We start from the raw sequence: 57425 nt of genomic DNA, 5'->3' as shown, positions 1-57425 counted from the left end.
CCGGATGAGGTGCAGCAGGATCAAGGCCAGACTGCGCGCTTTGCAGCTGTGCCACCTGATCGCGCCACGCTTGGGGGTCATAGGGGTAATTCGCCGCAACCAAATCGTTGCCGCGCTTTAGATAAGGGAACGCGGCCTCATAGGCTTTGGTGTCCTCAAGCGCCTTGGTGATCGCAAAATCTAATTCCCAGCAGTCCGTGTCATTTGCCAATTGCTCCGGCGTGATCGCCAGCATTTTCGCAAGATACGGATCATCGGGCGTGAACTTCCGCGCGATAGACAACAGGCGATAAAGACTGCCGTCATTTGGCTGTAGCTTCAGGGCCTTGCGCAGATAAAACTCTGCCTTCTTCAATTCGCCCATCAGTTGATACACATGCGCGGAATTAGCCAACACAGCAACAGAAGCCGGCGCAAGCTTTTCCGCTTTACCAAGGGCGGACACCGCTTTGTTGTACTGCCCCACAGCACCAAGGGCGACACCATATTGCATATGAACCGCGGGCTCTTTCGGCATCTGCTTGGCCGCTGCCGCCAAATGGGTCACCGCCGCATCCGGCTTACCGCCTTTGGTGTAAAGCGTTCCAAGATGCAGGTGAGGCGGGCCATGATTTGGCACGACGCGTAAAATTTTCTGGAATTGCTGGGCCGCAAGCGCGAACTTTTTGGCGTTCATCGCGGCAAGGGCGGATTTGAACGCAGTTTGTAGCTGTTGCTCGGACGGTCGCTGCATGGGGTACCCTTCGTTGCACCCTATTCGTATCGCGCAGCAGGCCCCAAAAGAAAAGAGCGCACCCGAAGATGCGCTCTCTCTATAGTCGATACTAATCGTTAGATTAGAATGCGAAGCTAAGACCAGCTACAGCGAACTCTTGGTGGTCAACTGTCGCGAATGCTGATGCACCGCCACCGAGGTCGTACTGTGTGTTGATCCACCATGCATTTGACTCGTCTGTTGCGAATGTCGCAGAGACTGGGCCTTGAGCGTAAGCAACTGACAAGTTTGTAGAAGCTTTGCCATCTTTGTTGGTGTTGCCAGCGTGGTTTTTGTCATCTGCGTACTTAGCAGTGATTGTCAGCGCATCGATAGCATATGTCACACCAACTGTAGCGATCGCATCACGCTTGCCTTGTGTGTCATAGTCAACTGAGAAGCTCAGAGTGTCTGACACTGTGTAGTCGATGCCGAACTCAGTAGCTGAGTTGCCACGGTCGTTAGCTGTTGTGCTTACGAGTGACAGAGCTGCTGGGCCCATTGTGTAACCGAGTGAAAGCGATGTGCCTTCGTGTACAGCTGCAACTGCGTCTGTGAACGTAGCTGCTTTGTATGTGGCATCAGCAGCTGTGGCTGCTGTCGTCGCTGCGACGGCGGCTTTGTATGTAGCCGCTTTAGCTACAACACTGTCTTCAAAGTCATGTACAACTGTGAATGACAAGCCATTCATGTTGCCAGACAGTGAGATGTCGCCGTTCTGTGAGTCGTCATACAGATCGTCGATTTCGTCTTGACCGATTACCAATGTGTAGCCGTTAGCTTCCATTGTCAGTGTTGAGTTAGCGATAGAACCGTCTTTGGTGTCCATCTCACGGTCGTCGTCTTGGTCAGCCATCAGGCCAGCTTCAAGGTCGAAGCCCATTGTGAACTTGATACCGCTGTCTGTCTCAGTTGAGAGAGTAACGTCGGCTTGGTAGCCAGAGTAAGCTGTCATGTCGCCAGCTGGTACTGCTGCAGCTGCTGCTGTGCCAACTTGCTTTGCAAGAACCGCTTCTAGACGAGCAAGCTCAGCTTCGTCAGCTGTCTTGAGATCTTTCTCAGTGTTGTAATCTGCTTCTGTAGTATCTGCATCCATATTGGCTTGGTGAGCTGCAATAGCTGCTTTTGTCGCTTGAATGGAGTTACGTGTCGTTTGGATTTCAGAAGCTACTGCTGCAGCGGCAGTACCAGTGGCAGCTGTGTATGTTAGCGCACCAGTCGTGGAATCATACGCATATGCGCCGACGGTTGCACTTGCTGTACCAACTTTCACACCAAGCTTTGCAGCTACAGCATCAGCTGCCTCAGTGCGGTAGATACCAGCTTCACCTGAGCCGGAGAACGTAACGTCTGCGGATGCGATGCCAGCGGTTGCTACAAGCGCTGTCGTTGCGAAGAGACGATTAGATTATGACAGATCGCAGTAACGATGACTTTATACTACGATTCACATGGCATTTCGGCACTCGTCCAATCATATAGCTGAACATAATGCTGCTGTATTACTTACAGGAGCACACGATGATTTCTTTCCTAAGACGATCTAATAGTCGCGATCCCCAGCATAGTAGCGCCGCACCTCTACTCACACTTAATACGTTCTTCGATGAGCATTATTACCCGCATGCCAAAGCCACTAAGCGCTTAGCTTATCACGACTGGAGCGTGTACAACACGCATATGCGAGAGAAGCTTGGTCGCTATAGCCTTGATGAGCTGACTAACCCTGTTCTGGATGTATGGGTAAGGCAGCAGATCCTGCGAGAGTATAAGCGAAGCACAATCAATAAGCACATTCACCTAATGAACAGGATGCTTAACCTTGCACGACACTGGGGACATCTCACTGGATACAGCCAGTATCAGCAGAACATAAAGAAGCTGACAGTGGGAGATTACACACAGCGCTTCTTGAGTGACGATGAGATCAATAGTCTGCTCAAAGCCTGCCGTGCCAGCAGTAATCAGTTCTTATATCTATTCGTTCAGCTCTTACTCCTCACAGGCGCTCGCAAAGGTGAAGCACGTAATATGCGTTGGCAAGACGTAGATATTGCGAAGCGTGTCTGGACAGTGCCTCGCAGTAAGAATGGCAGATCAAGACGCATTATACTCAGCTCATCAGCACTCGAAGTACTGGACGCAACACGCACTCAAGCTGATCGATTGGACTTACCTACAAAGCCAGACTGCTATGTGTTTACCAACCCATATACACGCACCGCATATCACAGCTTCTATGCAAGTTGGTTCACAGCTCGTGACAAAGCTGGACTAACTGGTGTTCGTATTCACGATCTACGTCATACGTATGCCAGTATGCTTATCAATAAAGGAGTAAGCTTGTACGAAGTGCAGACACTATTGGGACACAGCAGTTTACAGATGACGCAGCGCTACGCACATCTTGAACCAAACCTACTTCATCAACGTACAGAGATTGTAAGTGATGCAATCAGCAGTATGAGTATTTGATACCAGCATCACTATGCCTGCCTGCCCCTTGAGCAATACTTACGGCATACACGCATAACTGTAGAGATATGTACGCTTATAAGGTGAGCTTAGGACTGTATGCGTTGAGACAAACACTCCTAAGCTTTGTACATATCTAAGAAGCCACGCAGCTGATCACTGATGACACCCGTGTCGTGCTCAGCATCATCTGTTGGTACAGCATCATCAACGTTATATTCGTCATCCCACCGCTCAATCTTGCGGATGCTCACATAGGGTTTCTGCATCAATGCCTCGCGGTCCATCTCATATATGCCAGGCAGTATGCCGTGTTTCCAACAGTCCAGCGCCATACGCTCATTGTCAGTCAGCTCCGTAATACGTTCGTCTATACGCTCACCCAGTGCCTCAAGCGTATCGTCTATCTTCTTCTGCGTGCTGTCCTTAGCAGACCACATACGAGCTTGTAGCGATCTATAGGTACGCATCCACTGGACCAACTCATCATAAATCGGCCCAGTGTCTACTTGCTCATATATACGAACAACACGCCGTATTACTTTTTTTTGCGACGCTCTTCTTCGTGTGCCCACGTAGCGTCATCACTGTCTTCAATAAGCTTGTGGAACGTTTGGATTGTGCTGCGCACACTATCCAATGTGTTGTCAGCATATGTAGCCATACCCTCAACCACCTTAGCACCATAACGTGCTGACACACGGCGCTTGCCGTCAACGCTTTGCGGAGCCCACCAGTACTGTGTCGTCTCACCATCCAGCTCTTGCTCAGTCTTATACTTGTCCAGCTGAGACAGCATTCTGTTTGCCTGCGCGAGTAGTTTTGCACGTGGACCAGATTGAGGGTTCACCGTTGCATCAATGTTATATTTCTTGAGTAGTTCGTCTAATGTTGGCATTGCCTAACTCCTTTAGTATCACTATGGTACTAAGTGAGTTAGGTGACGTGCTCCCAACGTCAAATATTATTCTGGCTCACGTTGCTGCTCTGGCTCTGTAAAGGGTCGAGCAGCATCCTTGTGTTGTGGCGGCGCTTGCTGCGGTTGATTTGTTGGACTTGGAGGAGGAATAGGAGGAGCTTTAATAGGTTGCTTAGGCGTCTGTTTAGGCACACTCTCACCTCGTAGTTCCTTAGCTATATCAGCTGTCGTAGCAGTTAGAAGTGCAAGTGCCGCAAGTCTCACATCGGTACTACTATCACGCTCTATAGCACGTATTGCATTCAACGAGCGTTGTATGTCCGTAAGTGCTGTCACAGCCGCACTCGCAGACGTGGGGGTAAATATTCACCTGGTTGATTTGCTAAGTACTCCACCACAAGATTTACACAGATAAAAATCATTGAGCTGCAGACCCATTCATACGTAACCGCCAGTTGAGCTGTGCTTGTTGTTCAACAGCACTCACACAGTCAGTACGCAACTGATCGAATACACCAGCCCAGTGCTTGTGATGTACTTGAGTGCTGTTGTTGAGCTGTCGTGCATACCAGCTGAGTTTGCTTGCACAGGTCATCATAGCATCAGCACTTGGGGATAGATGCCCATACCTTAATGTACGTAGATAACACTCACTCTTGCCCAGCCATTGCTCGCAGAACTCGCGATCAGTGCTTAGAGCATTACATTGCTTGAGCTGATCTCGTACGTGCTCCAGTATTTGTAGTCCCATCATACATCTCCTTAACTGATGTATTTATCAACGCAGCCACGTGTTCTGGGATCATTAGTGCTATTGCTTTAGACACATCCACGCGGCACGTGTCTGTGTATCACCTTCGCATAGTTCACTTCGCATACGCTCAGTTCTCTATGCTTGGTGTCTTTGCTAACGCAGTAAATATAAGTTCATATACATCTATAGGCATTCGCAGAGCAGTTAGATCAAGGCCTATTGAGGCCTCGATCCAACACACACGCACATTCGCGTCACTACGTTAGTCTGTACTACCAAACCATATCTGGAAGAGCAGGTTTTGCTATCATCTCTATTACTGGCATATCACACACATATATAAGACCCGCACAGACAGGCTACCTTATACATTGATGGGTCTCTTACGAGCTTGTCATCCATCTCACTTGCTGAGCTACCAACACATTCGCCAGCAGCTCATTCACCACACTATTACGACAATCAAAGCAGCAGGCTGGTTGAACATTTATACCTTCGCTACTTAAAGCATCCCACCTACAAGGATGGGGTAGTTGATTGAAGCGTATAACTGGCACTACATTTGCTCACCGTCTCACATCAGAACGGACTTGCAGCACTATTACAGTCGGCGTGCTAACCTTAATCCAGTTTGTATTGTTGCCTATATTGCCTGTGCCTTGGTTTGCTCAGTGCCTACCCTTATTTGAAAAATTTGCCTGTTTTGCCTTACACAGTTATTTATCCACTGTGCGCTCTGTCTAAATAAAACTGGCACTGCGTTGCCTTCGCTCACCACCTCAACTCTCATAAAATAAGTATTTGCTGGGAGAGCAAGCTAACACACTGTGATCATTGAAGATCATATTGGCCCATATCTGGTCGCCCAGATCATCGATCAGACCGTATGCTATACGCACACACAGCGTGAGAGATTGGCATATGAAACAAGCACTTACCCTAACAGACACTCAGTACCGCAACGTGATCAACTTCTGCAGCACACGCAAGCACACACTACGCGATCAGACCATCATACACGTGAGCTTCTTAGCAGGACTTCGCGCAATAGAGATTGCAGCTTTAGTTGTAGGCGATGTGTATGATGAGCGAGGCAAGGTACGCAGTCAGTTCACTATTCAAGGAGCACAGACCAAGGGCGGATATGCTCGCACAGTATATGTGAGCAGCAAGCTAAGGCGCATACTACGTGAGTATCACAGCACAGTGGCCCTGCGTAACAGCGATGATCCCTTGTTTATGACACAGATACGCACCAGCTTTAGCGCAAATACAATGTGTCAGCTGTTTCTACAGATATACAAAGACTGTGGGCTTAAAGGAGCAACCAGTCACAGTGGACGCAGAACATTCATTACCAAGCTTGCCAACACAGGCATCAATGTTCGCTTGTTAGCAGCCTTAGCTGGACATAGGCATATCAGCACAACCCAGAGATATATTGATGTAAATCCAGAGCAGTTAGCTAATGCAGTGGAGCTATTGTGATGGCAGCAAAGACAGAAGCAGCACTCACCAAGCAGCTACACAGAGAGCTCGAGCATAAAAAGTGGCTGGCTGAGCACTTACAGGGCACCAAGCAGCAGCGTGATTCTCTAAGACGCATACTCGTCCTCAGAACCGAACTCACACAACATACTGGCAAGCACAGCACACGTTAGTCATATGCGTAGTGCCAAAAGAAAAGAGCGCATCCGAAGATGCGCTCTCTCTATAGTCGATACTAATCGTTAGATTAGAATGACATTGTCAGACCGAGGTCCGCAACACTCTTGTCGCTGACTGAGCCGAAACCACCTTTGATAGCGAGACCGCCACCGAGGTCATATGAAGCACCGATACCATATGCAGCATCAGAACCAGCAGCATCTGTATCAGACATCGCTACTGTAAATGTCATTGCGTCCATTGTGTAAGCAGCTGACAAACCGAATGTATCTTCGTCTGCAGTGCCTGCTGGGTTATCAATGTTAACCATCAGCGCTTGGAAGTTGTATGCACCCATTGTGTAGCCTACACCGAATGACATGTAGTCTGTGTTTGCTGAATCATCACTTGCGAAGCCTACTGCGTAAGTAAAATCACCAGCAGCGCCAGATACTGAGAACGCGCTGTCTTGTGAGTCAGACCCCATTGAAGCTGCAACAGTGTAGTCGCCGAAAGCATATGACACGTGCACGTCACCATCTACAGCTGAATCATCAACCGCATCTACGTGGATGTTAGTGTTCAAGCCGTCGAACCCAACTTCAGCTGTGTTCAATACGACACCAGCGTTGCCAACAGCGCCAACAGTTACTGTCAAGCCGTTCACAGAGAAGTATACTTCTGGGTCGTTTGCACCACTACCAGACTGTGTGTCGCGCTGGTCAGCTTCTGACGCATCAAGGTCAACAGAAGCACCGAAAGCGATGCCGTTGTCTGACTCGCCAGATGCTACGATGTTCAAGTCGATCTCGTTGTGGACGATTACGTCGTCGACGCTGTTGTCAACAACTGCTGCTGCGGCAGGTACGCCTACAGCTGCATCAGCCGCAGCTACCGCTGCTGATGCACGGTTTTCTGTGTACTTCAAGCCCACGTTAGCAGAACCAGTAATTTTGATGTCTGCGGATGCGATGCCAGCGGTTGCTACAAGCGCTGTCGTTGCGAAGAGAATGTTTTTCATCTCGTATTTCCTTCGTTTAAAAGAATGGCCCCAACACGAACGCCGTGAAGGGTATGGATGGTGTTTCGCTTGAGGGCGCTCGCAATGCAAGAAACGCGAAACGGCTGTGCGCAACTATGCAAAACGTGGTGCAACTTTGTCACAACCGCTCAGCGGTGGAAATTTCAGGTGCGGGATTGCTGGTCGGCGGGCTGCGCTCACCGCACGGCAATTTACCTTGTGACCGCATACTGCGTTATATAGACAAGTATTAGTGATGTGGAATTAACGGCAGGTAGAGCAGATCATGCGTGGATTTTCAGTTAGAAACATATGTCTCAGCGTAATGGTATGCGGATTGTTGGCGGCCTGCGAGGATCGTGGTGCCACACAACAAGATGCCGCCGCCGTTGAGGAAACCCGCACCAGCACGATCTGGGATTTGTTCGCTAATACCGATGATCCCAACACCAAGCTTGAGGTGAATAAATACATCTGGAATGCCTCGCTTGATGTGCTGAACTTTTTGCCTGTTCAAACTGCTGATCCGTTTTCGGGCGTTATTGCCACGGGATTCGGCACACCCCCCGGTGGCCGCGCCGCCTACCGCGCCACGATCTATGTCCGCGATCCCGCTCTTGATGCGCGCAGCCTAACTGTGGCGCTGCAAACCCGCAGTGGCCCCGCCGATGTGGATACTGTCCGCGCTATTGAAGACGCCATCCTGACCCGCGCGCGGCAGTTGCGGATTGCGGACAGCAAACTCTGAGGCTGCACAGGCTGGCCTTTTGCGCCCAAGCATTTTACTTACCACGCCAAGCCATAAACCGGCTTGGCGTTTGCATTTAGAAGGACCCCGACATGGACCGCTATACCCCCGCACAGATCGAGGCCAAATGGCAGGCTGAATGGAACACTGCAGACGTGTTCAAAGCCAAAGCTGATACGTCAAAGCCGAAGTATTACGTACTTGAGATGTTTCCCTACCCGTCTGGCAATCTGCACATGGGGCACGTGCGCAACTACACCATGGGGGATGTGATTGCGCGTTATAAGATGTCGACAGGTCACAACGTGCTGCACCCAATGGGCTGGGACGCCTTTGGTATGCCCGCCGAGAATGCCGCAATGGCCAGCGGCGGCCATCCGAAAGACTGGACCTACGCAAATATTGCGCACATGCGCGATCAGATGAAGCCGCTTGGCTTGTCTATTGATTGGTCCCGTGAATTCGCCACGTGCGATCCCGAGTATTACGGCCAGCAGCAAGCGCTGTTCCTTGATATGCTCGCCTCCGACTTGGTCTACCGCAAAAACGCCGTGGTAAACTGGGACCCCGAAGACATGACGGTTCTGGCCAACGAACAAGTTATCGACGGCAAAGGCTGGCGCAGCGGCGCCGAGGTTGAACGCCGCGAGTTGACGCAATGGTTCTTTAAGATTTCCGATATGGCCGGTGAATTACGCGGCGCGCTTGAAAATCTGGACAACTGGCCCGCCAAAGTGCGCCTGATGCAGGAAAACTGGATCGGCCAGTCACGCGGTCTGCAATTCAGCTTCTCATTGATCAACGGCCCTGATGGGCGTGACGGCATTGAAGTGTACACAACGCGCCCCGACACTCTTTTGGGTGCATCCTTTGTGGGCATTTCGCCGGACCACCCCCTTGCCAAGCAACTGGAAGAAGACAACGCCGATCTGGCCGCTTTCAACGCCGAATGCCGCAAGGGCTCCACAACCGAAGAAGCTTTGGAAAAAGCTGATAAGATGGGCTTTGATACGGGCCTGCGCGTGCGTCACCCGCTTGATACCTCTTGGGAATTGCCGGTGTATGTCGCCAACTTCATCTTGATGGACTACGGCACCGGTGCGATTTTTGGCTGTCCTGCGCATGACCAGCGCGACTTTGACTTTGCGACCAAATATGATCTGCCGATTACGCCTATTTATCTGCCTGATGCAGACAGCGCACCTGAGCTGACCGAAGCGTATGTGCCCGCGAAAACCGATGTGGTGACCTACGTCAAAGGTTTCGCTGGCGAGGCCCAGCAAACAGGCGCAGCCGCAGTTGATGCAGCAATTGCGTTTTGTGAGGGCGAAGGCGTTGGCCAAGGCAAAACACAATATCGCCTGCGCGATTGGGGTCTGTCACGGCAACGCTATTGGGGTTGCCCCATTCCGGTTGTCCACTGTGATGCTTGCGGCGTTGTGCCCGAGCGCAAAGAAAACCTGCCGATCCGCCTACCTGATGATGTTTCATTCGATATCCCGGGTAACCCGCTGGATCGTCACCCGACGTGGCGCGATTGCGATTGCCCATCATGCGGCAAGCCAGCGCAGCGTGAAACGGACACCATGGATACGTTCGTGGACAGTTCGTGGTATTACAGTCGCTTCACAAGCCCCAATGCGACCACTCCGATTGACAGCGATGAGGCTGCCTATTGGATGAACGTCGATCAATATATTGGCGGTATTGAGCACGCAATTCTGCACCTTCTTTATTCACGGTTCTTTGCACGCGCGATGCACATCACGGGCCATCTACCAGCAAGTGCGGTTGAGCCGTTTGACGCGTTGTTCACACAAGGAATGGTCACGCACGAAATTTACCAAACCCGCGACACCAAAGGCCGCCCTGTTTATCACCTCCCCGAGGATGTGACGGACGGCAAATTGGCGGATGGAACAGAAGTTGAGATCATTCCGTCGGCCAAAATGTCAAAATCAAAGCGGAACGTAGTTGATCCACAAATCATCGTGGACACATACGGCGCAGATACCGCCCGCTGGTTTGTGCTGTCAGACAGCCCGCCCGAACGCGACGTTGAATGGACCGCATCTGGCGCAGAAGCGGCCCATAAATTCTTGGGACGTGTATGGCGTTTGGCTCAGGACATCGCCCAATCCGATGCACCCGCCAACGACCAAGACGATGCACTGCTGCGCGATATGCACAAAGCCATCCATGATGTAACGGGCGGTGTGGAATCCTTCGGGTTCAACGCAGCAATTGCAAAAATTTACGGTTTTGTCGCAACGCTTTCAAAATCCAAAGCCGGTGCTGCTGCCAAGCAAGAGGCAATGCGCACTTTGGCCCAACTGATCGCTCCGATGACGCCACACCTGGCCGAAGATATCTGGTCCGCCCTTGGGCAGACCGGCCTTGTGGTGACAGCCCCTTGGCCTGTCGCTGACGAAAAGATGCTGGTGGATGACACCGTCACGCTGCCCATCCAGATCAATGGCAAGCGCCGCTCGGAAATTGCGGTCCCAGCGGACATGTCTAAAGATGAGATTGAAAAACTGGTGCTGGCGGACAATGCTGTGGTCAAAGCACTGGATGGCGGGCAGCCCAAAAAGCTCATCGTCGTTCCCGGACGGATTGTGAATGTTGTTATCTAGACGATTATTTTGCATCGGCGCGCCGCTCGCTCTTGGGGCGTGCGGATTTGCGCCGTTACACAATGGCGCGGCCAAACGTGGTCAAATCGCATTTGATCCACCAGACGACCGCGTGTCTTTAGACCTTAGAAACGCGCTTGAAGATCGGTTAGGCACAGCACAATCCCCGTTATTCAAGCTTAGTTATGAAACTGAAATCCGTGAAGACGGCGTGGGCATCACAACGGATCAAGTTACGACGCGTTTCAATCTAATTGGCGAAACTCAATATACTTTGCGGCGGTTGTCCGATGATAGTGTTGTCACAAGTGGCGTCGTAGACAGCTTTACCAGCTATGCTGCAACAGGCACCACAGTTGCAACGCAGACCGCACAGCTTGATGCGCAACGCAGGTTGGTGGTGATCCTAGCGGATCAGATGACAGCGCGTCTTCTTGTGTCTTTGCCATGAAGCTTTCCCCACGCGATACGGCCAGTTATTTTCGCAAACCCGACCCGCGCAAAGCGGGTGTTTTGATTTTTGGAACTGATGCTCTGCGCGTCGCGGATAAGCGGCAGCAGATCATCCCCGCTCTGGTTGGTCCAAACGCGGAAGAAGAAATGCGTATTTCGCGCATCAGCGGCGCAGACATCCGCAAAGATCCGGCGATGCTTCTAGACGCGCTCAAGGCCATCAGTTTTTTCCCCGGTCCACGTGTTGCGTTCGTCGAAGAAGCAAATGATCTCAGCGCGCCCGCTATTTTAGCTGCCTTGCAGGACTGGTCCGAAGGCGATGCGCAACTGATCGTGACCGCAGGCAATCTCAAGCCGACATCGAAAATTCGCAAGGCTTTTGAGGCGCACCCAAATGCTTATTCCGCAGCGATCTATGACAATCCACCCACCCGCGAAGAGATTGAGCGTGATCTGGCAGATGCCGGTTTGCGCAACATTGATCGTGACAGCCTTGAGCATTTGACCGGCCTCGCAAACGAGCTTGAACCCGGTGATTTCCGTCAAACACTGACCAAACTTGTTATCTACAAATTGAACGACGAAACCCCACTTAGCCATGATGACATCTCCGCCTGTGCGCCCACGTCCACCGAGGCCGCGCTTGACGATGCGCTGAATATCGTCGCGGAGGGTCGTAGCGAACAACTTGGTCCTGTTTTGCGAAAACTGCAAAGCCAAGGCGTGCAACCGGTTGGCTTGTGCATTGGCGCCACCCGACATTTCCGAACGTTGCACGCTACTACCGTCAATCCGGCAAGCCTCTACATCAAAGGTCCCAAGGGCGATCAACTGCGCAGGCAGGCGTCAAAATGGGGGCGGATCAAACTTGAAGACGCGCTGCAATTGCTGATCAATACTGACCTACAGCTCAGGTCAGCGGATCAAGCGCCCCAAATGGCGTTGATGGAACGCGCCTTAATTAGACTAGCGATGATGGGAAGAAGATAAATGAAAGTTGTTGGTGCAATGGCAACCCGTGCATTTCGCGTGCTTTGGGTTTGTGAAGAACTCGGGATTGAATATGAGCACGTGCCTGCCCCCGTCCGATCTGCTCAGGCGTTAGAGCTCAGCCCAACAGGCAAAATTCCCGCCGTTGTTGTGGACGGCACCGCAATCACCGACAGCGTTGCGATCATGACCTACCTCACGGATAAGCACCAAGGCCTTACGTTTCCCGCAGGAACAATTGAGCGCGCCCAACAAGACGCGCATATGCATTTTATCATTGATGAGATCGACGGTGTTTTGTGGACGCATGCAAAACACACACACGCCCTGCCCGAGGATATGCGCATCCCAAATGTGACTGAGGCGCTGAAAGCCGAATTTGCGCAATCGCTTGACCGACTGGATGCACGGCTAACCGGAACATTCTTGATAGGCAACACGTTGACCTTACCAGATTTGCTGGCGGTACATTGCCTTAACTGGGCACGTGGTGTGGGCTTTCCAACAGGAAGCGACAAAGTCCAAGCATACGCCAAACGTTTGCGCGATCGGCCTTCGTTTAAAGCGGTACGTGCGCTGCCCTAAATCGCGGCAAGCGCCTCAACGGCGGCACGGCCCGCCCACCGACCTGTGGCAAGGCAGCCCGTCAATAGATACCCACCCGTTGGGGCGTCCCAGTCAATCATTTCGCCCGCGCAAAATGTGTTGGCCCGCGCGCGCAACATCAGATTGCTATCCAGTGCGGCCCAAGACACACCGCCGCTTGTGGAAATTGCCTCATCAAGATCACGCGGCCCGTCATGCAGGATTGGGACAGCCTTCAAAAGCGGTGCAAGATCATTGGGCAGAGGACGGCAAAATTCTTGAAGCAACGCAAGGCGCGCACCCGTAAGCTTGAGGCGCTTGCGAAGGTGGGAGGTCACACTGGCCTTGCCCCGCCCACCAAGCTTTTGACGCAGCACATCAACAGACAGGTCAGGGAACAAATCAACCGTAAGCCGCGCGCCATCGCGCATCGCTTTTGAGACAAGGTAAATACCACCCCCCTCAATGCCCGCTTTTGAAATAGTAAATTCTGCCCGCTCGGCCTGTCCGCCCGCGTGCAGAGCAACCGCTTTGATAGGCGCACCAAAATGCGCCTCCATGTGCGAGGACCAATTAACCCGGAAGCCCATATTCACCGGCTGAAACGGAACGATATCTTCAGTAGGCAGTGCCTCCGCCCAAGCACCGTCAGAACCAAGTTTGCGCCAACTAGCGCCACCCATCGCCAAAACAGTGACTTTAGCTTTCACGTTCTGCGGACCATTGGGAGTTTCAAAGACCGACAACGCGCCATCAAACCCCTGCCAACGCCAGCGGGTTTCGACACGCGCGTTTACTTCTGCCAAACACGCCCGAAGCAACGGTGATGCTTTCATGGCTTTGGGAAACACCCGCTTGCTCGAGCCTGTGAAAAGCGGCTGACCCAATGATTGGGCCCACGCCTGAACTTCACGCGCATCAAAGTCACGCAATATTGGTGCAAGCCGATCTGCAGAAGGACCAAAAGCCGGAAGCATCTCATCTAACGGCTCGTCCTTGGTTAGGTTTAGACCAGATTTTCCCGCCATAAGAAATTTGCGCGCAACACTGGGTTTATGCTCGGCCAACAGCACTGTGTAGCCAGCCTTGCCCAACACATCAGCGGCCATTAACCCCGCAGGTCCGGCCCCCACCACAAGTGCGTCAACGGCAGTTTCAGTCGTACAATGGCTCACTTAACCGCCCTGACACATACGCTTGATGGCATGGGCGTGCTCTTCACTAGCTTCAAGCGCATGGGCAACAAGCGCTTTGGCCTCGGCAACGGGATCTGTCGAAATGCGGTCAATCAAACCAAACTGCAGCGCGGTTTCCGCATCTATCTTCTGCCCTGCCATCAAAATCAGCTTGGTGCGCGCAGGTCCCATCAATGCCACCATACGTGCGGGGTCCGCGTGTTGCGGTAAATAGCCAAGCCGCATCACCGGATAGAAAAAATTCGCCGCAGGTACGGAGACACGTAAATCACAGGCCAGCGCGATACCAAAAGCACCCCCTGCCAACGTGCCGTTCAACGCAGCAATCGTCATACATGGCAACTTTGCAATTGCGCTAGAGGCCCGGTCCCAAACATCAGATGTGGCAAGACCTTCTTTTGCGGCATCAAGATCGGCACCCGCGCTGAACACTTTACCTTGGCCTGTCAAAACCAGCGCGCGCGCGTCTTGGGCGCTCTCAGCGATATCCACAATTTCGGCAAGCATATCATAAGTCAGCGCATTGGCCTTATCAGGGCGGGCCAATGTAATGGTCCAAAGGCCGTTATCTTTGTCTAAACGTATCATATCGTGCCCTTCACGCTGTTATCACTTGCAGTCTGCGCGCCGCGGACCAACATTACACCTAGCACTCCCTATTGCCAAAGAGGTACCCCGTTTATGCGACGTTTTCTTCTCAGTTCAGCTCTCCTCATTGGCACCACTGCGCCTGTTTTCGCAGATATCACACCAGAGCAACTTTGGGCGCGTTGGGCTGAGGATATGAAAAGTGTCGCTGACACAGTCGTGCTTAGTCAGTTCAACTTACTGGAAGATGGCATTTTGGTCGAAGGCCTAACGCTTGGCTTGGGCGCGCCGGAAGATGGCGTCATGGCCAGCCTTGCGTATCCGCCGCTAAAGCTGACGCAGCGGGCGGGCGGCAGCGTCGACATTTCACTTGGTGGGCCAGTTGCCATTAGCGTTGTCGAGACATCTGACGATACCGGCCCCCTGCGGATCGTCGGCGAAATAGTCACGAGTGGCTTTAGCATGATTGCATCAGGTGACATCAATGATCTGAGCTATGCATATGATGCAGAGACTGTGGATTTTTCGGCCAATGCAATCACCGCCGAGAATGCTGGCGTAAACGGTACCATCCGCGCCCAAGCGACCAATGTGGAGGGCAACAGCACAGATAAAACTGGCGATCTGCGCGCCGTTTCTCAAAGTATCTCTGCTGACGGGGTCGCGATTTCTGCCCGTTTTTCTGACCCAACCTCAGGCGGCGCATTTGACGTAAACGGGCGCATACAAGAACCGCAATTCACCGGGTCCTCCACAAGCGCCGCTGGCACCTACCCACTAGCAAGCCAAGCACCCTTCGCGCCGCAATCCTCGTTTGAAACCACATACAACACGGGTCTGACGGATCTGGCGTTTTCGGCCCAAGATGGCACCGGATCATGGACCGGCACTGTACGACAAGCGCAAAGCAGCACGCGTGCCGCAAGTAGCGCAACTCGTGTTGAATATAGCCAAGATGCCTCTGATATGACGTTCACGTTGGCAGGTGCGCTTCCGTTACCCATCAGCGCTACGCTTGATGAAGTCCGCGTCAAAGGCTCTGCACCGATTGCATTTGACCCAACCGAGCCGGAGCCAGACTATGCCCTTGAAGCGGTTTTGGCAGGGCTAAAGATCAACGAAAGCGTCTGGAGCATTTTTGATCCACAGGGCGGTCTGGGCAGGTCCGCCGCAACGATTTCCGTGTCTATCTCGGGCACAGGTGAATTCACGAACGGTGGACGCGGGCCCTTTGCACCCAAAACTGCACGTCTAAACGACCTGACCCTGACAGCGCTTGGCGCCACAGCAACCGGTCAAGGCGACATGCGCTTTGTTGGCCCCCAAAACCCAATCGACCTGACGATGCCCGCGATGGCAGGCAAGGCCGAGTTTACGTTCAGTGGCGTCACTGAAGTCATGAGCACGATGGCCCAACTTGGCATCCTTGCACCCGAACAGCTGTTTGGCGCACAAATGATGATGGGGTTCTTTACGCGGCCTGCAGAAAACGGAACTGATTTGCAAACCACCATCGAGATGCGCGAAAATGGCGAGCAATATATCAACGGTCAGCGGGTTCGCTAAACTCGCCACTGCCCCGCACCACGCAAAAACATCCGACTTGCTATTCTGGCAAGCACCACGATACGCAACCCTGAACTTCAGACCAAGGAACACCTCATGCACGATTTGTCGCGACTAAGCCAAGCCCTGCTCGACGCTGCGAAACAGGCCGGCGCTGATGCGGCAGATGTGTTGACCGTTCAGGGCACTGCCGTTGAGTTTGATGTGCGTGAAGGCAAGCTGGAACAAGCGGAACGATCCGAAGGGATTGATCTGGGCCTTCGAGTTTTCATTGGTCAAAAGCAAGCATGCATCTCAAGTTCTGACAGCAGTGACCGCGCCATTTCCGAAATGGCAGAACGCGCAGTTGCGATGGCAAAAGTTGCGCCCGCCGATCCCTACGCAGGACTTGCGGACCGCGCTCAGCTGGCGACAAACACAGATGTTGCTAACCTAGAATTGCATGACCCAAGTCCAGAGCCATCTGCCAAAACCCTGCAAGATGACGCGCAAGCCGCAGAAGAAGCGGCCCGTGCAATCAACGGTGTCGCGCAAGTTCAATCCGCCTCAGCCAGCTATTCTGCACGTGACATTCATGTTGCAAACAGCCTTGGGTTTAATGCGGGTTACGCGCGCACAGACCGCTCAATCTCATGCGTCGCGATTAGCGGCACAGGTCTTGAAATGGAGCGGGATTATGACTTTGATGCGCGTATTTTCCAAAACGAGCTACGCAGCGCCGCAGACATTGGCCGCGTTGCCGGTGAGCGCTGCGTTGAACGCACAGGCGCACGACAGCCTGCGACCGGTACCTATCCCGTTCTGTTTGACGAGCGCATTTCATCAAGCCTGATTTCGCATCTTTTGTCTGCGGTGAACGGGGCAGGTATTGCACGCGGCTCGTCATGGCTGCGCGATGCATTGGGCCAACAGGTCTTGCCGCAGCATCTGTCGATTACAGAGAACCCGCACCGCGCCCGTGTGTCTGGAAGCCGTGTGTTTGACGCCGAGGGACTGCCCACAAAGCAGCGCGCTATTGTCGAGGCAGGCACCCTGACAGGCTGGACACTTGATCTCGCTACTGCGCGGCAGTTGGGGCTGGAAAGCACAGCCAACGCGATGCGCGGCACCTCATCACCACCGCGCCCAGGCACGACCAATATCAGCCTGACACAAGGCACACAAAGCCGCGGCGACCTGATCCGCGATATGGGCACCGGGCTTTTGGTAACGTCGATGATTGGCTCAACCATCAATCCAAATACCGGCGATTATTCACGCGGAGCGTCTGGCTTTTGGGTGGAAAACGGCGAGATCGCATATCCCGTCAACGAGTGCACTATCGCGGGCAATCTCAAGGCAATGCTTGGCACGATCGTCCCCGCTAATGACGCGCACGCGCACCTAAACTACGTAGTGCCATCGCTGCTTTTTGACGGGATGACATTAGCAGGTGCCTAGCGATTTAGAATTATTGGTCACCGCCGCCCGAGAGGCTGGAAAAATCGCACGCGGTTTTTTCAAGTCTGACCCGAAAGTCTGGGAAAAATCTAACAATGCGGGCCCCGTCACCGAGGCAGACTTAGCCGTAAACCAAATGCTGGAAAGGACGCTTCCCGCAGCACGTCCTGATTACGGATGGCTGTCCGAGGAAACCGAGGAAACCGAGGAAACCGAGGAAACCGAGGATGACACCTCACGGCGCAATAAACCACGCGTTTTCGTTATTGACCCGATTGACGGCACGCGCGCGTTTATCGCGGGCTCTGATACTTGGGCGCATTCGCTGGCCGTTGTCGAAGACGGCAGGCCCGTTGCCGCGGTAGTCTATCTGCCAGTGCTCGACAAAATGTACACTGCGTCCCGTGACGTGCCTGCTAAATTGAACGGTCAGGAAATCACGGTAAGCGGGCGGACCGAAATCAGCGGTGCCACTGTGCTGGCGGCAAAGCCAAACTTTGACCAACACCACTGGCGCGGTGACGTGCCTGATGTTGAGCCTGCATTTAGATCATCACTTGCCTACCGAATGGCGCTGGTGGCGGAGGGCCGTTTTGATGCGATGCTTACTTTGCGCCCAACTTGGGAGTGGGACGTGGCCGCAGGCAGCCTTTTGGTTACACAAGCGGGCGGTGCGGTCACAGGCAGACACAATGAAGAACCTGTGTTCAACAATGCGATGCCACAGCTTTCTGGCATGGTTGCGGCAGGGCCACCGGTTCACAAAGAGCTTATTAAGGCACTCGCCTGATCGATCATTTACGCGCTTTGCCTGCGGCATTATGGTACGCGCAACATTATCTACCCCCCAAGCGGAGAAACCAATGACACAGCGCCTACACCTCGTTTTCGGCGGAGAGCTTATCGACCCCACCAAGAATGCCTTCAAAGATGTGAACGACATTCACATCGTCGGGATTTTTCCAAACTATGAAGCCGCGTATAACGCATGGAAATCCGAGGCCCAGCGCACCGTAGATAATGCCCACATGCGTTACTTCATCGCGCATTTGCACCGTCTGCGTGATGAGGCAACGCCCGCCTCATCCACAGAAGAACTCGGGCTTTAAGGCCGACGTGATCCGCGCAGCCCTTCCTGCTGGCCAACCGGGCGTAGCCCGTGGCCCCAAGGATTGGCCTGCGCGACCCAGCGGAGCTTTGATACTTGCGCTGGACCCAAGCGGACACCACAGTCAAGCAATTCAGGCGCTTGAACCTTTGATCCGCGAGGAGCGAGGCGATGGCACGTTCGTGATTTTCAATCCGCAAACACCGACCCATATTGACGAAGTGCTGGATGCACGGATCAGTAAAACACTAAAACACTGGATGCCGGATTTAGTGGTGTGGGCAGGCGACGCAAGTTGCGCAACCAGTGTGCAAAAAATAAATGCGGCGCGTATTCCGCAAACGCTTTTGAACCTAAGCGAGGCTGCTGCGGAAAGACGTGGCTCACGGTGGCCATTCGGGCTTCGCAAATCAGTGTTTGCGCATTTTGACAAAATTTGCACCCTCAATCGTGAGGCCGCCAATGCGGTGATCAAGAACGGCGCAAATGCAGACGCAGTTCGCACCACGGGTCAGCTCCGGCCACTGTCAGCCCCTCTGCTTGCTAACCCTCAAGACATTGAGCGTTATGCGGCACACCTACACAACCGTCCAGCTTGGCTGGCTATTGATGCGGGGCCACGCGACATGCAGCGGATTTCCAAAGCCCACCGCACGGCAATGGCCAGCAACCACCGATTGCTTCTGATCTTGATGCCTCAAAATGATGCTACTGAAACGGCAGCGAAATTCGCAGACAACGGATGGAATGTAGCGCTTAGTAGCCAGATCGAGACAATGTCAGAAGCCAGCCAGGTACTGGTTGTAGATACTGACCAAGACCCAGGCATTTGGCTAAGACTGTCGCCAGTTGTCTTTATGGGTGGCAGCTTTGATGGGATGTGCCGTTCCCCGATGGATGCGGCCTCGCTCGGGGCGGCAATCGTACACGGCGAAAGCACCGCGCCACATGGGGATGCCTTTCGATCACTGGCCAAAATGCAAGCCACGCACCCCGTGCGCAGTGACGCGGATTTAGAACGCGCTGTGATCGAGTTGCAGGCCCCAGACAGACAGGCGACGCTTGCACACCGTGCGTGGGATGTCGCGACCCAAGCTGCACCTGTTGTTGACGAGGTACTTGCGATACTGAACGACCAACTTGATGCAATCGGGGTCTGAAAGATGCGCGCGCCTTCATTCTGGTACCGGCCAACAGATATTCGTGGCGCGTTATTGTCACCTTTGGGATCGCTGTACGCCTTAGCGACCAAGCGCCGGGTCGCACAGCCCGCCAAAACCAAAACGCAAGCTAAGACCATTTGTATCGGCAACATCAACGCCGGTGGTACAGGCAAAACACCGACTGCCATTGCCCTCATTCAACAAATATCCGAGCGTGGCAACAGCGTCGCTTGCTTGTCCCGCGGCTATGGGGGCAGCCTTGACGGACCTATCCTAGTCACCCCTCAACATACTGCTGATCAAGTAGGCGATGAGCCTTTGTTGCTTTCTGCTTTTGCGCCAACGGTTGTAGCCAAAGATCGATCAGCGGGGGCCGCTTTCGCAGATACACTTGGGGTTGATGTCATCTTGATGGATGACGGCTTTCAGAACCCTGATGTTTCCAAGGACGCAAGTATTGTTGTCGTTGATGCCGTAAAGGGATTTGGCAATGGTCGGACAATACCTGCTGGACCGCTACGCGAACCGGTTCAAGCGGGACTGAAACGGGCGGATTTACTACTCTCCATCGGGCCACAACCGGCACAGAAAACCTTTGAGGAGCAATGGGGAAAAACCATCCACTGCCCGCATGTCACAGGGCATCTTGTCCCACTACAAACAGGTATGGTCTGGACCGATCTGCCAGTGCTGGCCTTTGCAGGTATCGGTCACCCAGAGAAGTTTTTTGCCACACTGAAAGCTGTTGGCGCGGATATAAAGCGCGCCGAAGCTTTGGCCGACCACCAACCTCTAACACCTGCTCTGATGGCGCGCCTTGAGGCAGAAGCCCGCGCCCTGCCTGCACAATTGGTCACAACAGAAAAAGACGCCGTGCGATTGCCCGACGCCTTTAGGAGTAAAGTGTTAGCTTTGCCAGTACGACTTGCCTTTTACGACAAGACCGAAATTAACGCGCTGCTGGATCGGTTCGGGCTTTAGTTCAACTTTTCATCGATGATCGACTGAAACTCAGCGAAGTTCATGTTTGAGTAGGTCCGCCCATCAATCACAAAAGACGGCGTGGATGAAATACCGTCACGGGCGGCATTTGCCTCATACCAAGCGACAAGCGTTTCGGCCTGCTCTGCATCATTAAGGCAGGCATCCAATTGCTCGTTGTTCATACCGGCTGTACGGCCAATCTTGCGCAGGGCATCCGCGATTGCAACAGGGTCTTGCAGACGCGCCCATTCAGATTGCTGGGCATAAAGTTCAGTGGTGATGCCAAAGAACTTTTGCTCGCCACCACATCGGGCCACCATTGAACCCCAAAGCCCGAAGCGATCAAAATACACTTCGCGGTAGGTGAATTTGACTTTGCCCGTATCGATGTAGTCCGTCTTCAATTGCTTGAATGGGCCTTCGTGAAAACGCGCGCAATGCGGACATGTGTAGCTGGCGTATTCAATGATCTCGACGGGCGCATCATCCGCACCAAGGGTCATCTCTTGCACCCCGTCCACCATTGCAACTGTCTCAACTGCTGCCTCGGCAGGCTCGCTTGGGCCGCCGAAATACCAACCAGCACCCCCGGCAACCGCTACGATTACGGCTGCTATGGCCAGAAAACCTTTGTTCATCTTGCTCACCTATTCTTGCGCTTTGACTTGTGCATAACATTGGCCCCAAGCGCGGCAAGCGCAAGGCGCAATCCATCATCTGCAACATCAGACACGACATTGTCAGCAGCTTTGGTAACTTCGGCGGGCGGCTGTGCCTTGGTCGCTTGTGAAGCCCCGAATTGAACCCTGCCCTGATTAAAACCAGTTGGCGCCGTTTGCGTAATCCGAATTTTTGCAATGGCGTTATAGCCGTAACATGCATTCACTTTATCTTGGATCTGCGGCACCTGCATCTGCAACAGCGAGGCATGCGCGCCCGTGGTCAAAATAGTCAGCGTCCCACCAAAACCACGGCCAAACTTTACTTCGATCGGCACGGCGCATTGCGCAATATCTGCGCCAACGATCTCTTCCCAATGGGTCAGTAGGCGTGCTTGCGCAAACCCACGGCTTTCCGACGCATTTCTAATGCGCTTTTGCAAAAGAGAGGAAGTCGTCTTGAAGCCTTTGGTTGTAGAGTATCGCCGCATGGGATTATTGTTCCGACTGAATTTGGCTCTAATTTGTGGCGCGGACGCAAGATGCTGCGCTCCGAATCTTTCCGATCTTACCAAAAAGGCGTCCCTTTGTGACACACCCAAACAGCGACGACCTACTGCAATGGTATGACATCAACGCCCGTGAAATGCCATGGCGCACGCCACCCGCTGAAAAGCAAGCTGGCGTAAAGCCCGATCCATACCGTGTTTGGATGTCCGAGATCATGTTGCAACAAACCACTGTTGCGACAGTGCGTGACTACTTCATCAAATTCACAAAACGCTGGCCAACCGTCGATGACCTCGCTGCTGCCGAAGATGCTGACGTCATGGCCTATTGGGCAGGTCTTGGATATTACGCCCGCGCGCGCAACTTACTCAAATGCGCACGCGCCGTCTCCCAACTCGGTGCCTTCCCCCAAACCTATGATGAGCTGATCAAACTACCCGGCATCGGCCCCTATACTGCCGCCGCAGTATCTTCGATTGCATTCGATGAGCCGTCACCTGTGATGGACGGCAATGTTGAGCGCGTGATGGCACGCCTCTTTGATATTCATACGCCTCTGCCTGCAGCAAAACCTGAACTATATGCCAAAACCGCCGAGTTGACGCCGCGCGCACGTGCAGGGGACTACGCCCAAGCCGTCATGGATTTGGGCGCTACCATTTGCACCCCTAAGAACCCCGCCTGTGGTATTTGCCCATGGTGGACACCGTGCTTGGCACGTCAAAACGGAACTGCCGCCGAGCTGCCCAAGAAGACGCCCAAAAAGCCGAAACCAACCCGCCACGGAATTGCCTATGTGGTTCATAGCGATACAGGTGCGTTACTTCTCGAAACCCGTCCCGAAAAAGGGCTACTTGGCGGTATGCTAGGCTGGCCTACCAGTGATTGGTGCGACGAGCCATCGGCCGCACCACCGCTTGATGTGAAATGGACAAAAGTGAACGCACAGACCCTGCATACCTTCACCCACTTTAACCTACGTTTGGACGTAATGGTCGCAACCGTTGAGGGCGTACCAATGGTTTCAGGCCGTCATTGGGTTGAAAAGCATGCGTTTCAGCCATCGGCCCTGCCCACTGTAATGCGCAAGGTTTGGGATATCGCCCGCAAGGCATAACGCCATATTTGAGCCTAAAGCTGTTTTTAATATACTGTAGCTAAGTAAGTGTTTCGGAGGGTTCTCAAATGGCATCATCATTCAGCAAAGCTTTGCCTTTTTGACTATCGCTCGGGCTGATCCCATTGATCTGGATCGGTGCAGTATTTGGTGGCGTTTGGGTTTTCGCCCTACCGATTTCCGCATGGTACCTCTTTTCAATAATTGACGCTTTCGCCGGATTAAACGAGCAGAACGAGGATCCCCACACCCCAGACACAGATCTGTTTTGGTACCGCTTAATCACACTGATTTGGGCACCAATACAGTTTTGCACGCTCTTTGGTGTGCTTTGGTTCACGCTACACTCTGGGCATCTGGCCACTTGGGAAATGGTCTTTTTGTTTGTCGGGATGGGCGTGATTACCGGTACCGTTGGCATCAACTACAGTCATGAACTGATGCATCAAAAGCCCAAAGTTGAGCGTGCTTTGGCGGACATCTTGTTGGCCATGGCGCTCTATTCGCACTTCCGTTCTGAACACCTTTTGGTTCACCACCGCTACGTTGCCACCCCGCGTGACCCAGTTACCGCACGATATAACGAGGGATTTCACAGATTTTTCCCACGTGTTTTGCGCGCGTCTTGGCAGTCAGCATTTAAGGCAGAAGCGGCGATGCTTGCCCGCAAATCCAAAACTTGGACGCACCCCAGTAACCCGTTTTTCAAATACTGGGTGCTGCAATTGGGCATGCTCACGCTTGCCTTTTTGCTGGGTGGTTTTGTCGGGGTTGGGTTATTTCTATTACAAGCCGCCGTGGCCATTTGGCAGCTTGAACTGGTGAATTACATTGAACACTACGGCCTGACGCGTGCGCATATTGGTGACGGAAAATATGAACACGTAAAGCCACACCACTCATGGAACGCCGCGCATAAGGCATCAAACTGGCTTTTGATAAATCTTCAACGGCACTCCGATCATCATTACAAACCTGACCGCCGGTTTCCGCTTTTGCAGAATTACAGCACAGAAGAGGCTCCGCAGTTGCCGTACGGTTATCCCGTAATGACGATGCTGGCCATGATCCCCCCCCTTTGGCGTAGGCGCATGAACCCGCGTGTCCGGCAATGGCGCAAACAGCATTATCCCCAGATCACGGATTGGCAGCCCTATAATGACGCCTCAAATCCGCTGCCACGCTAAACAAAAAAACCCCCGTCGCTTGTAAAAAGCAGACGAGGGTAAGGTGCGCGCTTGCGTGAAAAGTCGCAAGCGCTGGCGGTAACTGTTGTAAATTTAGCGGTTTAGATGTTCTTCATCTCAGCGCGAATTTGCTGACGCAGAACATCAATTGGCATCTTTTGACCTTCGTTTTTATAGTGCCAATAGGTCCAGCCGTTGCAGCTTGGCGCGCCCTCAATCGCGGCGCCTACTTGGTGGATAGACCCCTTCACATCGTGCGCAACAAGTGTTCCGTCAGCACGTACTTTTGCGACCTGACCACGTGGCGATGTCAGAACTTCACCCGGACGCAGCATGCCGCGCTCAACAAGCTGGCCGAACGGCACACGTGGCTCAGCGCGCTTTGATTGCGTGACCTGAAGCGCATCTTTGTCAAACTTGCGAACCGCAGCGATACGTTTTTCAGCAACCGCACGGTACTCAGCTTCGCGCTCAATGCCGATAAATTCACGGCCAAGCATCTTGGCAACAGCGCCAGTTGTGCCCGTGCCGAAGAATGGATCAAGAACCACATCACCCGGATTTGTCGTGGCCACCAAAACGCGGTGCAACAGGCTGTGCGGTTTTTGTGTTGGGTGCGCTTTATCGCCATTTTTTTTCTTGATCCGCTCATGGCCCGTGCAAATTGGCAAGACCCAGTCAGAGCGCATCTGAACGCCTTCGTTCAACGACTTCAGCGCCTCGTAGTTGAATGTATATTTGCTGGCTTCCTGCTTTGAGGCCCAGATCAACGTCTCATGCGCGTTGGTCAGGCGTTTGCCACGGAAGTTTGGCATTGGGTTGGACTTGCGCCACACCACATCGTTCAAAATCCAGAAGCCTTGGTTCTGCAGTTCAGCACCCATGCGGAACACGTTGTGGTAACTGCCAATCAGCCAGATCGCGCCATTTGGCTTCAGCAAGCGGCGGGCCGCAGCAAGCCAGTCACGCGTAAAACGGTCATAGGCTTTGAAACTGTCGAACTGATCCCAATCGTTATCAACCGCATCGACCTTAGAGTTGTCCGGCCGGTGCAACTCACCCTTCAATTGCAGGTTATAGGGTGGGTCTGCGAAAATCAGGTCTACACTGTTTTCAGGCAGTGCATTCATCCGTTCGATGCAGTCGCCATCCAAAATAGTATTGAGGGGCAGCGCCGCCGGGGCTGCCTTTGTTTTTGTCTTTGTCATGTCTGCCTCATAGTGCCACGTTGTGTGGTCATTTGTTGCTACCAACATGAGTCAGAGACGATTCGTGGTCAATTTCTTTTTTGAATCAATATGTTAGAAAAATTTGTTGTCACAACATATTGTGTACCGGTTTGAACGAACGTCTATGGTGTGGGGTTACACCAAGATTTTGGAGCGCCTCTCGATGCGCCTTAGTCGGGTAACCTTGGTTCTTTTCCCATCCATATCCTGGGTACTGTTGCGCTAAAGACAACATGAGCTGATCGCGTCGCACTTTTGCAACAATAGAAGCCGCCGCAATCGACTGTGAAATGGCATCGCCTTTGACAACTGCGCGGGCAGGTACAGCAAGATCGCGTGGGATTAGATTGCCATCAACCAGCGCAAAATCTGCCGACACATCGAGACCCGCCACCGCACGCTCCATCGCAAGGTGACTGGCGCGCAAAATGTTCAACTCATCAATTTCCTGCACACTCGCCTCGCCAATAGATACATCCGCGATCTGCGGCAGAAGTTCAGCAAGGGCGTTGCGCAGCTTCAGCGGCACTTTTTTGCTGTCGTTCAGCCCATCTGGAATATTGCCCGGATCAAGCCACACTGCCGCTGCAACGACCGGCCCTGCAAGAGGCCCTCTGCCTACTTCGTCCACACCGATGATGCGCGCGCGGCCCGATGTATAGAGTTCACTTTCAAGATCGAATGTAGGGAATGTTTTCATAGTCTCCCTAAACCAAAAACGGCCGCCCGAGACCAGAGGGGATCAGGGGCGGCCCAAACAGTTTGGTTGGCTTAACGAATAACGCGGTAGCCATCCGACCGTAGGCAGCGCAAATCATACCCCTTACGTATGTTGCCCCGCGCATTTTTGAACCGTGTCGCACAATAACGAGGCAGTGATCCTGCTGCTGCGTAGTGACGTTCCAGACAGCCCCGCGCCACAACACGTCGTGTGCCCTGATTATTCTCCAAACGGCGAACACAGCGCCCTGGAAGAGCAACCGGTTGGCGGACAACGCGCGGTTTTGTGGTGTGTTGCTTTTTCTTTTCAGCATTTCTTTCGTGCTCAACCCCCGCGGCGATAATCGCAAATAGCGCCAAAGCACCAAGCACCTCAGCAACATCGGAACCGCCTGCCCGTGCAGGGGTCGCGGATGCCGAGATTGATGTGGTGGCGATAGAAATTGCGGTAACAGTAGTAATCAAGAAACGTTTCATCTGGGTGCTCCATACATTGATTTGTGCTTGGGACGGCCCGCAAGCATGATGAAACGACCATGCTCGGCAGCTACAATGTCGCTCAATATCGCCGCGGTGTTAGGCGATAACGCGCGCGCTGTTATTGAATATCCGCGACGAGTGACGCTTTATGATAGGTATGAAAAGTCTTATTGCATTGTTATTCACCGCTGTTCTTACCGTGCCTGCTCAGGCGGCCTGTTATGCAGACTACAAAGCCAAACAGGACGATCCATTGAGGCTTCACTACGGCGTGGCAAAAATACCCGACGATAGCTGCAACGTCGCAGCCGCTACAAAAGTGTTGGCTCCACGCCTTGAGCAGAAAAACTGGACACTGCTAACGGTTCTATCTGTCTTTAGTGACGCGCAGCTCAACACAAAAAAGGAGGCTGCTGGTGCGTTCTTCCTCCGTTACTGATGCCCGTGTTTTGGGAAGCCGCACAGTGGCGATTGGCATCACCAGTGTGATCGTCATTTTGCTGTTGGCTGCGTTCTTTTTGGTTTTCACATTGCCAGATGCCGGAATGTTCAATGCGCGCGTTGAAGCACTTTTTGTTGCAAACGACGATCTAACGTCAGGCGCGGAAATCAAGCTTCTGGAAATACTTGCAGGCTCTGGCACGGCGTTCTCTGAGACCCTCGCAAGCTACCGGATGGTTATCTTGGTGCTACTCATTTTTGCGACCGCTCTGCTTATTGCCGCACTCACTTTTTTGCTAATGCTTGTGGGCCTGAACAAACGCATGGCGACAATTGAGCGTGCAGGAATGGAAGTGAACAGCCTGTTGATTAGCCGCGAAGAAAACACGGTTTATCTCAACAATATGGAATTTAAGCTTACCCCTGCGGCGATCGAAACCCTAAGTGTCTTGGCCGAAGCGCGTATGGACGGAGACATCCTGAACGGCGCCGAACTGGAGGCAATGATATCTGGGCGCCTTTCATCAGATTGCGACGAAGCAGCAGGCGCAACACGGATCAAACGACTTCGAGATGCACTAGGCAACCAAATGGTCAGCGAGTTACTGGTCAAAAACATCGCGCGCAAAGGCTATATGCTGTCGATCGATAGTACCGTCATAAAGATGGTATAAATGGCAACCCCGGCAGGATTCGAACCTGCAACCTGCCCCTTAGGAGGGGGCTTCTAATAATACTAGATATTGTATTTATCGTTTTAAAACATATGCTTGAAAGATACGGTCCTCTCTATGACTAATCTCAGTGTAGTTGTTTTGGCCAATTTTGTGTAGCGAATATGGGACCTCTCCCTTGACGTTTAGGCTGTTCTGAGTAAAACTATGTACATCAAGAAGGCTACCCTTACAGCACGTGCTTAGGCCCCTTTTGACATCCCCCATATCTACAAACGAAGGAGTACCTTCATGTGTAACCACACCCCTCGTGTGTTCTCAGACTTCATGTCTCTGAGGCAGACCGACCCTTCCAAGTTCTATGACCTCACCACGCAACGCAGGATGTATAACAGCCACAAACGTCTGGGTAGCTGTGCGTTCTTTGATCAGGCACACAAGCGATGAACCTGCTTAACTTGCTTGATCGTAGTGAACAGCGTTTAGCTACTGGTGATGCAGACTTCACAGAGCGCACGGCCACGGTTGAAGCCATCCTTAAAGCTGTTGGAGCATTGCCTTACCGCAGGGCTAACCTGAACCGTGAGCTACACCAGCAAGTCGCTGCATCTATCGTACTCGCACATGAAGCGGATGATAGTATCGACATCACCACACGCAGAGCAGGTACACTGCACCAGTACGGCTACTCTACAAAGCTCATCCAGTACTTGGACAAAGCTGTAGCTGCAGAGTTGCTGAGTTCACAATCTCACCGTGCAGAAGGGCGTTTGCGTGTAGGCGATACCATCAGCACATACCTAGCGTAGTAGTCATAAACCTACGATTACTGGTTAACATATACAGATATTATATTTGATATCAATTACTTAAGTACCTGACATCATTCGCTGTCCTTGTCTCCCTCTGTATAGCTAAAAGCTAAGAACTGTCTGTTTACGGTTTCTACAGGAGAAAGTGGAAATCAATCATCTCAACCATACAAAGGAGCAAGCCAATGTCCTCTGGCTTAATGAAACCCACACCCAAAGAAGACGATCTGTAGCTTTCGGTCCTGCTCCACTGGTAGCTCAGCACCGAACAGAGCTAGCTGTTCGCTATCGCAAAGCAGCTACTCAACTTTACGTTTCGTTTTTGTAACTCTGCTTTAGCATGTCCGTGAAAGTTGTTTGAGGGTGGAGTGTTCACATATCTCCAGCACAAGCTTTTAAGTGACATTCGTTGTGCTTCACTTGATGTGGCAAGGGGGCTTTGCAAACAGCCCGCTAGAAGAGTTAAACTTAAGAGCGTAGTGGCTGACAGCTTTAGCATTTGGATAACCCTCTCTGGTATCAATCCGTTACCCAGTCTTGCATGTGCGTCTAAGTAGAGCAACTCTTTACTCCTGAATAAGGTCTCCCACTTGAAAGGATCATCTGTGTCCTTGGCCATATAAGAAGTACGGGATGGGGTGGGGTGGCCCTCGCCTGCCCCCCTAAGTTAACCCCGTTAACGTCAGCAGGTAACTCCTCCTGCGAACACTTAACCTGTAGAGCTATGTTGTCAGCATCACCATAAAGCGTGGACTTAAATACCCTCAGCCCTGACTTTGCAGTTTCTAATCACTGTTCGGGGGCGCTTCTGTATACGGCCATCGTACACCCCCCTTGTCCACTTCTATTAGTACCCACCCCCCTCATCATCATGCAGACCAAGCGGAGGTTCACGCATGTACCACTCACCAATCACTGTACCCGAAACACATCCTGACTATCCCAGTGTCTACGCAGATGAGCGCCACCGTGTGATCGTCTGTGTGGATCGCATCCAGTACATCTTGCAGAAGCGGAAAGGTAAGCAGTGGCACAACCAGAGTTACCTGTCTGAGTGGGAACCGCTTTGTCGCCATTACTCACACCTGCCATTGCCCAGTGCATCACCTATGTTGTTGTCCCACGAGATAGCTCGTCAGAGGCGCTGTGAGGGGTATGACAGCGAGGTCTGATGTTCTGACGGCAAGCTATATGCAAAGCTGTCGTAACCTATTTTCATACCTATCCTTAACCTGCAGGAGACTGTTAAATCTTGTTAACTTGAACACTAGGCCATTCATGTTTTCACGAAGGCGGTATCAGTCACTTCAATGTTAGTTAAATCGTCGTTTCGCTTGTGTTGCGCACAACAGCGTACATTCACCGTGAGATTAAACTGTGTTATGTATCCGCAAGTTAAAGGGGCAATAAAATGATAAAAATTCTTATAATCACAATCGCTTTAGCGATAGCTGCCGCTTCACCGATAAGCGCACAAAGCGGTAAAGGTGAGGTTGTGGAATTAGAGTGTGATGCCCCTGAATGCGCCTACTTCAAGACCTCTATCGTCTTAGAAAAGTATGATGGCGACGATCAGATAGAACTTGTGCAATATCGCACCTATGTCATTGCTGTTACTCAGGCCATCACACTGATGAATTCTCTGAACAAGCAAGGCGGCGGCGTAGGGTTATTTTGTGTGCCATCAAATACTCCAATTACTGCTGATCTGTTGATGCAGATTGTTAGAATGCAGGTGAATGTTAATTCTGTTCGCAAAGGCAACTATGAAGTATGGGCGGAAAGTTTGTTTCCAGCAGCGGCAGTAAAGACTTTGATGAATTTCTTTCCATGTGAATGAATTTGTTTGGTTTCTGCCGAACAACTATGTGATCCAATCCGAAACTAAATCCGTACATGTGATATTGTAGCTCCCCGTTAGAACGCTACCTGAAGGGTCAGACGCCTCCACATCACGTCTGGCCCTTCTTCTTTTCATCACACCAATGTAGTCACATTGCCCTCTAGCTCAGCGTTACTGGTAGCTTGTTACTAGCGATGCGGTAACAAATGCCTTGCAATGTTACGATATTGGCGTGACTCTAGAGGTCTATGTTACTGAAGGAGGAGTTCTCACATGGCTATTCTGGGATACAGGCGTGTCAGCACAGTTGATCAGCATCTAGACAGGCAAGAACTGCCCGACTGTGATCGCATCTTTGAGGAGAAGCTTTCTGGTAGTGGTGTAGAGCGCCCAGCGCTGGGGGAGCTACTTTCATACGCACGTGATGGTGACACTGTTGTTATCTGGTCTATTGATCGTTTGGCACGTGATCTGCGTGACCTGCAGGGCATTGTAGCGCAACTCAATCAGAAGGGTGTTGCTGTCCAGTTTATCACTGAGCGTTTGATGTTTGACCCTCAAGAGAACGACGCACTAGCAAAACTTCAGTTACAAATGATGGGAGCCTTTGCAGAGTTTGAGAAGAGCATCATCAAGAAGCGGCAGCTTGAGGGCATAGCTAAGGCCAAAGAGCGTGGCGTGTATGTCAATCACGGACGTAAGCGCACGATAGACAGAGCTAAGGTTAAGCAACTACGTGAAGATGGGCTAAGCACCTACAAGATTGCTGAACAGATGGGCATCAGTAGGATGTCTGTTCATAGAGTGTTGAACGGGTGATGTGCGAGCTAGGTTAATTGCTAACTGCTACTTCACATCCCCTCGCAGTCGTGCCCGTGTAAGTGGAACCTCTCTTTTTCAACTTAATGTTGAACAAATTTCTGTTCGTGTTACCCAGATAAACCTTCATTCTCAGCTTCGCATAAAGCCCGTTTGCTAAAAAAATACCACTCAGTTTCGACTTCATCACATTAATTCCAGACTTGTGTCTTAATTCGAAGCCGTAGCCTCCGTGCGACGTAGTTGTACCAACAAGCTTCAAACTATAAACACCAGCTTCCCGCCCGCATCGAACACGTAACAGAGAAAATTTGGGAAACTTTCGAAGGTCTGATTCAATACTGTCATCACAATAAGAAGCATGTGAAGCTTTCGATATGCAACTATTGGCCCCTTGATCAGTATGTTTTTCTGGACGGCATTTCAAAGAAGTATCAATAATTTTTATTAGAAACTCATCCGACAGCACATTTTTCATATCAATTTTCAAACCATGTTGTCGGGAAAAAGCAATGACAGCACTTTTAGTCTTTGCACCCCACTTCCCGTCAGCGGGCCCTGCTGAACAACCGGCAGCGTTTAGAAATTTTTGTATTCCAGAAATTGACAGATTTGGCACGAACTTCTTAGGTTTTTCCGGTGGCAACTGTTTGGGTATTTTTTTGTCAATCTGTGGCTTCTGCTCTGTCAGCTGATCAGCACTCACATTTGCGCTCATCTCCTTTTCTTTTACCTTTAATTTTTCCAAGTGATCAAAAAATCTGGCAATGAAGTTGTCAATCGAAGATAATTCAACTGCACCAAGTTCACTTGATCGACTAGAAAGTTCTGCTTTTTCTTTGTCGCTAAACTCGTAGAATTCTCTGCTTCTAAACATTTTTTCATAAACCCAAGGGGGAGTATCAAATTCATTTAGAAACCCAATTATTTCGGAAACGGTAAATTGCGTTGCTTGCTGAGTCTCACTGACAATTTGTTTGGATTCATCGTTTTTCATGCCGTAAGAGCCAGCCTGGTGAACGGCCAAATTACCTTTAGCTAATCGCACCTGTCCTCCAAAAAACATATACGCACACGCTGAGTAACACCCCATATCCCCAGGCAGTTCTGGAACGTAAGTAGCGATACTTTTATCATTGAGGATACCAGCCATACTTAATCCTTCGAAAACGCTGCCTCCATCACTTCCCAAGACAACAACTTTAATGGCATGGTCTCTAAGCGCACGCCGCAATTCAAAGCTATCGTATTGTTCAATATCGTTAAAAAAAAATAATGCTGAAGGGACTTCGCCCGTATGCAAAAATGAACCATAAACAGTGAGATCGAATGGCCCTCTATCCTGAGCAAAAGTAATACTGGACCAGATAATCAAAGTTAAAGATAATAAGTATTTCATTACTAGACATTACACCCTTATCATAACTTTGTTTTTCAGTAAATCCGTAGACCATCGAAACGCTTTAACGTCCATCTACGACGTTACGAACCTTTGCGAACAAGTCTATAAAGACTTCCATCCCAAAAGCAGTTTCAGCAGTGACGGCTTCAATCCGCTTAGTTATCGTCATTGATATGACTTTTCTTCCAAATAGACTTAACCAGACCACCTGCATTTTTAGTTGCACTATCGACAACCTTCGATGCACCTGATGCAGCGCTACCAATTACCTCAGCAGACACCTTCGCATAATTGGCCGCTGACTTCGCTATTTGCCTATGACCCGCAAGCGAGTGATTTAGAATGTTTTCAACCGCTTCGATGGCTAACTCCTCCACCTCACTGTAATCTCCATCTGAGTAAGCAATTTCCTCCAAAAATGCTTTAATGTCTTTCCTCATTTGGCTTGGATTGCAGTCTGGGTTTTCCAATTGAAATTCGGCTAGCCCTGCAGCCATGTCTTTCAATTTCTTATCTTGGATTGAACTTTCAATAACTGGTAAGGCGGCTTCAGCGTACTCAGTCGAAAGTCCCCACTCCTCAACGAAATACTCAATAACTGCACTGCGCTCTACATCGTCAATTGAATGTGACAGCGAAGATACTTTCAACGAGAGACCAGCCATCATGTCAAATATCGTTGCACCCAAAAGGTCTATGGGCGTGTTAATAAACTTTGGAATACTGTCTACCCGTGACGAATTAAATTTGCCGAGCATACGCATAGCGCCATAATAAGCTCCGCCTGATAAAACTGCTGCGCCCATAACCCAACCAACTGGAGTGGCAGCAGCCGCCCCAATCCCCAAGAACGAAAGCGGTCCTGCCGTACTCGCAAAAAACGTAGTAGCTACGGCCGGAGTAGCCGCTGCTGCTGCGCCTGCTCCAGCTGCTCCTTTTAAGTCCCAGAGCGCTTGAAGAGACTTGGCCAGCTTTAAAGACTTATACGCATCTTCACCTATGCCCAGTTTGAGTTTGAATTTATTAGTGTCGTTCACAACAAATTCGACATTGTTTAGTAGCTCAAGCTGAGCGGTTTGGTCTTCAGCCGTCCTCATCTCATACACCCACTAAAACTTTAAACGACTCTACCAGAGCAGTTATGCGATCCTGTAATTTGTCATGTGTGAAGTCTTTCAAAGCACCAGCAGTCACCCCGATTGCCAAGAGGATTGGTCCAAGGAAGGCAGCTAATGGAGCGCCAATCAGTGGCACTGCACCAACAACTGCTGTTATCACCAGAGCCGCAATAGTACCCATAGCGATAGCTGGAAAAGTCTTAACTAAGTCTAGAACAAAGGTCAGAATCTTTCGGCCAATTGCTAGCACCTTACCACCAACTTTAACGGTCACGTGAACTATATCAGACATGATAGCCTTCACATCGGCTGAAAGGTTTGTTCTTTCTATTAACTGCTTCAACTTTCGTTCTGGCAAAGACATGTTGATGTCCTTGATGACTTCTTCAATCATAGCTTCCATGCACGATGACCCCCAATAACCTTTAATCGTGAACTCAACTTTAACGTCTTTTGAATTAATGCCACGTTCAAACCAAATAGCCAACAGACCAAAGTGGAAGCCCCTTCAGCAGCTCTCAGGAGCTGCTGTCCAGGCCTGTTAGTAATCTTGTCTTTAGCTTGCTAAGGATGACTGCTGATGACTTGATGTGGCCACGTGGTGGTCATAAACACCTACGCAATCAGCCTCACTAGTCAGACTTACTTCTCAGCTTTCTTTGCTTCGTAAGCAGCCTTCTTCTCTTGGTACTGTTCTTCGGTAAGGTTGTGCTATCCAATACACTTACCAGTTGGGCTGCGCCCACATCCACAGTCTGCCATGTCACTCTCCTTTAGTTACTGATAACTTTCAGTTGTAGCTGCATCACAGTTAGACAAGGCCAACCACACCCATAAACTTCAAGCCATCTACCTGCTTTACGAAGGCCCAACACAGATACTTGTCCCAGCTTAGCGCTGGGCATACCAAAGCCGGTGCCTACTTCTCCACTGTGATAGATCATTATCTGCACGGAGGATCGCATCCATATCCATGTCTTCCACAGCAGTGTTGGCGTCAGCTTCTTTCCTGTAATCCCAAGTAAGTATCTCTTTATCTACCTTTGAGATGTGTTCGCCTACCTCCTCGTAGAACGCTCTACGCATAGCCTCCTCCACTTCACCGCTCTCACCGTAAGCGTGATGCAAGATAAAGCTGTCATGCACAGGCAGAGCAGGTGCATCCATGTTAGCGAAGTGAAGCATGACACGTTCCGCAATGTTGCTATCCACGAACTGTAGATGATTGCCGACACCTTTGAAGAACTGATCTGAAATAGGTTTGTGAGCGTTAATGATACGATCACGTAGCTCTGCCCAACTCATCTCTAAGCCAGATAGGTCTATCTCAGTAGGGCAGTTCTTGAGGGGAGTGGACGCTTGAACCATTGCATTGAATGCTTGTTTGACCAGGCCACGATGCTCGCCATCCAGCACCCTGTCATAAGCATCCTCAGAGCCAAGCTCTTTGTAGTTACTGTGGTAGAGTAGGTGTGGGTTTAACTGAGAGAAGTCGAACTCCGCTGTCCGCTTTTCATCTATCGTGATGTACTTACGATACTCACTTGGTACATTCTGCCACCATGCACGATAGAAGCGCCCACCCTGCTTGAAAGACCCGTTAGAGAATATCCTAACAAGTGTACGCTGAGAGAAGTCTATTGGCTCTTTAGTGGCATGGTTAGCTATCCGTGCTTCAAGTTTAGCCAGTTCGGTGTCTTGCACCTCAAGGTCACACCAGTGCCTTAGAAAGCACGAGTTAATCTTCTTTAGGTTTGATCTGTAGCGTTCAGTGGCTGGTGTATCCTCATACTCTTGCAGTACTTTCTTACCACCAACCGTGTTGCGCAGGATGATAGTTTCAGCATCTTTGTCAGGCTGAACTGAAAGAGCAGGATGACCATCTAGCTCTTGTAACCGCTCTAGGAGTTCATCTCTCGCAACGAAGCGTGTGGTCTTACCTTGATAGATGATACGGTCAAAGTAACCCTCTCTCGTAACCTCAATAAAGCCAAGTTTAAGTAGTCCATCAAACACTGCCATCATCTGCTTATAGGTTAGAACGGGGTCACGGTATCTTGGGTTCTCTGAATACCAGCCACTGCGCTTGTTTATGCTACACTCTCTTATCGGTGCAGATTTCACAGCCTTCCACAGATCAACAAGTACTACATGGACAGCATGTTCAAAGCGCAGTTGTTCGTCAGCAGTACGAGAGCGCTTTCGGCCCTCTGTAGCTTCTATACGATTACTTACCTCTTTGATGAGTTCATCCATCATAAGTGACATGTTGTAAGTTCTCACTCTAATGAGGGTTGGACGTGATTAAGCTGTAAGAGCAGTTACCACTCACCAGCTTCCCTATACTAGTAACGGTTAAAGCGGGGATAACGCAGCTTGCCTAATCAAACTCTTCAAACATCCCCCAATCCGTCAGCGCCTGAACAGCAATCATCCCATCTACTAATGCTGCAGGGGGCGCTCCTGTTCCGTAACGGTTGTGTATCTTACTACTCGCTTCGGTTTTATGCCCCATAAGATACTGAGCAAACCCACCTTTTACCACCTGCCCAACCCGATCTTTAAACGTGTGTCTGAGCGAGTAAGGCACCAAACTTAGGGGGTCATGTGGTCGCTCATTGGTAATGTGTACTTTCAGCTTCTTGGAGAGATCACTTGGCGCCCGAACAACTTTACTCGTAAACACTGGGTCCGTTGGATCAATGCATTGCTGCTCCTTGATGTAAGCCTCTAGCTCCGTCCTAATAGGTTCTAACAAGGGTACTGATCTTGCTATTCGATCTTTTCCAGCGACAGCTCTAAATACGAGGTGGGGAGGGGTGCTTGATAGCTTCACATCCTTTCGTTCTAGCCCAGCAATCTCACCAGTTGGTGCGCCACAATAGGCTGCAATCTGGCCTACAAGGCGAACCTCTTTATCGGCTTCTGTTGCTAAGCTGTCATTGAACTTCCGAAACTCACTAGGTGTGAATGATCGGCGATTAACTTCTGTCCCCTCAATGGCACTCTTATGCAGGTCAATCTCGGCCCTAAATGGGTCACCTTCGACAGCCTGCTTCTGATTATAAGCAGACCAACTATTCCAGACAGCCCGTAGCATTGTAAGGTTTTTCGTCTTTGTGGAAGGCTGCACGTCATCTCGCCTAATGAAATCTCGCACATCTTCCGCATCAATATCTTTTAACGGTGTGTTCATCCCGTGCGGAAAAGAAGCGCTTATCTTAATGCAGTAACTTTTGACGGCACGACTATGTTTCGTTTTTTGCTGGGCAGATCGCTGCTTTGGTGAAGAGTTGTACTGTCTCAGGTAATCGTCAACTGCGTTCTGCCATGTGGGTTCAGGCAGCAAGTTTTCCCCACACATTATACGGTAGCGGACTACTTCTGGGTCCTGTTCATCCCACTTTTTTTGGGGCGGTAAATAACCGTTACGATCAAGTAAAGTGGGGTCAGCGCCTGATGCCTTAAAAGCATCTAAGTCCATATACTTCTTATGGAGCCACATCCAAAGATGGTCTTTATTCCTTTTAAACTGAATAATCTTGCCGATATCAGTATCCTGATAGCTAGCAAGATATTCTTCATAATCTGCTAAGGAGATGTTTCCGTCCGCCAAGTGTTTTGCTTGGACAGCGACATCCAAGAAATCATCAGAAAGCTCATAGATATCAGAGAGGCTAGTTTGGGCGTTTATATTAGGCACGTTGTCAGGATGGTCGCCTGCCTTCTTCATGTCTGCGTGTATATCCCGCACTAACTTAACTGGCACTCTCGGAGTTACGTTTTTCGAATAACCAACAGTAGCGACACGCTCTTCAAACCACTGATTCATCCGCTGTACTTCGATTTGTGCTAAAGTCAGCGACTTGGTTTTGAGAGATTTCACAATCTCTAGCTTACCATCAAACAAGAAACGGACATCTTCTGGGATACGGCGCCGATAGCCATACACCTTCATCTTCTTGGTTATTGTTAGATATGGGATGTTATGCAACATGAGGTTCGTGTAGTACTTTTAACTGTTATTGTGTAGTGTTTTGTACATCTCTTCACTACAAGTCCACCACTAAACCCTTTATTTACAGCTTATAAGTGGCGACCCCGGCAGGATTCGAACCTGCAACCTGCCCCTTAGGAGGGGGCTGCTCTATCCTGTTGAGCCACGGGGCCGTGCGGATGTGACCATCGGATAAATGCTTGCTCCATTCAACCCTTGGACTTTGTTAATGATCGCCGCTAACATTCAATAGATTGAAATACTGAGGGACGACCGCTGTGACGTCTAAAAGGCCACTTACCCTGCGCGATGTATCTGAAGCATCGGGCGTTTCTGAAATGACTGTTAGCCGCGTGCTACGTAACCGCGGAGATGTATCGACCTCTACCCGAGAGAAGGTGTTAGCCGCCGCCAAAGAGCTTGGCTATGTTCCCAACAAAATCGCAGGCTCGCTTGCATCACAGCGGGTCAATCTAGTTGCAGTCATCATTCCATCGATGTCCAACATGGTCTTCCCAGAAGTGATGATGGGCATCAGCGAAGTGTTGGACCAGACTGACTTACAGCCAGTTGTTGGCATCACCCATTACAAGCCCGGCAAAGAAGAACAGGTCCTTTTCGAGATGCTGTCATGGCGCCCTTCGGGCGTTATCATCGCCGGACTTGAGCATTCTGATGCGTCCCGCGCCATGATGAAGGCAAGCGGCATTCCAATCGTCGAAATTATGGATGTCGATGGCACACCCGTGGACAGCTGCGTTGGGATTTCGCACAGGCGCGCTGGCCGAATGATGGCCGAGGCAATCGCGAAAGAAGGATACAAGCGGATTGGTTTCCTTGGCACTAAAATGCCCATGGACCACCGCGCCCGCAAAAGGTTCGAAGGGTTCACGGAAACCCTTGCAAAGCACGGTATTGAGATCGCAGATCAGGAATTTTACGACGGCGGTTCAGCCCTTGCTAAAGGTCGCGAGATGACAGAGGCAATTCTATCACGTACGCCCGATTTGGATTTCCTTTATTATTCAAATGACATGATTGGTGCGGGCGGCCTCCTGCATTTGCGCGAGAAAGGCGTTGATGTTCCGTCCGATGTGGGGCTGGCGGGCTTCAACGGGGTTGAACTGCTGCAAGGTCTACCTTCCAAACTGGCGACGATGGATGCGTGCCGTCTTGAAATTGGTCGCAAAGCGGCAGAAATCATCGCCGCGCGCTACAGCGCGGAGGCACCCCAAGACCCACAGATCATCGAGCTTGAGCCGATAATCTCTGCCGGGGACACCCTACACAGGTAATTAACGACCCGGGATGGTGCCGCGCTTTTCGCCCGCGCCGTCCCACGTCTCAATCAACTCAACAGCCTCTGCGGCGGTATCGACAAAACGGAACAGGTCCAGATCATCAGCAGCAATGGTTCCAGCATCCGCCAACGCGTCCCAGTTGATAATTTTTTCCCAAAACGCACGGCCAAACAGTAAGAACGGCACGCGCTCCATCCGGCCTGTTTGAATAAGCGTCAGTGCCTCAAACAGCTCATCAAGCGTGCCAAAACCACCAGGGAACACGGTAATTGCTTTGGCGCGCATCAAAAAGTGCATCTTGCGGATCGCAAAATAATGAAAGTTATAACAAAGCTCGGGCGTTACATATTCATTCGGTGCTTGTTCAAACGGCAATACAATATTCAGACCGATTGATCGGCCACCCGCATCAAGCGCCCCGCGATTTCCGGCCTCCATAACGCCCGGGCCACCACCGGTGACGATCATGTTCTCACCATCACTGCCTTTGAGGGTCATCAGCCGGGCAAACTCGCGCGCTTCGTCATAAAACACCGATAGATCAGCGAGCGTTTTGGTACGGGCCTCAGCTTTTTTTGATGGCTCAACAATGCGTGCACCGCCAAACATCACGACCGTTGATTTGACACCTTCTTCATCCAGACCAAGCTCGGGCTTTAGCAACTCAAGTTGAAGGCGCATGGGACGCAGCTCTTCGCGGCACATAAACGCGTCATCAGCAAACGCCAGCGCATAAGCAGGACTGCGCGTTTGCGGCGTATCAGGGATATGGCTGGCGGCTTCACGGTCTTCGGTACTGCCGCGTAAAGTATGCTTGCGGTGCTTCGTCATAGAATGGCCTTCCTGATTGCGCCGATTACCCCTTGTGTCTATATCCACCGATAATCTGTGACCAGTCACCAATTGGAGAGACACATGTCAAACGCCCAACTCGAGACCGCCATTGAAGCTGCATGGGATGCACGTGATACCATCACACCGTCCACCACTGGCGAAACCCGCGATGCCATTGAGAGCACCTTGGCTGCTTTGGATAGCGGCAAACTGCGTGTCGCTGAAAAGACCGATGATGGCAGCTGGCATGTGAACCAATGGGCGAAAAAGGCCGTACTGTTGGGCTTCCGCATCAAAGACATGGAACAGCACGAAGGTGGCCCACAAGGCGCTGGCTGGTGGGACAAAGTTGATAGCAAATTCAAAGGCTGGGGCGACGCCCAGTGGAAAGACGCAGGCTTCCGCGCAGTGCCAAACTGTGTTGTGCGCAAATCAGCGTTCATCGCGCCAGGTGTTGTGTTGATGCCATCATTTGTGAACCTCGGTGCGTATGTCGACGAAGGCACCATGGTTGATACATGGGCAACTGTTGGTTCTTGCGCACAGATCGGCAAGAACGTTCACCTGTCTGGCGGCGTTGGTATCGGCGGCGTGTTAGAGCCGATGCAGGCCGGCCCGACAATCATTGAAGACAATTGTTTCATCGGCGCGCGCTCTGAAGTTGTTGAAGGCTGCATCGTGCGCGAAGGCTCTGTTTTGGGCATGGGTGTGTTCATCGGCCAATCGACAAAGATCCTTGACCGTGAAACAGGCGATGTCTTTTACGGCGAAGTTCCCGCAGGGTCCGTTGTTGTTGCAGGCTCAATGCCGTCCAAAAACGGCGTGCATCTTTACTGTGCCGTGATCGTGAAAAAGGTCGATGCAAAGACCCGCTCAAAGACATCTATCAACGAGCTGTTGCGTGACTGATAAACCCAAAAAGGAAAAGCGTCCCCACTTCGTCTATACCTTGCTGGTCCAAGTGGGCCGCAAGGATGGCGACGGCTTGCCTGACGGGGCAACCGGCGGGGCGCTTATGCTTTATTCATCGGGCGTTGATGAGGCCGAAGCAGTGCGCGAAGCCGTTGCTATCTTAAAGCAAGCGGACCTCGCCCCACTGGATGTTTCCGGCTACGGCACCCTTGAGGAACGTCTTGCTGAAGGACACGATATTTCGGATGACGAGCGCGCATTGATGCAGCGAGCGTTGGACGAGAATTCAGTCGTTGTGGCACAACTAACCCCTTTCTTTGACGAACAGAAATAGCAGGGGCCAACGTGCCTTACTGCGGGTTCGTTCCAAACCATTTGCGATAAAGGCGCGCGTAGGTTCCATCTTCGCGCAAGCGTAGCAACAGCCTGTTCACAGGCTCTGCAAGACTGCTGCCCGAGGCCAGAGCAAAGCCATAGTTTTCACGCATAAACACAGGCCCCGCCATCTGTCCGACACCCTCACCTATCGTTGAAGTGTAGTAGGTCAAAACCGGACTATTAAAAACCGCAGCGTCTGCTTTGCCACTTTCAAATGCCTTAAGCAGACCGCCCAAGCCTTCATACCCCACATAGCGGATATCGCGCCCGTCCAAGAACGCCGCCGCAGTCGAACCTTCAACCGTTGCGACCCGCTGCCTATAAAGATCATCCGGTCCGTTAATCGATGATGTGATCGCATTCACGGTCAAAACCGATGTAATTTTCGCCACAAAAACAGACACAAGAAACAACGATGCAACCACTAGGAACGTGCCCAGAATGCGCCCCAACGCCGTCCGTGGTACGCGCTCCTCAAAGCCCCCGTTCACCACCAGATTAAGCGCCCACCAAAACGCCGGAAACGCCATCTGTTTGGCGGTGCCTTCAAAGTACGGCTGCGCATTTCGCTCAAGGCGCCACATGATCATACCGCCACCAAACAACAACGCAAACGCCCCGATGACCGCCAGCAACACATCCGTCGAAAACAGAATGGACCAGATGCTAAGACTATTGCCACCCGCCGGCACCATGATCTGTAAACCGCTGGCAAAAATAGGGCGCGAGAAATCAAAAACTTCTTCGCGCGCAGAAGTAACCGAGATGTTCGCAACTGCTAAATCCGCACGCCCTGTCTCAACTGCGTCCAGCATATCCGCAAACTGCTCAAATCGGATGACTTCCGTTTCACGGCCAATGCCCTGAGCCACTTCACCCAAAGATCGAGACTAAAGCCCGTCTCCTTGCCCCCTTCCACAAGTGAAAAGGGCGCACGCGTGACTGTCGCGACGACAATGGGATCAACTGCCTGAGGGGTACCAACGGTTGGCAAAACAATCAAAGCGAGGGTAACAAAAAACCGATAAAACATGCTAAACACCTAACTCAGCAAAGTATCGTTGCAAAGGCTCAAGCGTGACACCTGTGCTTAGGTTTGCATCCGCCTAAGCCCGACGGTAGGTAAGACTGTCTACAACAGTCAGGTGCGCCAATGTCCCCAGTCGATCCCGTTCAGCTTACCGCCGATCTTGTGCGTTGCCCCAGTGTAACGCCCACGGAAGGCGGCGCGCTTGTGTTGCTTGAGAAGCTACTTTCTGAGGCGGGATTTGAGTGTACGCGCGTTGACCGTGGTGAGACCGCAAACCTATTCGCCCGTTGGGGAACCAAAGGTCACGCCAAGACGTTCGGTTTCAATGGTCACACGGACGTGGTCCCAATTGGCGACGCAGCCGCTTGGAAATTTGACCCTTTCGGCGCCGAGGTTGTGGACGGCACGATGTACGGCCGTGGCACAACTGATATGAAATCAGGGGTAGCAGCATTTGCAGCAGCCGCCATTGACCACGTGCGCGACACACCGCCCGACGGCGCGTTGATTTTGGCCATTACAGGCGACGAAGAAGGCCCCGCGTTGGACGGAACCATCGCTTTGCTAGAGTGGATGGACGCGCAGAACGAACAGATGTCTGTCTGCCTTGTGGGTGAGCCGACCTGCCCCGATGAGATGGGTGACATGATGAAAATTGGACGTCGCGGTTCGCTCACTGCGTGGTTCACAGTCACAGGCAAACAGGGGCATGCGGCATATCCGCATCGCGCCAACAATCCGCTTCCTGCCATTGCGCGCCTCGTTGACCGCATCGCAAGCCATGAGCTGGACCAAGGTAGCGATCACTTTGATCCATCGACCATCGCCGTCGTCACAATCGATACGGGCAACCCCGCAACAAACGTCATACCTGCGGCGGCAACAGCGGCTGTGAACATCCGGTTCAATGACCTGCACAGCGGTGAAACCGTTTCTGACTGGCTGCGTGCCGAAGCTGCCGAAATAAGCAAGGCCTTCGACATTGACGTTTCAGTGGATATCAAGATCAGCGGCGAGAGCTTCATCACGCCGCCGGGTGCGCTATCCGACATGGTGGCCGCCGCTGTGCAGGCTGAGACAAACCGCGTGCCGACGCTGTCCACGTCTGGCGGCACGTCCGATGCGCGCTTTGTCAAAGATCATTGCCCCGTGGTTGAATTTGGATTGGTTGGTAAATCAATGCACCAAGTCGATGAACACGTTGAAATTGCCCATATCCACCAACTCAAAACAATCTATGCACGCATCCTTCGGGATTACTTCGCCTAGCAGGACGTGATAGGCCTCGGCCCATGAGCACACTTCCTACACGCGCCGATCTGCTACAATGGATCGAAGACAACCCGACCCAATCCAACAAGCGCGATATCGCCCGCGCGTTTGGCATCAAAGGGGCTGCCCGCATCGATCTAAAGCGGATGCTAAAGGAGCTTGAAGCAGAAGGTCATCTGGCCAAGCGCAAGCGCAGTTATTCTGATCCCGAAAAGTTGCCGCCCGTCTCTGTGTTGCAGGTGCTTGCGCCAAACGCTGATGGTGACCTTTTTGCCCGTCCGCTGGAATGGCACGGCGAAGGTGCTGAGCCCGTAGTTCTCATGATTTTGCGCGCAACTGATCCTGCACTTGGTGCCGGTGATCGCATTTTGGGCAAGCTGACCGAAGTAAAAGGTGGCGATCATACCTATGAGGCCCGCGTTATTCGGCGTATTGGGCAAGCGGCCGCAAAGGTTGTCGGCATCTTCAAAAAGTCCGCCGAAGGTGGACGCATCCAACCAATCGACAAAAAACAAGATCGCGAATGGACAGTGGCCGCAGATGCCACGGGTGGCGCAAAAGACGGTGAATTGGTCGAAGGCGAAGCCGCCGGCCCAAAGGGCCGCATGGGCCTACCACGGGCGCGAATTACAGCAAGACTTGGCGACCCGACTGCGCCCAAAGCAGTGTCTCTGATCGCTATCCACCAACACGCCATCCCTGACGATTTCCCCAGTAATGTGCTGGCGGAGGCAGACGCCCACAAACCCGCCCCCTTGGGCACACGTACCGATCTGCGCGATCTGCCCTTGATCACCATTGACCCATCAGACGCACGCGATCACGATGACGCCTGTTTTGCCATGGCTGACCCCGATCCTGCAAACGCAGGTGGCCATATCCTTTGGGTCGCGATTGCCGATGTGGCCCACTACGTCACTTCTGGCTCGGAACTTGACCGCGAAGCACGCAAGCGGGGCAATTCAACTTACTTTCCTGACCGCGTCGTGCCGATGCTGCCTGACCGGTTATCTGGGGATCTGTGCAGTCTGCACGAAGGCGTGCCGCGTGCGTGTATCGCCGTTGAAATGGTGCTTGATGCCTCTGGCGAAAAACTGCGGCACAGGTTTGTGCGTGGGTTGATGAAATCTCATGCGTCCCTTCATTATGAAGAAGTCCAAGAGGCGATGGACGGCCGTATAAATGATCGTGTCGCGCCGTTTATGGATGACGTCATCCACCCACTTTATGCAGCTTATGCAGCACTCGTTGAGGCACGTAAGCGCCGCGGCCCGCTTGATCTTGACCTGCCCGAACGCCGCATTGAGCTTGCGGAAAACGGCGAGGTCCAGTCTGTGAATTTCAAAGATCGGCTGGACGCGCACCGCCTGATTGAAGAATGCATGGTACTTGCAAATGTCGCTACTGCAGAAGAGTTGATCGCGCGCAAACAACCGCTTTTGTTCCGTGTGCACGAAGAACCAAAGCCCGAAAAGCTTGAAAGCTTACGAGAAACCGCACAATCAAGCGGGTTTAATTTAGCCAAAGGTCAGGTGCTGCAAACCCGACATCTCAACAAATTGCTGAACGATGCGGCGGGCGGCGAGCACGCGGAGCTTATCAACATTAGCACCCTTCGATCGATGCAACAGGCCTACTACTTCCCGGAGAACTTTGGGCATTTCGGCTTGGCACTTCGCAACTACGCACACTTCACATCGCCAATTCGCCGCTATGCAGATTTGATTGTGCACCGCGCGCTTGTGACAGCACACGGCTGGGACAAAGACGGCTTATCGCCGTTTGATATCGAAAACCTGCAAGAGACTGCACAACAAATCAGTGATACAGAGCGCCGCTCTATGGTTGCTGAACGCGACACAACTGACCGCTACCTTGCTGCCTATTTGACTGAACGCGTTGGCAACGAGTTTTCCGGTCGGATCAGCGGCGTGGCGCGCTTTGGCCTGTTTGTGAAGCTTGATGAAACGGGCGCTGATGGTCTGGTGCCTGTGCGCACAATTGGCTCTGAATATTTCCACCACGATGCGGATGAACAGACCCTGATGGGCAGCGATACAGGCCGTGTGATCGGCCTTGGTCAACGTGTTACCGTGCGGCTTGCCGAAGCAGTCGCCATGACGGGCGGGATTGAGCTTGAACTGCTCACGATTGATGGTGAGACCATCGCCAAAGGGCCATCAGGCAAGAAACGCTATGGCCGCGGTAAAGCTGGGCCTAAGGGAAAATCTTCAGGACCAAAGGGCAGTAAATTCAAGAAGAAAGCCGCCAAAACCAAACGCAAAGTAACGCGCACGCGCAGCTGATTGGAACTGAACACGCAACAATTCGCCGCATCACTTGCGTTTGCCGCAAAAACGACGACTAATCTGCTAAGACGAGGGTACTTTATCAGGCGGGCTGAATGCTATGCGGTGCTTAAAAGTTTCGATCTTGGCCTCTTTTGCACTTTCATGTGCGCTCGTTTTGCCTGCGCAAGCTAATGCGCCAACCTCATCTTTGCGCCCGACGTTGCGCGAAATACCCCAAGCCGTACAACTGACTGCGGCGCAGGCCACCCAACCCATCACGTTACTACAAGGCCGATCCCTTCGGCCCAAAATGCGCGGCGCTAGCACGCAAGTTGCCCCCAAGAAGGAAGCCGTTTTGGTCCAAGCCAGCACCACACAAGACAACGCACGCTTCACCCGCTGGGTACGATCGTTCAAATCTCGCGCACGCGCCAAAGGTATTTCACAGCGCACAATTGACAACGCATTTGAAGGTGTCCGCTATGACGCAAAAATTATTGAGCGTGATCGCAACCAATCTGAATTTACCAAAACAATTTGGGACTACCTTGATAGTGCCGCTTCCGCATCAAGGGTCACAAACGGCAAAGCTGCATTGCGCAAGCACCGCAAAGCATTCGATGCGATTGAGGCAAAATACGGCGTTGAGCGAGAAATCGTGGCAGCCGTGTGGGGCCTTGAAAGCGCCTACGGAGAATTTCGCGGAAACGAAGACATCATCGAAGCATTGGCTACTTTGGCCTTTGACGGACGGCGCGGCCGCTTCTTTGAACAGCAATTGATCGCAGCGCTTGAGATCCTTGATAACGGGGACGTCAGTCCGCGAAACATGACCGGCTCTTGGGCGGGCGCAATGGGCCACACGCAGTTCATCCCCACCTCTTATCTGGCCTACGCGGTAGATTTCACAGGCGACGGCAGGCGCGATATTTGGTCCGATGATCCAACAGATGCGCTTGCATCAACTGCGGCATATCTGAAGCGCTTTGGCTGGGTCAAAGGCATGCCTTGGGGTGTAGAAGTGCAGCTGCCACGGGGATTCAATTACGCACTGGCAAGCCGGAAAATCAAAAAGATGCCCTCAGACTGGGCGGCGCTTGGTGTGCGCGATATGAGCGGGGGAAGAGTGCGGGATTATGGCGCTGCCTCGCTTCTTTTGCCCGCCGGCGCGCAAGGTGCAGCCTTTATGATTTTCAAAAACTTCAACGTGATTGAGCGTTATAATGCAGCGGACGCCTATGTGATCGGTGTGGGTCATCTGGGAGACCGCCTGAAAGGTGACGGCCCGATCCGCGCGTCATGGCCACGTGGTGACCGCGCCCTGAAATTTGCAGAGCGTAAAGAATTGCAAGAACGGCTAAGTGCTGCGGGTTTTAGCACCCAGGGCGTGGACGGTAAAATAGGACCGAACACGATTAGTGCCGTCCGCGCATATCAACGAAGCGTAGGCGCGATACCGGATGGCTACCCGTCATTAAGCATACTCAAAGCCCTGCGCTAGAGGACTTAAGCCCGCTCTAAAATCAGCATCAGATACCGGTTATTGTAACAAAACGCATCTGCGTTACGGGTTTTGTGGTTCAACCGTTGGTCAAGCCGAACACGCCGCCGTTCGCTTGAAAAGAGCCCAAATGCCCGCGCGATAAACCACCGCGTTTTTGGCTTTTTGGCCTGCAACTCTGCATCGATGCGCGTCGTAGCGAAACCGATTACGTTGAAAAGCTGCTGTTCAAGATCAACAGATGGGGCGACCGCCGCTGTGATATCTTCCTCAGACGTCACAACAAAGCCGTGTCGCGGCACCGCATCTTGGAAGAGGTGAAGCGCGTGCCCCCCGCCAACCTTATGGTTCAAATCCTCACGGACAAAGTTTTCCGAGCGGAAGCAATCAGCGATGACAATCACGCCGCCTTTCCGCAACAAGGTATTCGCTTTCGGCAAACTTTGATCGACAGCAATATATTGAAAGCTTTCAGAGAACAGACATACATCAAAACGATCAGCCGTTTCGAAATCTTCGAACTTCATCAAATGCACACGGGCAGCGGGCGCGTTCTCGCGGCAGCGCGTTGCCAAAAATTCTGACGGCACCACAATATCAACATCATAGCCAAGATCGATCAGCTTACGCGCCGGCTCACCTGCCCCGCCCCCGATATCCAAAATACGCGCCGGTGCAGGCGGCAAAAGCTTGAAAAGTTTATCGGTATAGGCAGCCTGAGCCGCACCAAGGTTGGCGGCATTCACCTCAAGACCAGTCCATAGTCCGTAGTGAAGATTTTCAGCGCCCGTCAGCCACGACATAAATTTCAGGCCGACATCAAGTCCGATCGCACGGGTATCAATACGTTGGTTAATCATACATAAATTCGTAGTAGGACTTGGCAGCTTTTGCCAGCGCATTTAGCGTATCGTGTTCGATCCACACTGGCGGCCCTTGTGACACGCAACGACACTGCCGATATCATCTGCATTCGGATTGACGAATGTTGTGTCACCACATGGCGAAAGATGCAGCGTGTGCTCCGCCCCGTTGGTTTGCACAAATGCGAGGGTTTGCACACCGCTTTGCAGGCTTCCACACCATGAAGCCGCACAATCCACCTGCAGGCCAATCGTGCTGCTCCAAGGCGCGACAAAGCCAGCCTTCGTCAGATAATAGCCACTAAATCGCGCTGGCGTTTGTCGCGCTTGGCGTGACTGCTTCATATCTTCTGCGGCGGTCTTCAAAGCACTCCCATCAAAAAGAAAACGCCCCAAAACCACCATGTATTGCGTATCTGAATTTGCGGCTTTCAAATAAGTCGCAGCAGCATCTGCGCGCAGACAGCTCAGCGCCTGCGCTTGTCCCGCTGTGCAAAGCATCACCGCCAATAGCATGCCGCGCAAAACGCTCATAGCCTATGCTGAAACTCTGCTAAAACGGCCTCGTAAACACCGCGCTTGAACGGCACAATCGCATCGACAATCTGCGATGCGGGCATCCATTTCCACGTTGAGAACTCAGGCTCTTCGGTGGCGATGTTGATCAACGCATCATCCCCATGAAATCGCAAAAGGAACCACTTCTGTTCTTGGCCGCGATAGCGCCCTTTCCATAATTGCGGCACCAAATCATGGGGTAGATCATACGGAATCCACCCATCCGTTTCGGCCTCAACTGTTACGGCAGACGCAGGCACACCAGTCTCTTCTTCAAGCTCGCGCAGTGCGGCGACTTGGGCATCTTCACCCTCGTCTATGCCACCCTGCGGCATTTGCCACGCATCTGAAAACCGGTCCAAACGTTGTGCCATAAACACATGGCCGTCTTTGTTTGCCAGCATAATGCCAACGTTAGGACGATACGGCAGCGCCGCAATTTCATCAGGTGTCACGGTTGCTTACTCCTGCGGGCCAAGGGCACTAAGCCCTTTGAGAATATCAATCGCATAGGCCAGTTGATAATCTTCCGTGCGAAGTTCTGCGGCTGCACGCGCACGCTCGCGGTCTGCTTCAATCTGTTCAATCTCATCCTCGGTCAAGCTGTCGTTGTTAAGTGAACCGCGCAAGTCTGCCTCGGAACGTGACGCACGCGCGGGTGCATCCGTATCTTCCGCGTCCGTCGGATCCAAGCGGGGCTGTTCAACAATGATATCGGGTGACACCCCAAGCGACTGAATAGAGCGGCCCGAAGGCGTGTAGTACCGCGCAGTCGTCAGGCGGATCGCACCATCACCGCGCATCCGCATGACAGTTTGAACCGAGCCTTTACCAAAGCTTTTCGTCCCAATCACAATCGCACGGCGATGATCCTGAAGCGCACCCGCAACGATTTCGGACGCGGACGCAGAACCGCCGTTGATCAAAACCACCAATGGCTTTCCGTCAATCAAGTCACCCGGTGTGGCATTGAAACGCTCGCCCTGATTTGCCTCACGGCCGCGAGTAGACACGATCTCGCCCTTCTCCAGAAATGCATCTGAGACGCGGATCGATTGGGTCAAAAGCCCGCCGGGGTTGTTGCGCAAATCAAGCACAACGCCGTTGATATCATCAAGACCACCAGCTTTCTCGATTTCCTCTTCCAAGCCATCTTTCAGGTTTGGATAGGTCTGATCGTTGAACGTGCTGACGCGCAACACAACAGTGTCACCTTCTGTACGGGCACGCACAGCCGTTAGCTTGATCACATCGCGGGTGATTGTGACATCAAATGGCTCGTCAATATCTTCGCGCACGACCGTCAGGACAATGTCCGTGCCAACCAAGCCGCGCATCATTTCAACAGCTTCATCAAGGCCCAACCCAAGAAGACCTTCACCGTCCACGTGGGTGATGAAGTCACCCGCAAGAATCCCCGCTTCATCCGCAGGCGTTCCGTCCATGGGCGCCACAACTTTCACGAAACCCTCTTCTTGGGTCACTTCAATGCCCAAGCCACCAAACTCGCCACGGGTTTGAACCTGCATCGCTTCTGCGTCCGCAGGTGGTAAGTAACTTGAGTGCGGATCAAGCGACGTAAGCATGCCGTTAATCGCTGCTTCGATCAGTTCACCCTCGTCTACTTCCTCAACATATTGGCTGCGGATGCGCTCAAAAATATCGCCGAACAGATCAAGTTGTTGATACACATTGCCAGAGGATTGGGTGTCCTGCGCCAACAACGGTGCGGCAACTTGAGTTGTCAAAATAACGCTCGAAAGAGTGCCAACGGCGGCAGCCATCACAAGTTTTTTCATCACATTCCTCTCTGGGGCCAACATGGTGCTACGGCACGGCCCAGCTTATTTTTACTGTGCAAACCACTCGGCGGGATCCACCGGCGTATCGTTTTCTCTTAATTCTATATAGAGCGTTTCTGAGCGTGATGCGCCACCCACCTGCGTCGTTTCGCTCAAAATTACGTCAGATCCGCCCATCAGCCCGACAACATCGCCTGCTTCAAGAACCTGCCCGACAGAGCCAAACACCCGTTTCATCCCCGCCAAAACGACCAAAACATCCGTTGCCGGCTCAAGAATGATGACATTGCCATAGTCCAAAAACGGGCCGAGATACCGCACAGTCGCAGCCATTGGCGTTGTAACCCGCGCCTGCGGTGCAGTCGCCATGATCCAGCCGGGCCGTACGATGCCTGCCGCATCAGGCTGACCAAAACGGCGCAAGACAGCACCATCAACCGGTAACGAAAGCTTACCTTTCAGAGGTGTGATTGCATCAATGTCTGCAGCACCACGGTCTGCAAGCCCCGAGGCAAAAGCCGCCAACGTTTCACTGGCATCCAGCAACAACGCCATGCGTACCGGGTCTTCGGAAAACCGTCTGGGCCGATCTGTGCGGCGTGAAATTGCCTCGCTTAGTTCTGTGCGCGCGGTCTGCACCCCGTCCAGCCCCGCCAGCAAATCTTCACGCGCCGCATCCTGTAAGGACCGGACAATCTGTAATTCGGTCAGTTGCGCCGAAAGCGATCCAGCTTGCGATTGAAGTGCAGGCACCACAGCACCCACCATCATGCCCGCCCGCGCTGTGCCTAATGCTCCGTTGGGATGAAGCGTTACTTGTGGGCCGCGCGCTTGGCCAACTGTCTGCATCACCGCCAACAGCCCCGAAATTTCCGCAGATTTTTCTGACAGCTCACGGGACAGTACCTGTTCACGAAGGGCCGCGCGCCGCACCTCTGAACGCAGCGCGCTCAGGCCCGCTTCATAGGCATCAACAACTTCGGTCAACGCGGTGATCCGATCTGGTGCGCTTTCGGCATTCTCAAGCGCGATCGACGCACGGATCAATTCGTCAGCAGCCGCGTCTGCCGCCTCTTGCGCGGTCATGCCAGCGTTTTGCGCCAGCGAAACTTGCGGCGCAAAAAATGTACTGACCAACAAAAGACATATGAAGGCCGTTCGGATCAAAAGAGCGCGTCTCCGGTCATCTCGTCGGGCTTGGGTAGTCCCATCAATTTGAGAAGGCTTGGCGCCAAATCAGCCAAGCGACCGTTGCGGAGCTTTGCGTCATGCCCGACCAATGCCACAGGCACTGGGTTCAACGTATGCGCAGTGTGCGGCCCGTTCGTTTCAGCGTCCCACATGACCTCACAGTTGCCGTGATCCGCGGTGACAATCATCACCCCACCGGCGGCTTCAAGCGCTGACAGAACCTGCCCCAACCCTGCATCAACTGCTTCGCACGCAGCAATGGCAGCGTCCAAATCACCCGTGTGTCCAACCATGTCCGGGTTGGCATAGTTGGTGACGATCAAATCATACCCCGCCCCAATCGCCTCAACGAATTTTTCTGTCACTTCGTTGCACGACATTTCAGGCTGCAAATCATAAGTGGCGACTTTGGGAGACGGCGCCATATAGCGGTCCTCACCAACTTCTGGCTCTTCTTGGCCGCCGTTCAAAAAGAACGTCACATGGGGGTATTTTTCTGTCTCGGCCAGACGGAATTGGCGCTTGCCTTGCTTGGCTACCCAAGCGCCCAGAGTGTTGATGATTTTTTGCTTGGGATAGGCCACCGACATATAGCGTGAATGCGCATCAGAATAGCTGACCATACCCAAGACAGCAGCCCATTTAACGGGGGTCCCGCGATCAAAGCCATCGAACGCGGGTGCAGCGATAGCGGCCATAATCTCGCGCGCACGATCAGCACGGAAATTCAGACAGAAAAAGCCGTCACCATCTTTGGCACCCTCGTAACCGTCAAGGACGCTGGCGGGCAAAAACTCATCAGTGATGTCCTGCGCATAGCCCGCTTGCACGACATCATCAGCGGCTTGGGCGGCATTACCTTTGGCGCAGATCATCGCGTTATATGCAGTGCTGACGCGCTCCCAACGGTTGTCGCGGTCCATCGCAAAGTAGCGACCTGTAACGCTCACGATACGGGCCTGCTGTGGTAAGGCTGCTGCCAATTCGGCCATAAAGTGATCTGCGGATTTTGGCGCAACATCGCGCCCATCGGTAATGGCGTGCACCACGCACGGCACCCCAGCGTCGCAAACCGCTTTTGCCGCCGCCGCAATGTGCAGCAAGTGTCCATGCACACCACCGTCACTGACAACACCCATCAAATGCGCAGTGCCACCGCTTTGCTGAAGTGTCGAAATAAACGTCTGCAACTGGGCATTTTCAAAGAACGAGCCATCCTCAATCGCCAGATCAATTTGCCCCAAATCCATCGCGACGACGCGGCCCGCACCAATGTTTGTGTGACCAACCTCGGAGTTACCCATCTGACCTGTTGGCAGACCGGCGTCATTTCCGTGTGTCAAAAGCTGCGCAGAAGGGCACTGCATGATGCGATCAAAGTTTGGCGTATGGGCGAGTTTTGGTGCGTTGAAATCCGCTTCCTCGCGCAGTCCCCAACCGTCCAAAATACACAAAACTACAGGCTTCATCTCAGCACTCCTCAGATCCATTCCCACATTAGCCGCAGCGCCAACGCCACGGAAGTCACAACCACCAAACCCTTGATGACACGCGCTCCGGCGCGCATTGCAAATCGCGCACCCACACTTGCACCACCAATTTGCGCGACACCCATGGCAAGGCCCGTGGCCCACCAGATGTCAGCTACCAACGCAAACATCACCAGTCCACCGATGTTACTGGCAAAATTGAGAAGTTTCGTGTGCGCCGTCGCCTTCAGCACCCCGAACCCTGCAAACATGACGAACGCCAGCATATAAAAGGAACCCGCACCCGGCCCCAAAACACCGTCATAGAACCCAACGATTGGCACACAGATCAGCCCAAACACCACCGGCGTCAGCCGCGCTTTGCGGTCTAGGTTTCCAAGGTCAGGCTTAAAGGCAAAAAACAGCGCAACCCCAATCAAAACCATCGGCAAGATACCCCGGATCAATCCAATAGGCAGCGCACTTGCGACGAAAGCACCGATCAATGAGGCACCAAACGCAAGCACCGCCCACCGAAACTGGCTACGCCAATTGACCAATCCCGCGTGCGCATAACTGATCGCAGCCGTGGCCGAGCCGAAACACCCCTGAACTTTGTTGGTGCTTAGCGCCTGAAGCGGGGTTGCCCCCGCCAGCAACAACACTGGCAACGTAATCAGGCCGCCGCCTCCTGCGATGCTGTCGACAAAGCCCGCAACAAAAGCGACCGCCAGCAAAAGCGCAAGAAGCTCTGGGCCGACCTCAAACAAACTGGTCTTTCGAATATCCCTGAAGATAGAGCAAAGCAGTCAAATCACCGTGGTTGATGCGCACACTGCACTGCTCAGCCACTGATGGTTTGGCATGAAGCGCAACACCAGTTCCTGCGCGCGACAGCATACCCAGATCATTGGCACCATCCCCAACCGCAATCACGTCTTCGACACCAATCCCAAGGCGTGCCGTGATTTGTTCAAGAGCATCTACTTTGGCTTGTTGCCCCAGAATTGGGCGGCCAACCTCACCCGTCAGAACGCCTGCTTCGACACATAGTTTGTTGGCGCGATTTTCGTCAAAACCAAGCTGTGCGGCAACGGCCTCAGTAAAAGCCGTGAAGCCACCCGAAACAAGCGCAGCGTAACCGCCATTTGCCCGCATCGTGGCAAGCAAAGTGGCCCCACCGGGCATCATCTCAATACGCATATCCAGCACTTTTTGAATGACTGCTTCGGGCAATCCCTTAAGCAAGCCGACCCGTTCGATAATTGCTTCCTCAAAGTCCAACTCACCGTTCATGGCGCGTGCTGTGATCGCGGCAACGCGCTCCCCAAAACCCGCCTCATCAGCCAGCTCATCAATGCATTCTTGGCGGATCATAGTGCTGTCCATGTCAGCCAAAAGCATCGCTTTTTTACGACCAAAGGCAGGCTGTACGACCAGATCAACATGCTCACGCTGAAGATCGGCCCACACGTCCCACAAATTGGAAGGGGTATCTGCGATGGCGAACTCAGCGGCCTCACCCGGGCAAAGATGAACCGGTTCTTGGCCACCCCACGCCATGCGCAACGCATCAACCAAAGCTGCATCCAAACGGGGGCCAATAAGCGAAGCAATATACATGGTGGGTCTCCTTTGCTCCTATTCACACCAGCACCCGCAAAGCCACAACCCCTCTGGCCTGTTTGCGCCCCCGCAAAGCGGCGATTTTTCAGCAAAAGTTTCCAATCCGCTCAAAATACGTCGCAAAAAGTGTGCGACCTGCCGCCACAGGGCCATTTTCGGAGTTGTTTCGCAGGTGCAGCACCCGTATGTCCGGCGGTGGGACACCCTTCCCCAACGAAGGGCACTTATCTGTAAGGATAGATATTATGACGACGACGAAACCGGCGACAAAGCCGCTTAATCCGCGATTCTCATCCGGACCATGCGCAAAACCCCCCACTTGGACACTTGATGCACTTCGTGACGCGCCTCTGGGCCGCTCGCACCGCGCAGCTGTTGGCAAAGACAAGCTGAAGGCAGCGATCGAGACCACACGTGAGATCCTCGATATTCCTGCTGATTACAAAATCGGCATTGTTCCCGCGTCTGACACGGGTGCTTATGAGATGGCCATGTGGTCACTGCTTGGTGAGCGTCCTGCTGAGATGGTTGCGTGGGAAAGCTTTGGCGCGGGTTGGGTTACTGACGCAGTCAAACAGCTGAAAATCGAACACACCGTTCACACCGCCGAGTACGGCGAAATCGTGGACATGGCCTCTCTGAATTATGATAATGATGTCTGCTTTACGTGGAACGGCACTACGTCCGGTGTTCGTATGGCGAACGGCCATGCGATCCCGTCTGACCGCGCTGGTCTTACCTTGTGCGACGCCACATCGGCTGCTTTTGCGATGTCTTTGCCGTGGGATAAACTGGATGTAACGACGTTCTCGTGGCAAAAAGTTCTGGGCGGCGAAGCGGCCCACGGCATTTTGATCCTTAACCCACGCGCGGTTGAGCGCCTTGAAAGCTACACGCCACCATGGCCGTTGCCAAAGATTTTCCGCCTGACCAAAGGTGGCAAATTAATCGATGGTATTTTCTCTGGTGCCACGATCAACACGCCCTCAATGCTGTGCGTCGAAGACTATCTGTTCGCCCTTGAATGGGCCAAATCTGTTGGCGGCCTCACTGGCCTCAAAGCACGCGCACAAGCAAACGCCCAAGCGATTTGGGATTTTTGCGACAACAACGATTGGATCGACAATCTGGCCGTTGATCCCGCAACGCGCTCGGTCACCTCTGTGTGTCTGAAGTTCACAGATCCACGCATCACAGATGGTGCCGCCTTTGCGAAAGCGGTCGCGAAACGGCTGGAAGCAGAAGGTGTTGCCCTTGATGTGGGTGCCTACCGCGATGCACCGGCCGGACTGCGCATCTGGTGTGGCGGCACTGTTGAAACCTCGGACATTGAAGCAATGTTGCCGTGGCTACACTGGGCGTTCCACGCCGAGCTTGACGCTTAATTGATACCGCGAGGCAAATGCCTCGCGCGCTCCCCACTCTCAAAATTCAGCCCCATCAGATCGCGCAAACGCATCGGGGGCATTTATTCAAAAGGACATGCAACATGGCCCCTAAAGTACTTATTTCCGACAAGCTTTCAGAAGCAGCAGTTCAAATTTTCCGTGATCGCGGCATTGATGTGGACTTCATGCCCGACCTCGGCAAAGACAAAGAAGCCCTGCTGGCCGCTATTCCAAAATATGACGGTTTGGCCATTCGCTCTGCCACCAAAGCAACTGAGAAAATCATCAACGCGGCTGACAACCTGAAGGTTATTGGCCGTGCAGGAATTGGCACAGACAACATCGACAAAGACGCCGCGTCCAAAAAGGGTATCATCGTGATGAACACCCCTTTCGGCAACATGACCACAACCGCCGAACATGCGATTGCGATGATGTTTGCTGTGGCGCGTCAAATCCCCGAAGCAAGCGCCTCCACGCATGCAGGCAAATGGGAAAAGTCCAAATTCATGGGTGTTGAGCTGACGGGTAAAACACTTGGCGTAATCGGTGCGGGCAACATCGGTGGAATCGTTTGTGACCGCGCCAAAGGCCTCAAGATGAAAGTGCTGGCCTTTGATCCGTTCTTGTCTGAAGAAAAAGCCGACAAAATGGGCGTCACCAAAATTGAGTTGGATGAGCTGTTCGAAAAGGCTGATTTCATCACGCTGCACGTTCCAAAAACCGAACAAACAGCCAATATGATCACTGCAGAACGTCTGGCCCAAATGAAAAAGGGCGTCCGCATTATCAACTGCGCGCGTGGTGGGCTGGTTGATGAAGATGCGCTGGCTGCGGCCCTGAAATCTGGTCATGTGGCTGGTGCGGCGTTCGATGTTTTCGCTGTTGAGCCCGCAACTGAAAGCCCTCTGTTCAACTTGCCAAACGTTGTCGTCACACCACACTTGGGCGCTGCAACAACCGAAGCGCAAGAA

55 protein-coding genes, 2 tRNA genes and 1 pseudogene (2 of these 58 running past the window's edge) are annotated in these 57425 nt (G+C 52.4%); 28 read left to right on the top strand and 30 right to left on the bottom strand.

Features of this window, described 5'->3' with window-relative positions; translation table 11 throughout:
• Positions 1-733: the 5' end (the start) of a tetratricopeptide repeat-containing sulfotransferase family protein gene (locus NIG5292_RS06595; protein ID WP_048598689.1), read on the bottom strand. The gene continues 752 nt to the left of window position 1, outside the view; only the first 733 of its 1485 coding nucleotides appear in the window; it begins with the start codon at positions 731-733; the stop codon falls past the left edge of the window.
• 103 nt (positions 734-836) lie between these two features.
• Positions 837-2027 (bottom strand): porin, encoded by a 1191-nt coding sequence (locus NIG5292_RS06590; protein ID WP_048598688.1) that lies wholly within the window; start codon positions 2025-2027, stop codon positions 837-839.
• A 248-nt stretch (positions 2028-2275) separates the two neighbouring features.
• On the opposite strand from NIG5292_RS06590, the gene NIG5292_RS06585 reads away from it, so the two are divergent.
• On the top strand, positions 2276-3229 hold the full coding sequence (locus tag NIG5292_RS06585; protein ID WP_048598686.1) for a tyrosine-type recombinase/integrase: 954 nt from the start codon (positions 2276-2278) through the stop codon (positions 3227-3229).
• 119 nt (positions 3230-3348) lie between these two features.
• On the opposite strand, the gene NIG5292_RS06580 is transcribed toward NIG5292_RS06585, so the two are convergent.
• From NIG5292_RS06580 to NIG5292_RS15305, 3 genes are all read right to left on the bottom strand, one after another.
• A complete protein-coding gene (locus NIG5292_RS06580) occupies positions 3349-3699 on the bottom strand; it encodes a hypothetical protein (protein WP_143081998.1) in 351 nt (116 codons plus the stop codon).
• A 68-nt stretch (positions 3700-3767) separates the two neighbouring features.
• Complete coding sequence (locus NIG5292_RS06575; protein WP_048598682.1) at positions 3768-4127, bottom strand: hypothetical protein; 360 nt, start codon at positions 4125-4127, stop codon at positions 3768-3770.
• A 439-nt stretch (positions 4128-4566) separates the two neighbouring features.
• The gene (locus tag NIG5292_RS15305; protein WP_048598681.1) at positions 4567-4899 is read right to left on the bottom strand and encodes a DUF6626 family protein; all 333 of its coding nucleotides are present in this window, start codon (positions 4897-4899) and stop codon (positions 4567-4569) included.
• Positions 4900-5823: 924 nt separating this feature from the next.
• Between NIG5292_RS15305 and NIG5292_RS06565 the strand changes: the two genes are divergently transcribed.
• On the top strand, positions 5824-6390 hold the full coding sequence (locus NIG5292_RS06565; protein WP_048598679.1) for a tyrosine-type recombinase/integrase: 567 nt from the start codon (positions 5824-5826) through the stop codon (positions 6388-6390).
• 247 nt (positions 6391-6637) lie between these two features.
• Here the strand turns inward: NIG5292_RS06565 and NIG5292_RS06560 are convergent, their stop codons facing one another.
• Entirely contained in the window at positions 6638-7570 is a 933-nt protein-coding gene (locus NIG5292_RS06560) for a porin (RefSeq protein WP_048598678.1), read from the bottom strand.
• A 325-nt stretch (positions 7571-7895) separates the two neighbouring features.
• Between NIG5292_RS06560 and NIG5292_RS06550 the strand changes: the two genes are divergently transcribed.
• From NIG5292_RS06550 to NIG5292_RS06530, 5 genes are all read left to right on the top strand, one after another.
• Complete coding sequence (locus NIG5292_RS06550; protein ID WP_233488183.1) at positions 7896-8318, top strand: DUF3576 domain-containing protein; 423 nt, start codon at positions 7896-7898, stop codon at positions 8316-8318.
• A gap of 92 nt (positions 8319-8410) precedes the next feature.
• The gene (leuS, locus tag NIG5292_RS06545; protein WP_048598675.1) at positions 8411-10954 is read left to right on the top strand and encodes a leucine--tRNA ligase; all 2544 of its coding nucleotides are present in this window, start codon (positions 8411-8413) and stop codon (positions 10952-10954) included.
• Positions 10941-11405 carry an LPS assembly lipoprotein LptE gene (gene lptE / locus NIG5292_RS06540; protein ID WP_048598674.1) on the top strand — a complete coding sequence of 155 codons (465 nt, stop codon included), beginning with the start codon at positions 10941-10943 and terminating at the stop codon, positions 11403-11405. Before leuS ends, lptE begins: the two co-directional genes overlap by 14 nt.
• A complete protein-coding gene (gene holA / locus NIG5292_RS06535) occupies positions 11402-12397 on the top strand; it encodes a DNA polymerase III subunit delta (protein WP_048598673.1) in 996 nt (331 codons plus the stop codon). Before lptE ends, holA begins: the two co-directional genes overlap by 4 nt.
• Positions 12398-12982 carry a glutathione S-transferase family protein gene (locus NIG5292_RS06530; protein ID WP_048598672.1) on the top strand — a complete coding sequence of 195 codons (585 nt, stop codon included), beginning with the start codon at positions 12398-12400 and terminating at the stop codon, positions 12980-12982.
• Here NIG5292_RS06530 and NIG5292_RS06525 read toward each other — a convergent pair.
• Both NIG5292_RS06525 and NIG5292_RS06520 read right to left on the bottom strand, forming a co-directional pair.
• On the bottom strand, positions 12979-14091 hold the full coding sequence (locus NIG5292_RS06525; protein WP_370726490.1) for a TIGR03862 family flavoprotein: 1113 nt from the start codon (positions 14089-14091) through the stop codon (positions 12979-12981). The genes NIG5292_RS06530 and NIG5292_RS06525 overlap by 4 nt on opposite strands.
• Positions 14092-14157: 66 nt before the next feature.
• Complete coding sequence (locus NIG5292_RS06520) at positions 14158-14766, bottom strand: enoyl-CoA hydratase/isomerase family protein (RefSeq protein ID WP_048598670.1); 609 nt, start codon at positions 14764-14766, stop codon at positions 14158-14160.
• A 93-nt stretch (positions 14767-14859) separates the two neighbouring features.
• Between NIG5292_RS06520 and NIG5292_RS06515 the strand changes: the two genes are divergently transcribed.
• The 6 genes from NIG5292_RS06515 to lpxK all read left to right on the top strand — a co-directional run bounded on the left by NIG5292_RS06515 (position 14860) and on the right by lpxK (position 21024).
• Positions 14860-16332, top strand: coding sequence for a hypothetical protein (locus NIG5292_RS06515; protein WP_048598669.1), 1473 nt, complete (start codon positions 14860-14862; stop codon positions 16330-16332).
• 96 nt (positions 16333-16428) lie between these two features.
• Positions 16429-17772, top strand: a complete 1344-nt coding sequence (locus NIG5292_RS06510) for a TldD/PmbA family protein (protein ID WP_048598668.1) — start codon at positions 16429-16431, stop codon at positions 17770-17772.
• The gene (locus NIG5292_RS06505; RefSeq protein ID WP_048598667.1) at positions 17765-18562 is read left to right on the top strand and encodes an inositol monophosphatase family protein; all 798 of its coding nucleotides are present in this window, start codon (positions 17765-17767) and stop codon (positions 18560-18562) included. The genes NIG5292_RS06510 and NIG5292_RS06505 overlap by 8 nt, the downstream gene beginning before the upstream one ends.
• Positions 18563-18635: 73 nt before the next feature.
• The gene (locus NIG5292_RS06500) at positions 18636-18881 is read left to right on the top strand and encodes a DUF4170 domain-containing protein (protein WP_177193441.1); all 246 of its coding nucleotides are present in this window, start codon (positions 18636-18638) and stop codon (positions 18879-18881) included.
• Positions 18838-20040: a 3-deoxy-D-manno-octulosonic acid transferase gene (locus NIG5292_RS06495; RefSeq protein ID WP_158441648.1), complete on the top strand. Its 1203-nt coding sequence runs from the start codon at positions 18838-18840 to the stop codon at positions 20038-20040. The genes NIG5292_RS06500 and NIG5292_RS06495 overlap by 44 nt, the downstream gene beginning before the upstream one ends.
• Positions 20041-20043: 3 nt before the next feature.
• Positions 20044-21024 (top strand): tetraacyldisaccharide 4'-kinase, encoded by a 981-nt coding sequence (gene lpxK, locus NIG5292_RS06490; RefSeq protein WP_048598664.1) that lies wholly within the window; start codon positions 20044-20046, stop codon positions 21022-21024.
• On the opposite strand, the gene NIG5292_RS06485 is transcribed toward lpxK, so the two are convergent.
• Positions 21021-21665, bottom strand: a complete 645-nt coding sequence (locus NIG5292_RS06485) for a DsbA family protein (RefSeq protein ID WP_048598808.1) — start codon at positions 21663-21665, stop codon at positions 21021-21023. The genes lpxK and NIG5292_RS06485 overlap by 4 nt on opposite strands.
• Before the next feature lie 5 nt (positions 21666-21670).
• Positions 21671-22177 carry a DUF721 domain-containing protein gene (locus NIG5292_RS06480; protein WP_048598663.1) on the bottom strand — a complete coding sequence of 169 codons (507 nt, stop codon included), beginning with the start codon at positions 22175-22177 and terminating at the stop codon, positions 21671-21673.
• A gap of 155 nt (positions 22178-22332) precedes the next feature.
• On the opposite strand from NIG5292_RS06480, the gene NIG5292_RS06475 reads away from it, so the two are divergent.
• The gene (locus NIG5292_RS06475; protein ID WP_082136656.1) at positions 22333-23313 is read left to right on the top strand and encodes an A/G-specific adenine glycosylase; all 981 of its coding nucleotides are present in this window, start codon (positions 22333-22335) and stop codon (positions 23311-23313) included.
• Positions 23314-23381: 68 nt separating this feature from the next.
• Positions 23382-24500, top strand: a pseudogene (locus NIG5292_RS06470) (alkane 1-monooxygenase).
• 101 nt (positions 24501-24601) lie between these two features.
• On the opposite strand, the gene NIG5292_RS06465 reads toward NIG5292_RS06470, so the two are convergent.
• The 3 genes from NIG5292_RS06465 to NIG5292_RS06455 all read right to left on the bottom strand — a co-directional run bounded on the left by NIG5292_RS06465 (position 24602) and on the right by NIG5292_RS06455 (position 26926).
• Positions 24602-25708, bottom strand: a complete 1107-nt coding sequence (locus tag NIG5292_RS06465; RefSeq protein ID WP_048598807.1) for a site-specific DNA-methyltransferase — start codon at positions 25706-25708, stop codon at positions 24602-24604.
• Positions 25709-25817: 109 nt separating this feature from the next.
• A complete protein-coding gene (rnhB, locus tag NIG5292_RS06460; protein ID WP_048598661.1) occupies positions 25818-26429 on the bottom strand; it encodes a ribonuclease HII in 612 nt (203 codons plus the stop codon).
• A gap of 71 nt (positions 26430-26500) precedes the next feature.
• Entirely contained in the window at positions 26501-26926 is a 426-nt protein-coding gene (locus NIG5292_RS06455) for a hypothetical protein (RefSeq protein ID WP_048598660.1), read from the bottom strand.
• A gap of 160 nt (positions 26927-27086) precedes the next feature.
• Here NIG5292_RS06455 and NIG5292_RS06450 point away from each other — a divergent pair, with 160 nt between their 5' ends.
• Positions 27087-27368, top strand: a complete 282-nt coding sequence (locus NIG5292_RS06450; protein WP_143082000.1) for a hypothetical protein — start codon at positions 27087-27089, stop codon at positions 27366-27368.
• The gene (locus tag NIG5292_RS06445; protein WP_048598658.1) at positions 27346-28044 is read left to right on the top strand and encodes a winged helix-turn-helix domain-containing protein; all 699 of its coding nucleotides are present in this window, start codon (positions 27346-27348) and stop codon (positions 28042-28044) included. Before NIG5292_RS06450 ends, NIG5292_RS06445 begins: the two co-directional genes overlap by 23 nt.
• Position 28045: 1 nt before the next feature.
• Here the strand turns inward: NIG5292_RS06445 and NIG5292_RS14940 are convergent.
• Positions 28046-28155: transfer RNA gene (locus NIG5292_RS14940), tRNA-Arg, on the bottom strand.
• A gap of 332 nt (positions 28156-28487) precedes the next feature.
• On the opposite strand from NIG5292_RS14940, the gene NIG5292_RS06440 reads away from it, so the two are divergent.
• The 3 genes from NIG5292_RS06440 (at position 28488) to NIG5292_RS06430 (ending at position 31518) form a co-directional block, all read left to right on the top strand.
• On the top strand, positions 28488-28853 hold the full coding sequence (locus tag NIG5292_RS06440) for a hypothetical protein (protein WP_048598657.1): 366 nt from the start codon (positions 28488-28490) through the stop codon (positions 28851-28853).
• Positions 28854-30267: 1414 nt separating this feature from the next.
• Positions 30268-30696, top strand: a complete 429-nt coding sequence (locus NIG5292_RS06435) for a hypothetical protein (RefSeq protein WP_048598656.1) — start codon at positions 30268-30270, stop codon at positions 30694-30696.
• Between the two features lie 276 nt (positions 30697-30972).
• Positions 30973-31518 carry a recombinase family protein gene (locus NIG5292_RS06430; RefSeq protein ID WP_048598655.1) on the top strand — a complete coding sequence of 182 codons (546 nt, stop codon included), beginning with the start codon at positions 30973-30975 and terminating at the stop codon, positions 31516-31518.
• A 13-nt stretch (positions 31519-31531) separates the two neighbouring features.
• Here NIG5292_RS06430 and NIG5292_RS06425 read toward each other — a convergent pair whose 3' ends face one another.
• The 6 genes from NIG5292_RS06425 to NIG5292_RS06400 form a co-directional block, all read right to left on the bottom strand.
• Positions 31532-32917 carry a peptidoglycan-binding protein gene (locus tag NIG5292_RS06425; protein ID WP_048598654.1) on the bottom strand — a complete coding sequence of 462 codons (1386 nt, stop codon included), beginning with the start codon at positions 32915-32917 and terminating at the stop codon, positions 31532-31534.
• 158 nt (positions 32918-33075) lie between these two features.
• Positions 33076-34017, bottom strand: coding sequence for a TerB family tellurite resistance protein (locus tag NIG5292_RS06420; RefSeq protein WP_048598653.1), 942 nt, complete (start codon positions 34015-34017; stop codon positions 33076-33078).
• Between the two features lies 1 nt (position 34018).
• Complete coding sequence (locus NIG5292_RS06415) at positions 34019-34441, bottom strand: hypothetical protein (RefSeq protein WP_144412751.1); 423 nt, start codon at positions 34439-34441, stop codon at positions 34019-34021.
• Positions 34442-34929: 488 nt separating this feature from the next.
• Positions 34930-36306 (bottom strand): hypothetical protein, encoded by a 1377-nt coding sequence (locus NIG5292_RS06410; protein WP_199555574.1) that lies wholly within the window; start codon positions 36304-36306, stop codon positions 34930-34932.
• Positions 36307-36418: 112 nt separating this feature from the next.
• Positions 36419-38035 (bottom strand): DUF6538 domain-containing protein, encoded by a 1617-nt coding sequence (locus NIG5292_RS06405; protein WP_048598651.1) that lies wholly within the window; start codon positions 38033-38035, stop codon positions 36419-36421.
• A 96-nt stretch (positions 38036-38131) separates the two neighbouring features.
• Positions 38132-38208: transfer RNA gene (locus NIG5292_RS06400), tRNA-Arg, on the bottom strand.
• A gap of 105 nt (positions 38209-38313) precedes the next feature.
• Here NIG5292_RS06400 and NIG5292_RS06395 point away from each other — a divergent pair.
• A complete protein-coding gene (locus NIG5292_RS06395) occupies positions 38314-39330 on the top strand; it encodes a LacI family DNA-binding transcriptional regulator (RefSeq protein ID WP_048598650.1) in 1017 nt (338 codons plus the stop codon).
• Here NIG5292_RS06395 and NIG5292_RS06390 read toward each other — a convergent pair whose 3' ends face one another.
• On the bottom strand, positions 39331-40167 hold the full coding sequence (locus NIG5292_RS06390; RefSeq protein WP_048598649.1) for an LOG family protein: 837 nt from the start codon (positions 40165-40167) through the stop codon (positions 39331-39333).
• Positions 40168-40251: 84 nt separating this feature from the next.
• On the opposite strand from NIG5292_RS06390, the gene dapD reads away from it, so the two are divergent.
• Both dapD and NIG5292_RS06380 read left to right on the top strand, forming a co-directional pair.
• Positions 40252-41079, top strand: a complete 828-nt coding sequence (dapD, locus tag NIG5292_RS06385; protein ID WP_048598648.1) for a 2,3,4,5-tetrahydropyridine-2,6-dicarboxylate N-succinyltransferase — start codon at positions 40252-40254, stop codon at positions 41077-41079.
• Entirely contained in the window at positions 41072-41416 is a 345-nt protein-coding gene (locus NIG5292_RS06380) for a DUF8846 family protein (RefSeq protein WP_048598647.1), read from the top strand. Before dapD ends, NIG5292_RS06380 begins: the two co-directional genes overlap by 8 nt.
• Before the next feature lie 16 nt (positions 41417-41432).
• Here NIG5292_RS06380 and NIG5292_RS06375 read toward each other — a convergent pair whose 3' ends face one another.
• Entirely contained in the window at positions 41433-42332 is a 900-nt protein-coding gene (locus NIG5292_RS06375; protein WP_233488192.1) for a transporter substrate-binding domain-containing protein, read from the bottom strand.
• 281 nt (positions 42333-42613) lie between these two features.
• Here NIG5292_RS06375 and dapE point away from each other — a divergent pair, with 281 nt between their 5' ends.
• The 3 genes from dapE to NIG5292_RS06360 all read left to right on the top strand — a co-directional run bounded on the left by dapE (position 42614) and on the right by NIG5292_RS06360 (position 47554).
• The gene (gene dapE / locus NIG5292_RS06370; protein WP_048598646.1) at positions 42614-43759 is read left to right on the top strand and encodes a succinyl-diaminopimelate desuccinylase; all 1146 of its coding nucleotides are present in this window, start codon (positions 42614-42616) and stop codon (positions 43757-43759) included.
• 23 nt (positions 43760-43782) lie between these two features.
• On the top strand, positions 43783-46068 hold the full coding sequence (gene rnr / locus NIG5292_RS06365; protein ID WP_048598645.1) for a ribonuclease R: 2286 nt from the start codon (positions 43783-43785) through the stop codon (positions 46066-46068).
• 103 nt (positions 46069-46171) lie between these two features.
• Positions 46172-47554, top strand: coding sequence for a lytic murein transglycosylase (locus NIG5292_RS06360; protein ID WP_048598644.1), 1383 nt, complete (start codon positions 46172-46174; stop codon positions 47552-47554).
• A 5-nt stretch (positions 47555-47559) separates the two neighbouring features.
• On the opposite strand, the gene NIG5292_RS06355 is transcribed toward NIG5292_RS06360, so the two are convergent.
• The 8 genes from NIG5292_RS06355 to serB form a co-directional block, all read right to left on the bottom strand.
• On the bottom strand, positions 47560-48414 hold the full coding sequence (locus NIG5292_RS06355; RefSeq protein ID WP_048598643.1) for a class I SAM-dependent methyltransferase: 855 nt from the start codon (positions 48412-48414) through the stop codon (positions 47560-47562).
• A gap of 42 nt (positions 48415-48456) precedes the next feature.
• Entirely contained in the window at positions 48457-48951 is a 495-nt protein-coding gene (locus NIG5292_RS06350; protein WP_048598642.1) for a hypothetical protein, read from the bottom strand.
• Positions 48948-49430 (bottom strand): RNA pyrophosphohydrolase, encoded by a 483-nt coding sequence (locus NIG5292_RS06345; RefSeq protein ID WP_048598641.1) that lies wholly within the window; start codon positions 49428-49430, stop codon positions 48948-48950. The genes NIG5292_RS06350 and NIG5292_RS06345 overlap by 4 nt, the downstream gene beginning before the upstream one ends.
• Positions 49431-49436: 6 nt before the next feature.
• A complete protein-coding gene (locus NIG5292_RS06340) occupies positions 49437-50774 on the bottom strand; it encodes a S41 family peptidase (RefSeq protein WP_048598640.1) in 1338 nt (445 codons plus the stop codon).
• Between the two features lie 51 nt (positions 50775-50825).
• Positions 50826-51863, bottom strand: a complete 1038-nt coding sequence (locus NIG5292_RS06335) for a murein hydrolase activator EnvC family protein (RefSeq protein WP_143081912.1) — start codon at positions 51861-51863, stop codon at positions 50826-50828.
• 77 nt (positions 51864-51940) lie between these two features.
• A complete protein-coding gene (gene gpmI, locus NIG5292_RS06330) occupies positions 51941-53437 on the bottom strand; it encodes a 2,3-bisphosphoglycerate-independent phosphoglycerate mutase (protein WP_048598639.1) in 1497 nt (498 codons plus the stop codon).
• A gap of 11 nt (positions 53438-53448) precedes the next feature.
• Positions 53449-54207, bottom strand: a complete 759-nt coding sequence (locus NIG5292_RS06325; protein ID WP_048598638.1) for a TSUP family transporter — start codon at positions 54205-54207, stop codon at positions 53449-53451.
• Positions 54200-55060: a phosphoserine phosphatase SerB gene (gene serB, locus NIG5292_RS06320; RefSeq protein ID WP_048598637.1), complete on the bottom strand. Its 861-nt coding sequence runs from the start codon at positions 55058-55060 to the stop codon at positions 54200-54202. The genes NIG5292_RS06325 and serB overlap by 8 nt, the downstream gene beginning before the upstream one ends.
• A gap of 248 nt (positions 55061-55308) precedes the next feature.
• Here serB and NIG5292_RS06315 point away from each other — a divergent pair, with 248 nt between their 5' ends.
• Positions 55309-56448, top strand: coding sequence for a phosphoserine transaminase (locus tag NIG5292_RS06315; protein ID WP_048598636.1), 1140 nt, complete (start codon positions 55309-55311; stop codon positions 56446-56448).
• A 104-nt stretch (positions 56449-56552) separates the two neighbouring features.
• Positions 56553-57425, top strand: the 5' portion of a protein-coding gene (gene serA / locus NIG5292_RS06310) for a phosphoglycerate dehydrogenase (RefSeq protein ID WP_048598635.1). The gene runs 723 nt beyond the window's last position; the window shows 873 of its 1596 coding nt (coding positions 1-873); its start codon is at positions 56553-56555; its stop codon lies beyond the right edge, outside the window.

This window comes from Nereida ignava, assembly GCF_001049735.1.
GTDB classification, from domain to species: Bacteria; Pseudomonadota; Alphaproteobacteria; order Rhodobacterales; family Rhodobacteraceae; genus Nereida; species Nereida ignava.
The sequence above is the reverse complement of the archived record's forward strand: the minus strand, read 5'-3'. Positions and strand labels throughout refer to the sequence as shown.

Coding starts and splice junctions, on each gene's coding strand:
- NIG5292_RS06585 (WP_048598686.1), top strand. CDS start 2,276: ATGATTTCTTTCCTAAGACGATCTAATAGTCGCGATCCCCAGCATAGT.
- NIG5292_RS06580 (WP_143081998.1), bottom strand. CDS start 3,699: ATGCGTACCTATAGATCGCTACAAGCTCGTATGTGGTCTGCTAAGGAC.
- NIG5292_RS06575 (WP_048598682.1), bottom strand. CDS start 4,127: ATGCCAACATTAGACGAACTACTCAAGAAATATAACATTGATGCAACG.
- NIG5292_RS15305 (WP_048598681.1), bottom strand. CDS start 4,899: ATGGGACTACAAATACTGGAGCACGTACGAGATCAGCTCAAGCAATGT.
- NIG5292_RS06565 (WP_048598679.1), top strand. CDS start 5,824: ATGAAACAAGCACTTACCCTAACAGACACTCAGTACCGCAACGTGATC.
- NIG5292_RS06560 (WP_048598678.1), bottom strand. CDS start 7,570: ATGAAAAACATTCTCTTCGCAACGACAGCGCTTGTAGCAACCGCTGGC.
- NIG5292_RS06550 (WP_233488183.1), top strand. CDS start 7,896: ATGGTATGCGGATTGTTGGCGGCCTGCGAGGATCGTGGTGCCACACAA.
- leuS (WP_048598675.1), top strand. CDS start 8,411: ATGGACCGCTATACCCCCGCACAGATCGAGGCCAAATGGCAGGCTGAA.
- lptE (WP_048598674.1), top strand. CDS start 10,941: ATGTTGTTATCTAGACGATTATTTTGCATCGGCGCGCCGCTCGCTCTT.
- holA (WP_048598673.1), top strand. CDS start 11,402: ATGAAGCTTTCCCCACGCGATACGGCCAGTTATTTTCGCAAACCCGAC.
- NIG5292_RS06530 (WP_048598672.1), top strand. CDS start 12,398: ATGAAAGTTGTTGGTGCAATGGCAACCCGTGCATTTCGCGTGCTTTGG.
- NIG5292_RS06525 (WP_370726490.1), bottom strand. CDS start 14,091: ATGGCCGCTGATGTGTTGGGCAAGGCTGGCTACACAGTGCTGTTGGCC.
- NIG5292_RS06520 (WP_048598670.1), bottom strand. CDS start 14,766: ATGATACGTTTAGACAAAGATAACGGCCTTTGGACCATTACATTGGCC.
- NIG5292_RS06515 (WP_048598669.1), top strand. CDS start 14,860: ATGCGACGTTTTCTTCTCAGTTCAGCTCTCCTCATTGGCACCACTGCG.
- NIG5292_RS06510 (WP_048598668.1), top strand. CDS start 16,429: ATGCACGATTTGTCGCGACTAAGCCAAGCCCTGCTCGACGCTGCGAAA.
- NIG5292_RS06500 (WP_177193441.1), top strand. CDS start 18,636: ATGACACAGCGCCTACACCTCGTTTTCGGCGGAGAGCTTATCGACCCC.
- NIG5292_RS06495 (WP_158441648.1), top strand. CDS start 18,838: ATGAGGCAACGCCCGCCTCATCCACAGAAGAACTCGGGCTTTAAGGCC.
- lpxK (WP_048598664.1), top strand. CDS start 20,044: ATGCGCGCGCCTTCATTCTGGTACCGGCCAACAGATATTCGTGGCGCG.
- NIG5292_RS06485 (WP_048598808.1), bottom strand. CDS start 21,665: ATGAACAAAGGTTTTCTGGCCATAGCAGCCGTAATCGTAGCGGTTGCC.
- NIG5292_RS06480 (WP_048598663.1), bottom strand. CDS start 22,177: ATGCGGCGATACTCTACAACCAAAGGCTTCAAGACGACTTCCTCTCTT.
- NIG5292_RS06475 (WP_082136656.1), top strand. CDS start 22,333: ATGCCATGGCGCACGCCACCCGCTGAAAAGCAAGCTGGCGTAAAGCCC.
- NIG5292_RS06465 (WP_048598807.1), bottom strand. CDS start 25,708: ATGACAAAGACAAAAACAAAGGCAGCCCCGGCGGCGCTGCCCCTCAAT.
- rnhB (WP_048598661.1), bottom strand. CDS start 26,429: ATGAAAACATTCCCTACATTCGATCTTGAAAGTGAACTCTATACATCG.
- NIG5292_RS06455 (WP_048598660.1), bottom strand. CDS start 26,926: ATGAAACGTTTCTTGATTACTACTGTTACCGCAATTTCTATCGCCACC.
- NIG5292_RS06450 (WP_143082000.1), top strand. CDS start 27,087: ATGAAAAGTCTTATTGCATTGTTATTCACCGCTGTTCTTACCGTGCCT.
- NIG5292_RS06440 (WP_048598657.1), top strand. CDS start 28,488: ATGAACCTGCTTAACTTGCTTGATCGTAGTGAACAGCGTTTAGCTACT.
- NIG5292_RS06435 (WP_048598656.1), top strand. CDS start 30,268: ATGATAAAAATTCTTATAATCACAATCGCTTTAGCGATAGCTGCCGCT.
- NIG5292_RS06430 (WP_048598655.1), top strand. CDS start 30,973: ATGGCTATTCTGGGATACAGGCGTGTCAGCACAGTTGATCAGCATCTA.
- NIG5292_RS06425 (WP_048598654.1), bottom strand. CDS start 32,917: ATGAAATACTTATTATCTTTAACTTTGATTATCTGGTCCAGTATTACT.
- NIG5292_RS06420 (WP_048598653.1), bottom strand. CDS start 34,017: ATGAGGACGGCTGAAGACCAAACCGCTCAGCTTGAGCTACTAAACAAT.
- NIG5292_RS06415 (WP_144412751.1), bottom strand. CDS start 34,441: ATGGAAGCTATGATTGAAGAAGTCATCAAGGACATCAACATGTCTTTG.
- NIG5292_RS06410 (WP_199555574.1), bottom strand. CDS start 36,306: ATGTCACTTATGATGGATGAACTCATCAAAGAGGTAAGTAATCGTATA.
- NIG5292_RS06405 (WP_048598651.1), bottom strand. CDS start 38,035: ATGTTGCATAACATCCCATATCTAACAATAACCAAGAAGATGAAGGTG.
- NIG5292_RS06390 (WP_048598649.1), bottom strand. CDS start 40,167: ATGACGAAGCACCGCAAGCATACTTTACGCGGCAGTACCGAAGACCGT.
- dapD (WP_048598648.1), top strand. CDS start 40,252: ATGTCAAACGCCCAACTCGAGACCGCCATTGAAGCTGCATGGGATGCA.
- dapE (WP_048598646.1), top strand. CDS start 42,614: ATGTCCCCAGTCGATCCCGTTCAGCTTACCGCCGATCTTGTGCGTTGC.
- rnr (WP_048598645.1), top strand. CDS start 43,783: ATGAGCACACTTCCTACACGCGCCGATCTGCTACAATGGATCGAAGAC.
- NIG5292_RS06360 (WP_048598644.1), top strand. CDS start 46,172: ATGCGGTGCTTAAAAGTTTCGATCTTGGCCTCTTTTGCACTTTCATGT.
- NIG5292_RS06355 (WP_048598643.1), bottom strand. CDS start 48,414: ATGATTAACCAACGTATTGATACCCGTGCGATCGGACTTGATGTCGGC.
- NIG5292_RS06350 (WP_048598642.1), bottom strand. CDS start 48,951: ATGAGCGTTTTGCGCGGCATGCTATTGGCGGTGATGCTTTGCACAGCG.
- NIG5292_RS06340 (WP_048598640.1), bottom strand. CDS start 50,774: ATGAAAAAACTTGTGATGGCTGCCGCCGTTGGCACTCTTTCGAGCGTT.
- NIG5292_RS06335 (WP_143081912.1), bottom strand. CDS start 51,863: ATGACCGCGCAAGAGGCGGCAGACGCGGCTGCTGACGAATTGATCCGT.
- gpmI (WP_048598639.1), bottom strand. CDS start 53,437: ATGAAGCCTGTAGTTTTGTGTATTTTGGACGGTTGGGGACTGCGCGAG.
- serB (WP_048598637.1), bottom strand. CDS start 55,060: ATGTATATTGCTTCGCTTATTGGCCCCCGTTTGGATGCAGCTTTGGTT.
- NIG5292_RS06315 (WP_048598636.1), top strand. CDS start 55,309: ATGACGACGACGAAACCGGCGACAAAGCCGCTTAATCCGCGATTCTCA.